Here is a 54,429-nt window from a genome sequence, read left to right as displayed (position 1 = left end):
CCCCGAACGGGGAGGGAGAGCGTGCGCGACCTACGGCCTGATCTGGCCCTGGCCGCGCACCACATACTTGTAGGTGGTCAGTTGCTCGGCCCCGACCGGGCCGCGCGCGTGCAAGCGATTGGTGGAGATGCCGATCTCGCCGCCGAAGCCGAACTCGCCGCCGTCGGCGAACTGGGTCGAGGCGTTGATCAGGACGATGGCGCTGTCGACCTTGGCGGCGAACCGTTCGGCGGCGTGGGCGTCTGTGGTGACGATGGCCTCTGTGTGGCCCGAGCCGTAGCGGGCGATGTGATCGGTGGCGGCATCCAGATCGTCCACGACGCGGACGGCGAGGATCGGGGCCAGATATTCGGTGGTCCAGTCGGCCTCGGTCGCGGGCGTCATGGCGGGGACCAGGGCGCGGGCGTGGGCGTCGCCGCGCAGTTCGCAGCCGGCGGCGATCAGGTCGGCGGCGACGGGCGGCAGCAGGAGCTGGGCCGCCGCCCGGTCCACCAGCAGGGTCTCGGTAGCGCCGCAGACCGAGACGCGGCGCATCTTGGCGTTCAGGACGATGGCGCGGGCGGTCTCAAGATCGGCGGCCTCATGCAGATAGGTGTGGTTCAGGCCTTCCAGGTGGCTGAGCACGGCCGTTCGCGCCTCGGCCTGGACGCGGGCGACCAGGCTCTTGCCGCCGCGCGGCACGATGACGTCGATGGCGCCGTTCAGCCCGGTCAGCATCAGGCCCACGGCTTCGCGATCGGGGGTGTCGACCAATTGCACCGCATCGGCGGGCAGGCCGGCTTCGGCGAGGGCTTCCGCGATCAGGGCGGCGATGGCCAGGGAGGACTGAAGGCAGTCCGAGCCGCAGCGCAGGATGGCGGCATTGCCCGAGCGGATGCATAGGGCGGCGGCGTCGGCGGTGACGTTGGGGCGGCTCTCGTAGATCACGCCCAGCACGCCGATGGGGGTGCGGACGCGGGCGATGTCCAGACCGTTGGCGGGGGTCCAGCGTTCGGTCTCGACGCCCAGCGGATCGGGCACGGCGGCGATGGTCGCCACCGCCTCGGCCATGCCGGCGATGCGGGCGGGGCTCAGCGACAGCCGGTCGATCAGGGCCTCGGTCATGCCGTTGACGCGGGCGGCCTCGACATCGCGGGCGTTGGCGGCGAGCAGGGCGGGTTCGGCGCCCGTCAGTTTCGCGGACAGGCTTTCCAGCGCGCGGGTGCGGGCGGCGGCCGGGGCTTCGCGCAAGAGCACGGCTGCGGCGCGGGCGCGCTGGCCCAAGTCGAGCATTCGGGTCGAGAGGTCGGTCATCGGTCGTCCAGCACCATGTCGTCGCGGTGGATCAGAACCGAGGCCCCGCGATAGCCCAGCAGGGTTTCGATCTCGTCCGAGCGGCGGCCGCGAAGGCGCGCGGCCTCGTCGGCGGCATAGGCGGCCAGCCCCACCCCGACGGCGCAACCGTCCGGGTCGATCAGACGCACGCAGTCACCCTTTTCGAAAGCGCCGGAGACGCCCGTGACTCCGGCGGGCAGCAGGCTCTTGCCCGCCTTCAGCGCCGTGACGGCGCCGGCGTCCAGCGTCAGGACCCCCGTTGGCGACAGGCTGCCGGCGATCCACTGTTTATAGGCGGCCATCGGCCCGTCGGGGGCCGCGATCAGGGTGGCGCGGGCGCCGTCGCGGATGGCGCTGAGCGGCGACAGGGTCTGGCCCGAGGCGATGATGGTGGCGCAACCCGCCGAGCGCGCGATCTGGGCCGCCGCCAGCTTGGTCGCCATGCCGCCGGTTCCGACGCCCGCATCCGCATTGGCGCCCCCGCCCATGGCCAGGATGTCGGGGCTCAAGGTCTCGATCAGGGGCAGATGGGCGGCGTTCGGATCACGGCGCGGATCGGCGGTGTACAGGCCATCCACGTCCGACAGCAGGATCAGCAGATCCGCCCGCGCCAGCTGGGCCGTGCGCGCCGCCAGCCGGTCGTTGTCGCCGTAACGGATTTCCTCGGTCGCCACCGTGTCGTTCTCGTTGACGATGGGGATGACGCCGTGGGTCAACAGGGCCTCGACGGTCGCGCGGGCATTCAGCCACCGCCGACGGCGTTCGGTGTCGTCGCGCGTCAGCAGAACCTGGCCCGCGATCAGGCCGTGCGGCGCCAGGGCCTCGGACCAGGCCGCCATCAGCAGGGACTGTCCGACCGAAGCCGCCGCCTGCTTGTCCTCCAGCCGTGCGCCCAGCGCGGGCAGCCGTCCCCGGCCCAGGGCGATCGAGCCGGACGAGACGACGATGACCTCGCGCCCTTCGGCCTTCAGCGCCGCCAGGTCCGAGGCGACGGCGGCCAGCCAATCACGCGTCGGCTGACGCGTGGCCGCGTCGATCAGCAGGGAGGATCCGATCTTGACCACGACCCGCCGGGCGGCGCCCAGCGCCGACGCAGCGTTCGGGCCGACGGGGAGGGCGGCGCGCTGGGACATGAAGCTTTCTCTAACGCCACGGTTCGGGCTTGTCTCTTGCCGTGTCTCGCCGCAATGCAGACGGATGATGGAATCCCTTTCCCCCATCGCCGCAGGCGGTCTGGGCAGTCTGGCGGCGGGCATGATGACGGCGGTGGGCGCCGTGCCTCTGCTGTTCTTCCGCAAGGCGGGGGTGCAGACCCAGAGCGCCCTGCTGGGATTCGCCGCCGGGGTCATGCTGGCGGCCTCCTTCTTCTCGCTGATCATCCCCGGCGTGGACGTGTTGCAGGCGGGTGGGGCCAGCCAGGCGGCGGCGGCCGGCGTCATGGGGGCGGCGGTGCTGATCGGGGCGACGGTGATCGGCCTGATGAACCGGTTCGCGCCGGTGGACATGCTGGCCATCGGACCGGCGGGATCGCGCGACCTGTCGCGGCGCATCTGGCTGTTCATCATCGCCATCACCCTGCACAACTTCCCCGAGGGGGCGGCGGTGGGCGTCAGCTTCGGCGGCGGCGACATGCATCAAGGGCTGTCCACGGCGCTCGGCATCGGCATCCAGAACATGCCGGAGGGGCTGGCCGTGTCGGCGGCGATGGCGACCCTGGGATACGGCCGCTGGCCGGCCTTTGCGGCAGCCTTGGCTTCGGGCCTGGTCGAGCCGGTCGGCGGGCTGATTGGCGCCAGCGTGGTCGATCTCTTGCCCGGCGCCCTGCCGTGGGGGCTGGGCCTGGCGGCGGGCGCGATGATCTATGTCGTCACCGCCGAGATCATTCCCGAGACCCGCGAGAAGTCCAAGGGGGAGGGGTCGATGATCGGCCTGATGATCGGCCTGGTCGGTATGATGTTCCTGGACATCGCCCTGGGATGACGGCGGCGAAACGCGGCGTGACCGCGCAGCGGGGCGTTACATCGATTTACATGGCAGGCGGGGGTTGAAGCCGTCGGGGCCGAGAGGCTAGGCCTCTCGCTTCGCTGCTCGATTGTCCCCCGAAAGGAGCGCCAGCCTAAATGACGCGACCTCTCAAGCCTGCGGCTTCCCGTAGAAATTTCTTGTCTGGCCTGGGGCTTTTGGCCCTGATGGGCGCCGGAGTGTTCCCCATGCCTGTTTCCGCCCAAGCGTCCCGCACCGTCGCCCGTCACCGCCAGAAGATCGAGGATCTGATCGCGGCCATGACGGTCGAGGAGAAGGCGGGCCAGCTGAACCTGCTGGCCGATCCGTTCCGCTGGATGCCGACGGCGGTGAACCCGCTGGACGGCACGGGCGATCCCGCGCGCGTCACGGCCCTGATCCGCGAAGGCAAGGTCGGGTCGCTGTTCAACGGCATCGGCGCCGAGGCGGGCCGTCGCATCCAGCGCGTGGCGATGGAGGAGAGCCGGCTGAAGATCCCGCTGCTGTTCGCGGCGGACGTGATCCACGGCCTGTCGACCATCTTCCCGGTGCCTCTGGCCGAGGCGGCGGCCTTCGACACCGAACTGGCGCGTCGCACGGCGCGGGCGGCGGCGATCGAGACGGCGGCGTCGGCCGTTCACCAGACCTACGCCCCCATGGTGGACGTGGCGCGCGACCAGCGCTGGGGCCGCAACGTCGAGGGCGCGGGCGAGGACGTACTGCTGAACAACCTGCTGGCCGCCGCCCGCGTGCGCGGCTTCCAGGGCGAAAAGGGTCTGGACGACCGTGACGCGGTCCTGGCCACCGCCAAACACATGGCCGCCTATTCCGCCGCCGTCGGCGGGGTCGAATACAACACCACCGACATGAGCGAGCAGACGCTGCGCGGGGTCTTCCTGCCGCCGTTCAAGGCGTCGGTGGACGCCGGCGCCCTGTCGATCATGAGCGCCTTCAACGACGTCAACGGCGTGCCGGCGTCGGGCAGCCGCAAGCTGCTGACCGACATCCTGCGCGGCGAATGGGGTTTTGAGGGCTTCGTCGTCTCCGACTACACCTCCGAGCAGGAGCTGGTGGCCCACGGCTTCGCCGAGGACGGCCGCGACGCCGCCCGCCTGGCCTTCAACGCCGGGGTCGATGTGTCGATGGTTTCGGGTCTGTATCTGGAACATCTGCCCAGCCTGGTCGCCTCTGGCGAGGTGTCGATGGCGCGTCTGGACGAGGCGGTGCGCCGCGTCCTGAACACCAAGGCGGCGCTGGGCCTGTTCGACGATCCCTATCGCGGCACCGATCCGGTGCGTGAAAAGGCGGTGGTCGGGTCGCGCGAGCACGTCGAGCTGTCGCGCGAGGCGGGCCGCAAGTCGGTCGTGCTGCTGAAGAACGACAACGGTCTGCTGCCGCTGAAGAAGAGTCAGAAGATCGCCCTGGTCGGTCCGTTCGCCGACGACGTGGACAATGTCTGGGGGCCGTGGACCATCTGGGGCGCGCCCGAGCGGCGCGTCTCGCTGGAAGCCGGCTTCCGTGCGGCCATGAGCGATCCGCAGAACCTGACCCTCGCACGCGGCTCGGGCGTCGAGACGCCGCTGGACGGCGGGATCGAGCAGGCCGTCGCCGCCGCCCGCGACGCCGAGGTCATCGTCCTGGCCATCGGCGAGGCGACCAACATGTCGGGCGAGGCCCAGTCGCGCACCGAGATCGTGGTGCCCGCGCCGCAGGTCGCCCTGGTCGACGCTATGGCGGCGCTGGGCAAGCCCATGGTCATCCTGCTCAGGAACGGCCGGGCGCTTGCGCTGGAAGGCAATGTGAAGAACGCCCAGGCCATCGTCGTGACCTGGTTCCTGGGCGAACAGATGGGCCATGCCGTCGCCGACGTCCTGTTCGGCGATCACGGCCCGTCGGCGCGCCTGCCGGTCAGCTTCCCGCACAAGTCGGGCCAGCAGCCCTATTCCTACGACCGCAAGACCACCGGCCGCCCGGCCAATCCCGATCTGGCGAGCGAGGAATACAAGGCCCGCTATCGCGAGACGACCAATACGGCGCTGTATCCCTTCGGCTATGGCCTGACCTATGGCGCGATCAGCTATGGGCCGGTCGAGATGGAGAGCGACAAGTTGGCCTGGGCCGGCGCGCTGGACCTGGCCGTGACCGTGACCAACACCGGGCCGCATCCGGCCGAGGAGCTGGTGCAGCTTTATATCCACGACCGGGTCGCCAGCCTGACCCAGCCTGGCCGTTTGCTCAAGGACTTCAAGCGCGTGTCGCTGAAGCCGGGCCAAAGCACAAAGGTGACCTTCACCCTGAACGCCCGCCAGCTGGGCTTCATCGGCGCGGACGAGACCTGGCGCATCGAGCCCGGCCTGTTCGACGTCTGGCTGGCGCCGCACGCCCAGGGCGGGGCCAAGGCGACGTTCCAGCTGATCGGTCCGGCGTCGATCACCGACGGGCGGTGACGCGCGCCACGTTGACGGGGCAGGCGGCAGGGCTTAACGACGCCGCCGTTTGCCTTCGGCCTTCGTATCGGCCGGATTCGATTTTAGGAGCGCGCCCATGACGACGAAGATTCTTCCGGGCGCCACCGGCGTTCTCGCGCTCGCGGACGGCACGATCCTGCAGGGCATTGGCGTGGGCGCCGTCGGCTCGGCCCTGGGCGAGGTGGTCTTCAACACCGCCATGACCGGCTATCAGGAAATCCTGACCGACCCGTCCTACATGAGCCAGATCCTGGCCTTCACCTTTCCGCACGTCGGCAATGTGGGGACCAATGTCGAAGACATCGAACAGATGGGCGGCGGGTCCGACACCTCGGCGCGCGGCGCCATCTTTCGCGACGTTCCGACCGATCCGGCCAACTATCGATCGGACGCCGGTTTCGACGACTGGATGAAGCGGCGCGGCGTCGTGGGGCTGGCCGGCGTCGACACCCGCGCCCTGACCAAGATCATCCGCGACAAGGGCGCGCCCCACGCCGTCATCGCGCACGACCCGGACGGAAACTTCGACCTGGAGGCCTTGGTCGCTCAGGCGCGCGGCTGGACCGGCCTGGTCGGTCTGGACCTGGCCAAGCCCGCCTCGACCTTACAGGCGTTCGAATGGAACGAGGGCCTGTGGGACTGGCCGGAAGGTCACCCCAAGACCGAAGGCCGCAAGGATGTGGTCGTCATCGACTATGGTGTGAAGCGCAACATCCTGCGCGCCCTGGCCTCGACCGGCGCGCGCATCACCGTGGTCCCGGCGACGACGACGGCGGAAGAGGTTCTGGCCCGCAATCCCGACGGCGTGGTTCTGTCCAACGGTCCGGGCGATCCGGCCGCGACCGGCGAATACGCCGTGCCGGAAATCCAGAAGCTGGTGGCCAGCGGCAAGCCGTTGATGGGCATCTGCCTGGGCCACCAGATGCTGGCCCTGGCCCTGGGCGCCAAGACTGTAAAGATGGATCAGGGCCACCACGGCGCCAACCATCCGGTCAAGGATCTGACCACCGGCAAGGTCGAGATCGTGTCGATGAACCACGGCTTCACCGTCGATCGCGACAGCCTGCCCGACGCGGTGACAGAGACCCACGTCAGCCTGTTCGATGGCACCAACTGCGGCATCGCGGTCAAGGACAAGCCGATCTTCAGCGTCCAGCACCACCCCGAGGCCTCGCCCGGGCCGACCGACAGCCTGTATCTGTTCGACCGGTTCGCCGATCTGATGGGGGTGCGCTGAGGCCATGAAGCAGGGGGCGGTTCGGTCGGACTATCTGGACTGGCTAGCCGAGGCGTTCGAGGTCGGTCGCCGGTTTACGCGCCTGCCGGACGGCGATGTCGTCGTTGGTTATGCGACGGGATACGACGCGGCCGACATCGCGCCCTTCGTCCTGTCGCTGCGGGCTGTGTTCGAGGGCCCTGTGGCCCTCGTGGTCGACGCCCAACCGGATTTGCGCGCCTTTCTGGCCCAACATCGGGTGACCGCCGTCGATGCGCCGGTCTGGCGCGGATGGGCGCCGCATCCGGTGATGCAGCGGTTCGTGGCCTTCGCCGGTCTGCTAGGCGAGCGGCCCGGCGCGGCCCTGGCCTGCGACGTGCGCGACGTGATCTTTCAGGCGCCGCCTTTCGATCCGGCGCCCAAGGGCCTTGAGGCCTATATCGAGGCCGAGACGCCGCTGGCCGATCACGCCTTCAATATGAAGTATCTGCGCGCCCTGTTCGGCGAGGCGCAGGCGCGGCAACTGGCCGACAAGGCCTGTCTTTGCGTCGGCACCATCGTCGGGCCGCGCGCCGACGTGTCGCGCCTGTCCCGACTGATCCTGTCGCTGGCGGCGACGCCGCGATCCGAGATCGGCGGGGCGTTCGGCGCCGATCAGGCGGCCTTCAACATGGCGATCCATCAGGGTCTGACGGCGATGACCGTGCGCCCCAACTATGGTCGCGTGGCGACCCTGGGCCTGACGCCCGGCGAGACCCTGAGGTTCGAAGGCGGCAAGGTCGTCAATCCCGACGCCAGCGTCAGCCCCATCGTCCATCAGCATGATCGCCATCCGCATCTTGAAGCGCCTGTCCACGCGCTGTGGGGTGGCGGGCTGGAACTGCGTCGGCGGGTAAGGCCCAAGTCGGCGGGGCAGAAGTTCGAAAAGCTGACAGCCTCGCTGCGCCGCCGGATGCCCGAACTGCGCTGACCCGGCTGTGCCAGGCCCAGGCGCTGGCGACGATGGAGGCCAGGTCAGACTGGCGTGGCGCAAAGCCCAGCGCTTGGCGCGCCACGGTGATGTCTGAGACCAGATGCGGCGGGTCGCCCGCGCGGCGCGCTCCGGCTGCGTCGGGCAGACGAAGGTCGCTGTGCGCCATGATAGCCTCAAGCACCTGCCGCACCGAATGGCCGCAACCCGCCCCCAGATTACAGGCGAAAAAGCCGCGTCGGTCGCCGAGCAACTGCGTCAGGGCGGCGAGATGGCCCCGAGCCAGGTCGCAGACGTGGACATAGTCGCGCACCGCCGTGCCGTCGGGCGTCGGATAATCGGTCCCATGAACGGCGAAATCGTCGATCTGGCCGCGTAGGGCCATCATGGCGCGCGGGATCAGATGGGTCTCGACCGGCCGATCTTCGCCGATCAGGCCTGACGCCGAGGCGCCGCTGGCGTTGAAATAACGCAGCGCGATGACGTTCAGCCCGTGCGCTGCGCTGGCGTCCGACAGGATCTGCTCGCAGCCCAGTTTGGAGCGGCCATAGGGGGTGACGGGGGCCAGCCGCGTCGCCTCGGTGATCGGATTTTCGCCGGGATCGCCATAGACGGCGCAGGTGCTCGAAAAGACCAGCCGGTTTACGCCCGCTTCCCGCATCCCGCCCAACAGGCCGAACAGACCGCCGACATTGTTGCGGTAGTAGTCCAGCGGCGCACGCACCGATTCAGGGACCACGGACGAGCCGGCGAAATGCATGACGGCGCTGATGTCGTGGGCGATCAGGGTGTGGCGCACCTTGTCCGCGTCCCAAACATCGCCCTCGATCAGCGGCCCCCAGCGTACGAACCGGCGCCGGCCGGTCGACAGGTTGTCATAGGTGACGGGCCGATAGCCGGCGGCCGCCAGGGCCTCGCACACATGGGCGCCGATATAGCCCGCGCCGCCCGTGACCAGGATCGCCTTCGCAGATGACAGCGCCGATCCGACTTCGCCCATCCGCTCTTGTCGGATACCGAGGGTCGGTAAATCAACCCCAAATCACTCTCGTATGTATTCAGGGGTGTGTGGCGACTGTCAGGGGATCGGCGAGAAACTGCGTTCTTCGCGCAGGGCGCTGGCTTTCCGGACGGCGATCGGTGCGGCATGCAGCCAGTAGTCGGCGTCTTCGAGACGCTGCTCCCTGCGGCGCTCCAATCCGCGCATGCGGCGCAGGGCGGCATTCTGGAGAAGGCGCGCATGCAGGGCGCGGGGCGACAGTTCGGCGATGGCGGGAGAGCCGGGGACGGCGACGGCGTCGGGGCCTTTGGGCTCCACCGCCGGGCGGGCGATGGCGATGAACATGAGGATCTCGGTGCAGGAGGGAGAGGCGCTTCTGCGCCGAGCTAACGAGGGGTTAACCACAGTCCCTGTGGATAGTTCCTGACTGCGTCCGAAAAAAGTCCGTGAATCGAAAGACTTACTGCCCGTTTCCGGACAAAATAGTTACCGAAATCTTAATCCGGGGTCGGAGCGTTCGCTCAACGATGTACGGTAAGGGCGCTGAAAAGGCGCCGCCGGTGGCAGTCCCTAGGGGAGTCGAACCCCTCTTTTCAGGTTGAAAACCTGACGTCCTAACCGATAGACGAAGGGACCGCGGCCGGGGCGGCGCATTTGCCCCGGTTCGGCCGCTCCTGCAAGCAAAAAGTTACGCCGCTTCCGCCTTCGCCGGGACGAGGGCGTCCAGCGCCGGGAACAGGTCGGCGATCAGATCCTCGACATGCTCCAGACCCACCGACAGGCGCACCAGGCCGTCGCCGATGCCGGCCGTCGCGCGCTGTTCCGGCGTCATGGCGGCGTGGGTCATGGTGGCGGGGTGGGCGATCAGGCTTTCGACGCCGCCCAGCGATTCCGCCAGGGTGAAGATCTCCAGCGTCTCGACCAGATCGCGCACGGCGTCCGTGCCGCCTTGCAGCTCAAAGCTGAGCATGGCGCCGGGTCCGGCCTGCTGGGCCGCGACCAGGGCGTGATTGGGGTGGGACTTCAGGCCCGGATAGTGGACAGCCTTGACCGCCGGGTGGGCGGCCAGCTTTTCGGCGATCTTGCCGGCCGTGGCTTGTTGCCGCTCGATGCGCGCGAACAGAGTGCGCACTCCGCGCAGGGTCAGATAGGCGTCGAAGGGCGAGCCGGTCACGCCGGTGCAGTTGGCCCACCAGGCCAGAGTCTGGTGATCCTCGGCGTCGGCCGAGATGACGGCGCCGCCGACCACGTCGGAATGGCCGTTGATGAACTTGGTCGTCGAGTGGACGACGAAGTCGGCGCCCAGCTTGATCGGGTTCTGCAGCGCCGGCGACAGGAAGGTGTTGTCGCACACGACCTTGGCGCCCGCCGCATGGGCGCGGGTGCAGATGTCGGCGACATCGACCAGACGCAGCAGCGGGTTGGACGGGGTCTCGACCAGTACCAGCTTGGGCTTCAGCGCCAAGGCGGCCTCGAAGGCGACGGGATCGCCCTGATCGACCAGCAGCAATTCGAAATGCCCCTTTCGGGCGCGGGCGTTCAGCAGGCGACAGGTGCCGCCGTAGCAGTCGTGCGGCGCGATCAGCAGGTCGCCCGGCTCCAGCAGGGTCAGGGGCAGGTCGACCGCCGCCATGCCGGTGGCGGTGATGACGCAGCCGGCGCCGCCTTCCAACTCGGTCAGGGTCTCGGCCAGCACGTCGCGGGTGGGATTGCCCGAACGGCTGTAGTCGTACTTCCGCTTCTGATCGAAGCCGGCGAAGGAATAGTTGGACGACAGATACAGCGGCGGCATGACCGCGCCATGGGCCGTGTCCGTGTCCACGCCCGTGCGGGCGGCGATGGTGTGCGGATTGGCGGGGCGGGAAGTCATGCTTTGATATCCTTCAAGGCGGCGCGGAGGATGTCGCCGACGAAGGCGTCCTCCTTCAGAAAGGCGTCGTGGCCATAGAGAGAGGGCGCCTCGACGAAGCGCCACAGGGTCGGCAACCGCGCGGCCAGTTCGCGGATGTCGTCGATCGGCACCAGACGGTCGGAGGTGAAGCCGATCAGGGTGACGGGGGTGGTGATGGCTTCCGGCGTCACGCTGTGGCGATCCAAAGAATCGGACATCGACAGCCAGCGGGCCGGGGTGGTGTGGGTCCGGTAGGCCTGGCCCCGCGCCGTCAGATAGTCGCAGACGGGATAGGCGCCGCCGACAGCCGCGGGCGCAGTGGTGTCGAAGCGGTCGTCGAATTCCTCGGCCGTGCGATAGGTGGTCATGGCCAGTTCGCGGGCCAAGGCGACGCCTTCTTCCGGACGGCCGGCGGCGACGGCGAACTGCAGGATGCGGCGCTGGATGCCGCGCCAGGCGGTCGCCTGGGGATGGGCGCGGTGGGCGGCCGACACGATGATCAGCTGCTCGGCCCAGTCGGGGAACAGTTCGGCGAAGGCCAGGCCGACCATGCCGCCATAGGAGCAGCCGACGAAGGCGGCGACGCGCTCGATCTTCAGATGGTTCAGCACCAGGGCCAGCAGGCGGGCCTGATCCTGGGTGGTGATGGTGACGGGCGCATCCAGGAACTCGGCGCCGGGGGCGAAATCGACGGCCAAGACCTGAAGCCGGCTCAGATCGATGGGCCCGCGCACCGATACGGCGCCGGACCACCAGCCCAGGCCGTTGGTCTCCGTCCGGTGGACGAAGCGTCCGGCCGAGATGCCGCCGGCGACCACGACGACGGGGGCGCCGATCCGGCCATGCAGGCGGCCGACGATGTTGGGCTGGTTCAGCTTTTCGCCCGAGGCGAGGCGGAAGTCGGCGGGAATGGGAACGATGACGTCGCGGGCGCCGCCGCGCTCACGCGTCGGTTCGCGGACAGGGGTAAGGGCTGTCGCGCGGCGACAGTCGGGGTCTTCGAGCAGGGTGGTTTCGGCCAGGGTCATCGTCGTTCCGCATCGTTCTCGCTCAGCAAGTCTCGATGCGGTGACAGAGCGTGGAGCGTCGTCTCGTCGATGCTCCACTCATCTCTCGCGACCCCGAAGGACCCCGCAGGAGTTGGCACCGTTTCGAGCTGTGAGACCCGATGGTTGCCCCAGCGTCAAAGGGCCTAATCCCTCGGCTGGTCTTGATGAGTGACTTTACGTTGATGATCGAGGCGGTGCCGGTCAAGCGAAAAATTCAACCTCATTGGTGGCATGGGTCGACTCGATAGGGGTGAAAACGCGCAATAAGCGCCTTGTCGTGAAAAAATCATCCCATGCGACTTGACAGAGTCAGGGTTGTCCGATCACCCTAGGCTCAGATTTCAACCGGACCTGCCCTGTGCAACAGCGCTCGCTCATCGCCGAAGTTTCGACCGTCGCCGGCCTCGCCGCGACGCGTTTCGGCATGATCCTCGGCGGCACGATTATCGGCGGTACCACCGGCACCACCACCATGCCCGAACGGGCGGGACGAGTTTAGCGCGCCGAACACCGGCAACCGCAGAACCCGAACCCCGCCCGGTCCGCCAGGCGGGGTTTTTCTTTTCACCCCACCCCATCCCGATCTTTCCCGAGAACCCCGATGTCCGCCCAACTCGCCGTCGTAGAAAAATCCGAAAGCCTCGACCCCAGCAGTCAGCCTGCGCAAGAGGTGGTGGTGCTGAAGTTCGGCTCGTCCATCCTGCGCAGCCCGGCCGAAGCGCCGCTGGTCGCCTCGGCCGTCTATGGCCATGTGCGGACGGGCCGAAAGGTGGTAGCGGTGGTCTCGGCCTTCGGCGGGGCGACGGACCGGCTGCTGGGCGAGGCGCGGGCGCTGGGCCTGGCCCATTCCAACGACCTGCTGCCGGGCTATGTGGCCCTGGGCGAGGAAAAGTCGGCGGCCCTGGTGGCCATCGCCTGCGACCGGATCGGGCTGGACGCCTGCGCCCTGTCGGTGCGGGAGCTGGGTATCGTGGCGGAGGGCGAGCCGGAGCATTCGCGCCCCTGCGGCCTGCGACCCGACCATCTGAAACAGGCGCTCGATAGGCACGAGGTGGTGGTGGTGCCCGGGTTCGGCGCGGTGCGGCCGGACGGCAAGGTGGCCTTGCTGGGACGAGGCGGATCGGACCTGACGGCGGTCTTCCTGGCGGCTGAGCTGGGGCTGAAGAAGGTGCGGTTGGTCAAGGACGTGGACGGCCTCTACGACCACGACCCCAATGACAAGACGGCCCCGGCCCTGCGCTATCGCCGCGCCTCCTGGGATGTGGCGCGCAAGCTGGGCGGCGCCCTGGTCCAGCACGACGCCATCGACCTGGGCGAAAGCCGCGGGGTCGAGATCGAGGTGGCGGCCCTAGATCGCGCCGACGGCACGGTCATCGGCGACAAGTCGGCGCCGCCCGGCCCCGCGCCCGCCCTGCCGCCGCTGAAGGTCGCGGTCGCCGGATGCGGCGTGGTCGGCGGCGGCGTGCTGGCCAAGCTGCTCGATGATCCCCGTTACGAGGTCGTGGGCGTGCTGGTGCGCAATCCGAAGAAGGCCCGCGACGTGGACTGTCCGGCGTCGTTGTTCACCTCAAACCCGGCGGACCTGTGGGCCAAGAAGCCCGACATCGTGCTGGAAGCCCTGTCGGAGGGCGAGGCGGGCCACGCGGTGATCCGCGCCGCGCTCGAGGCCGGCTGCGATGTCGCCAGCGCCAACAAACAGGCGGTCAGCCGCGATCCGGGCGGGCTGCAAGAACTGGCGAAAGCCAACGGACGGCGCATGTTCTGGTCGGCCTCGGTCGGCGGCGGATCGCCGATGATCGAGACGGTCCGCGCGGCCCGCGCAGCCGGCGAGGTGGTCGGTTTCGAGGCGGTGCTGAACGGCACGGTCAACTTCATGCTGGAGCGGCTGGGCGACGGGGCGGCCTTCAACGAAGCCTTGGCTGACGCCCGGGCGGCGGGCTTTGCGGAGGAGGACCCGTCCTCGGATCTGGAGGGTCTGGATGCGGCGGCCAAGGTGCGGCTGCTGTGCCACGAGGCTTTCGGCCGTTCGCCCGACGGCGACGTGCCGCGCGACCACCTGACCGAGGCGACCTCGGCCGCAGGCGGCGTGCGCCAGATCGGCGCCGCCCATCTGAAGGACGGGGTGATCCGCCCGTCGGTGTCGCTGAACGCCGACCATGGCGACCCGCTGTTCTCGACCCTGCGCGGCGAGGGCAATGCGCTGAAGGTCTACGGCGCCGACGGCCGCGTGTGGCGCTGCCGGGGCCGGGGCGCCGGGCGGTGGGCCACGACCGAGAGCATCATGGCGGACCTGGCCGAGATCGTGCGTGCACGGCGCGCCGATGCGGGCCTAAACTAAGGCCATGGCCGTCTTCACCCCCGTTTCCATCGCCGACGCCGAGGCGTTCCTGGCCGGCTACGACATCGGCGAGGTAGTCGAACTGACGGCCATCGCCGAGGGGGTGGAGAACACCAACTATCGGCTGCACACGACGCGCGGCCGTTTTGTGCTGACCCTGTTCGAGGGGCGGACGGACGAGGCCTCGCTTCCCTTCTGCCTGGGGCTGACGGCGCATCTGGCGTCGCGCGGGTTTCCTTGCCCGACGCCGATCGAGGACCGGACGGGCGGCTGGCTCGGGCGGCTGAACGGCCGAGCGGCGGCGGTGATCGAATGGAAGACCGGCGCCTGGCTGCGCACGCCGTCATCGGCCGATCAGGCGGCGGCGGGGGCGGTGCTGGCGCGGCTTCATCTGACGGCGGCTGATTTTGATCTGAAACGCGCCAATCCGGTCGGGCCGGCGATGTGGCGTCGACTGGCGGATCGGTGCGTCGAGGGAGAAGGGCGGGCGTCCGAGGTAGATCGCGCGCTGCTGAGACAGGTCCAGGTGACGCTGGCGCGGCTGGGCGATCCCTTTACGGACGATCTGCCGGGCGGGGCGATCCATGCCGACTATTTCCCCGACAATGTGCTGTTCGAGGACGGCGCCGTGTCAGCGGTGATCGACTTCTATTTCGGCTGCACCGGCGCCTTCGCCTATGACCTCGCCATCGCCCTGTCCGCCTGGGGCTTCGACGCCGAGGGGCGACCCATGCCGGACGCCCTGACGGCCTTCCAGCGCGGCTATGAATCCGTGCGGCCGCTTAACGGCGCCGAGCGGGAGGCCTTGCCGCGTCTGGGCGAAGCGGCGGCCCTGCGGTTCACCGTGACCCGGCTGCACGACCGCATTTTCCACAATCCCGCCAATCTGGTGACGCCCAAGGATCCTGCGGTCTTCCTGCGTCGGATGGACCACTGGCGCGCGACCGAACCGGCCTGAGGCGCCTGCGCGGCTTCGTCGCTGGAACCGAAAGCTTGGCCGGGATTTTGATGGTGCAACGGCGAAGTCCGCCGCTCCCCGAGGACGAAGATCATGACTGACGAAACCATCAACGGCGCCGCCTCGCAGGCGCAAGGCAAGTTCCAAAAAGGCGTCGGCAAGCTGGTCGGCGACCAGAAGCTGCAGGTTGAAGGCGCTTATAACGACGCCAAGGGCCGTTCGCTGGAAACCTTCGGCAAGGCCATGGATTCGGTCGATCGCCTGGTCGAAAAGGTCCCCGTCGACTACCGCGACAAGGCCCGCACCGTCGCCGCCGAGGCGCGCAAGCGTCCGCTGGTCACGACCCTGTCGGTCGCCGGCGTCGGCCTGCTTCTGCTGCGCGCCCTCACCGGCGGCGGTCGTCGCTAAGACGTTTTAGTGGCGGCCTGAAAAGGCCGCCACGGCGTCACGCGCCGCTTCCATCGTCCCATCGACGATCGTCAACCGCTCGGGCTTGTCGCCCAGGGCGGCGATGACGTTTGCGGGTTCGGGTTCGAAGCCCAGGACGTTCGAGACGAAGTCGCCGAACTTGGACGGATGGGCGGTGGACAGGGCAACGACGGGGCCGTTCGAGCGGTCCTGGCGACGCGCGGCGGCCAGCGCCACGGCCGTGTGCGGGCAGACGACGCGGCCCCAGGCCTGATAGGCGTGGGCGATCTCGGCGCGCGTCTCGTCCTCGTCGATCGAAACCGCCGAGACCTGGTCGCGCAGGGCGGCCAGCAGGCCCGGATCGAAGGCGATGGCGCCGTCACGGGCGAAGGTTTCGAACACCACGCGCGTCGCCTCGGCGTCGCGCCCCGCCGCCTCGAACACCAGCCGCTCGAAGTTGGACGGCGCCTGCACATCCATGGACACGCTGCCGCTTTCGACCGCCGGACGGCGCGAATACAGGCCGTCGTCCAGGGCGCGGGCGAGGGCGTCGTTCTGGTTCACGGCGGCGACGAAGCCGTTCGACGGCAGGCCCATCTTCGTGGCGGCGATGCCGGCGAAGGCGTCGCCGAAGTTGCCGGTCGGCACGACGAAGGTCGCGGCGTCGCCCAACTGGGCCGTGGCGGAGACATAGTAGGGGATCTGGCCGGCCAGCCGCGCCCAGTTGATCGAATTGACCGAAGACAGGCGGCCGCGTTCGCGCAGGGCCTCGTCGGCCAGCAGGCCCTTCACCAGACGCTGGCAGTCGTCGAAATCACCACGCACGGCCAGGTTCAGGACATTGTCGGCCTCGACCGTCGTCATCTGTTTGCGCTGAACCGGCGAGACGCGGTCCAGCGGGTGGAGCACCACCAGATCGACCGACGTGGCGCCGGCGAAGGCGCGCACGGCGGCGGCGCCGGTGTCGCCGGACGTGGCGGTCAGTATGGTCAGACGCTCGCCCGAGGCGGCCAGGGCCTCGTCCGTCAGGGTGGCGACTAGCTGCATCGCCAGATCCTTGAAGGCGGCGGTCGGGCCGTGGAACAGCTCCAACACGAACAGGCCCGGCTCCAGTTCGACCAGAGGCGTGACCAGCGGATGGTCGAACCCTGCGGTCAGTCGGTCCAGCGCGCGGTCCAGCGCGCCGGCGGGCAGGGCGTCGCCGATGAAGGGGGCGATGGCGGCCAGCGCGATGGATTTGTAGTCGGCCTTGCTGGTCCAGGCTTCGGGCGACAGACCGGGCCAGGCGGTCGGCATGTAGAGGCCGCCGTCGGGGGCGATGCCGCGCAGCAGGGCGTCGGAGAAATCGGTTTCGGGCGATTGGCCTCGGGTCGAGACGTAGCGGGCGCTGGAGGTGCTCATGACGCCGATGGTCGTAGCCAGACGGGGCGGCGGCGTCACCCGCTTTCTGGATGATCTTGTCGGGTTTTCGCGGGCTGTGGCCCGACTATCCGCGTCGGGACGCTGCAGTGGCGGTTTAGGCGCACATTTTTGCCGCTTCAGGGGTGATGTCGTCGGTCCTGCAAGAGGGGTTGCGACATCGCCCCGCTGGCGCGGATCGCTGCGACGGTCCATGTCAGGAGCATGAGACGACGCGATCTTCTGATCCGGCTGGGGCTGGTCGCCGGCGGCGCAGGCGGGGCCTGGTGGCTGCGCGACCATGTGGTCTGGCGCGGGCCGACGGTCGCCTTCGCGGCGAACGGCTCCAGCGGCTGGCTGCCCTATGCCGAGCCGCGCGCGCCGACCCCGACGGTCGAGGTGACTGTGAACGGACAGCCGGTGCGGGCCCTGATCGATTCCGGGGCGCAGTATTCGGTCATCGACCGGTCGCTGGTCGAGCGTCTGGGGCTGACCAATGTCTTCAACATCCCGATGGTGGCTTACGGCGTCGGCGGCGACGCCCAGGTCGGACGCGGGACGACGCTGGATGTGGCGATCGGCGGCTTGCGGCTGACCGGATTGCGCGCGGCGATTCTTGGCCTGGGGCCGCTGGCTAGCGATCAGGGATTGGGTGCGGCGCTGATCCTGGGGCAGGACGTGCTGCGCGAACTGGTGCTGGAGCTGGACACGGCCGAGCATCGGGTCCGGTTCCTGCCGCGCGAGGGTTGGACGCCGCCGTCGTCGCTGAAACCCGTGCCGGTGACGCGGGCCGGCAAGACCTTGCAGGCGGGCATCACCCTGGAAGGGGCGACGGTCAATGCGGTGATCGACACCGGCGCCTCGGCCGTGCTGGCCGTCACGCGCGAGACGGCCGAGGCCGCCGGCCTGCTGGACGGCCGCGAACGCACGCCGGGCCAGAGCATCGTCTTGGGCGGAACGGTACGGGCCGAGACCGTCGTCGTGCGCACCTTGACCATCGGCGACGAACTGTATCGTCAGGCGAAGGTCGCCATCTATGACGACGTCGCCGTGCCGGGCTTCCCCAAGGCCCTGGTCGGCATGGCCGCGTTCGAGAACCGCCGGCTTGCGCTGGACCTGGGCGGCCCCGGCCTGTTCGTCGAACGGCCGATGGAGATCACGGTCGCGGCTTGAGCACTGTGATCGGCCGAACCGCGCCCGGCCAGAGCTGGATGCGATAGCGGTCGTCGCCGTCAAGCCCGTCTTCGGACAGGGTGGTCAGTCCGCCGTGCGAAATGCGGGCCGCATAGTCGCCGGCAGGCACAGCGATCCGCTCTGCCTGATCCGGATCGTCCGTGCAGCCGAACACAATCAGCGCGCCGCTGGCCAGGCGCAGGCCGCAGTCGCGCATCTGGTCCCAGGCGTCCGCGTCGGGCGTCGGCGCTGTGGTCAGGATTTCAAGTTCGACCGGGACCAGCATGTTGCGAACCGTGCCGATCGCGATCAGGTCGGGGCCGACGGCCAGCATGCGGTCGCTGTCCGAGCTCCACAGGGCGGCGGTATCGGTGACGTAGGTCTCGTCGCAAACGTAGAACTGGAAATAGTCCGCGAAAATCTCGAAACGGCGGACACACACCGACTTCAGCTCGCCAGAGCCGTCGCCACCACGGCCCTGGCCTCGGCCTGAACGGTCGCCAGATGGTCGGGGCCGAGGAAGGATTCGGCGTAGATCTTGTAGACGTCCTCGGTGCCCGAGGGACGGGCGGCGAACCAGGCGTCGGCGGTGACGACCTTCAGCCCGCCGATGGCCTCGCCGTTGCCGGGAGCCTTCGTCAGGATGTCGGTGATCGGCTGACCGGCCAGGGTGGTCGCGGACACATCCGAGGAGCTGAGCGCGGCAAGCCGGGCCTTTTCCGTGCGATTGGCCGGAGCATCGACGCGGGCGTAGGCGGGAGCGCCGTATTGGTCGGTCAGGCCAGTGTAGAGTTGGCTGGCGGTCTGGCCGGTGCGGGCGTGGATCTCGGCGGCCAGCAGGCACAGCAGGATGCCGTCCTTGTCGGTCGTCCACACCGTGCCGTCGTGACGCAGGAAGGAGGCCCCGGCCGATTCCTCGCCGCCGAAACCGACGGTTCCGTCCAAGAGGCCGGGCACGAAGTGTTTGAAGCCGACGGGGACTTCCAGCAGGCGGCGACCCAGGCCGGCGACGACCCGGTCGATCATGGACGACGAGACCAGGGTCTTGCCCACCGCCACGTCCGCGCCCCAGCCGGGTCGGTTCGCGAACAGATAGGCGATGGCGGCGGCCAGGAAATGGTTGGGGTTTATCAGGCCCGCGTCAGGGGTGACGATGCCGTGGCGATCCGCGTCGGCGTCGTTGCCGAAGGCGACGTCATAGGCTGAGCCGCCCCTCATCATGCCGATCAGACCGGCCATCGCGCTGGGAGATGAGCAGTCCATGCGGATCTTGCCGTCGGCGTCCAGCGGCATGAAGGCCCAGCGCGGATCGACGGCGTCGTTGACGACGGTCAGGTCCAGTCGGTGGCGCTCAGCGATCTCGCCCCAATAGGCCACGGCCGCGCCGCCAAGAGGATCGGCGCCGATACGGACGCCGGCGTTGCGGATGGCGTCCAGGTCCAGCACGTTGGGCAGGTCGTCGATATAGGCGGACAGGTAGTCGAACCGGCCCGCCGCCGCATGGGCCTGGGCGAAGGGGACGCGGCGCACCTCGGTCAGGCCGCCTTCGATCAGCTGGTTGGCGCGTGCGGCGATGGCTGATGTGGCCTCGCCCCCGGCAGGGCCGCCGGAGGGGGGATTGTATTTGATGCCGCCGTCGCGGGGCGGATTGTGCGAAGGCGTGATCAGGACGCCGTCCGCATGCCGGCTATTCGTGCGGTTATGGGTCAGGATGGCGTGCGACACGGCCGGCGTGGGGGTGAAGCCGTCGCGGGCGTCGATCAGCACCTCGACCCCATTGGCGATCAGCACCTCCAGCGTCGTGCGGAAGGCGGGCTCGGACAGGCCGTGGGTGTCGCGACCGAGAAACAGCGGGCCGTCGACGCCCTGAGCCGCGCGGTATTCGGCGATCGCCTGGGCGATGGCCAGGATGTGCGCCTGGTTGAAGGCGCCGTCCAGGCTGGAGCCGCGGTGGCCCGAGGTGCCGAACACAACCCGCTGCTGCGGATCGCCCATGTCGGGCCGGGTCGTCTCATAGGCGCCGAGCAGGGCGTCGAGGTCGATCAGGTCTTCGGGGCGTGCGGTCGTGCCGGCGCGGTCATGCATCGTCAGTCAATCAATCGTTTCGAAGGATGGCGGCGATCAGGCGCCGCTGAAGGTGTCGCAGGAGGCCGGATCGCCCGACTGATAGCCGCGTTGCAGCCATTCCACCCGTTGCGCCGAAGAGCCATGGGTGAAGCTTTCGGGCGAGACGCGGCCGCCGCTGCGCCGTTGCAGGGTGTCGTCGCCGATGGCCTGGGCCGTCTTCATACCCTCTTCGATATCGCCGGGCTCGAGCGCGACCTGACCGTTCGAGACGGCCGAGGCGTTCCTGGCCCAAACGCCGGCGTAGCAGTCGGCCTGAAGCTCCAGCGCCACGGAATACTGGTTGGCCTCGGCCTGACCCGAGGCGCGCTGCTGGGCCTGGCGAACCTGATCCGAGGTGCCGGTCAGGGTCTGGACGTGATGGCCGAACTCGTGCGCGATGACATAGGCGCGGGCGAAGTCGGCGCCTGAGGCCCCGAGCTTGTTCTCCATCTCCTGCCAGAAGCCGAGGTCGAGATAGACGGTCTTGTCGTTCGGGCAATAGAAGGGCCCCATGGCCGACTGACCATAGCCGCAGCCGGTCGGCGTGCCTTGTTCGTAGATGACGACGTTAGGCCGCTGATAGCCCTCCAGCTTCTGCGACCAGACATCATCAATGTTGGCGCCGATGACATCGACGAACCGGCCGGCCTGATCCTTCGGTGTCCCGACTTGACCCTGCTGTTGCTCGGCGCCGACGCCGCCGAACTGGCTGGCCAGTTGTGTCGTGGTCGAAGGATCAATGCCGAAGACCAGATAGCCGATAAGGGCCAGAACGCCGACACCGAGACCTCCGCCGGCGATGGCTCCACCGCCGAGACCCCGTCGATCCTCGACGCCGCCGCCTGTCCGTCCACCTTGCCAGCGCATGCCCTATCCTCCGCCCGATCCTGGTTAAGCTAGGCAGGAACGCGGGTGCAAGGGAAGGGATGCGTCAGTTTGGACGCTTCACTGCGAACGGGCCAGCCAGTTGTCGATCTGGCTCATGCCCTGGGCCGTCTGCTGGCGGCGTTCGGCGGCGGACTGGCGCAGGGTCCGCTCCTGCTCGGGGCTGTAGAGCGGGCGGGTTGGCAAGGGCTGGGTGACGCTCGGTTCGCGTGCGCCTTCGATGGTGCGCAGGCGAAGCTGGGTTTCGATCTGCTGTTGACGCGCCTGGTCCGCGTTCGACTGCGCCTGAGAACGCAGGCGGTCGTTCTCATAGCGGTGTTGGTCGGCGATCGCGGCGGGGACGCCGCCCGGATAGGCGCCATAGGGGCGGCCGGCCTGAGGATAGGTCTGGGCCAAGGCCGGCGTGGCGGCAGCGGCCAACAGGGCGGTCAGGGTCAGGAGCGATCGCATGGATACCATGTGGGGACGCGCGCCATCGCCGCCAAGCGGAGCCGCAACCCTTTGAGTTTCTGTGGGTTCATCCCGCCGAACCCCCTTTATGAACGGAGCATTCCTCATGGCCCAATCCCTTTCCGGCAAGACCGTCGCCATCCTGGCGACCGACGGAGTCGAGCTGGTCGAACTGAATGAACCGATGAAGGCGCTGAAGGATGCGGGCGCGGTGGTCGAGATCGTGTCGCTGAAGGCCGGCGAGTTACAGGGCTTCGACCATCTGACGCCGGGCGACAAGGTTACGGCCGACAAGGCGGTGGCGGCGGTCGACGCCTCGACCTATTCCGCCCTGCTGCTGCCGGGCGGCGTCGCCAACCCGGACCTGCTGCGGGCGGACGAGGACGCGGTGAAGTTCGTTCGAGCCTTCTTCGACGCCGGCAAGCCGGTCGCCGCCATCTGTCACGCGCCCTGGCTGCTGATCGAGGCGGGCGTGGTCGAGGGACGCACGATGACGTCGTTCGAAAGCATCCGCACCGACCTGAAGAACGCCGGAGCCAATGTGGTGAATGAGGCGGTGGTGGTGGATCAGGGCCTGGTGACCAGCCGCTGCCCCGACGACATTCCCGCCTTCAACGCCAAGATGATCGAGGAGTTCGCCGAAGGCCGCCACGAAGGTCAAGCCGCCGCCTAAGGCATCGCCCAGACTGAGGACCGTTTGATCTCTTGGTCCTCCAGTTCGCGCGAGGTCGGGACGCGGTACTCGGCCAGAAAATCCAGGCCCGTACGCGGGAAATAGGTGCGTCCCGGATCGCCGATCAGGACCCACGTCCCCTTGGCGCGGGCCTGGGCCAGCCAGGCCAGAACGGCGTCGGTCATCGGGCGCTCGTAGCAGATGTCGCCCGCGCAGATGACCTCCACATCCGGCGGGGCGGCGTCCAGCAGATTGGTCTGGGTGAAGTCCAGCGCCACGCCGTTCGCCGTCGCATTGGCGGCGACGGCGGCCTGGCAGAAAGGGTCGATGTCGGCGCACAGGACATGGGTCGCCCCCGCCTTCATCGCCGCCACGCCGACCAGACCCGAACCGGCGGCGAAGTCCAGGACGCGCTTGCCGACGACCTCATGCGGATGATCCAGAAGATACCGGCTCAGCGCCTGTCCGCCGGCCCAGGCGAAGGCCCAGAAGGGCGGCGGCACGCCCAGTTCGCCAAGCTCTTCTTCCGTCAGCCGCCAGATGGGTGTGATCTCGTCCGCCAACCACAAGGAAATCTCGGGGGCGTGCGGCACGGGCTGAAGCCGCGTGTTGTCACGGATGAAGGCGACAGGATCGAGAACGGTCATTCCGGCTGGCGCGTAACAGCCTTCAGCACACTGGCATAGCCGGGTGCGACCTCCATGGCCTCGGCTTGCGGCTTGGCATGGAGGGCGCGGTGCAGGCGCGGCAGCTTCCAGCAGGGCACATGCATGAACAGGTGGTGCTCGGCGTGGAAGTTGACCCAGTAGGGCGCGATGAAGGCGCGTTCCCACAGGCTGGCCTTGGTAGTGCGAGCGGCGCGAAAGGGGTCGGCCGACGAACCCTCGACGCAGGCGTGTTCGGCGATGTTTCGCAGGCGCGTCACCATTGGAAACCACGTCGCCATCGGCAGCAGCCACAACACGAAAAAGGCCCACCAGACGCCGGCGGCGATGAAGCCCGCCAGCGGGACCGCGTTGAAGGCGAGGAAGGGCAGGACGGATCGGCCCGTCACGATCGACTCGTAATCATGGGCGCTGTCGCTCATTCCTTTTGCGCTATCGCCCCTCGGGCTGCTTGAGCGCGCGTGCGCTTGGGCTAGCGGCAGCAGCACCCGCTGCTTGAAGAAGGTCTGGCCCGTCAGGTCGCGGACCAGCTTGCGGCGCAGCGAGGCCGGACTGACGGGAAACGGCGCCGACAGCATCAGATCGGGATCCTCCGCCTGCTGGGCGAAGCGATGATGCGTCAGATGATAGGGGCGATAGGCCTTCAGGCTGGCGCCGATCGGCACGGCGCATAGCCAATGGCCGAGAAAATCGTTCAGGCGGTTCGACTTCAACAGGCCGCCATGCGCCGCTTCGTGCATCAGAATGGCCAGACCCAGCTGACGCGTGCCGACGATCATTATGCACAGCGGGATCAGCCAGGGGATCAGGACGCCGGCGAGAACAGCCAGGGCGATCACCGCCCAGCAGTGGACCACCAGCAGCGGGCCGGCCCAGGCCGAGCGCATTTGAAACGGCGTCCACTCCTGGGGTGTGAACAGGGCCGACGGGGCGATGCGTGGGGCGGCGGACATGAGACGAGTCTAGCCCCAGACGCGCGTCTGGAAAAGCAACGCAAGAATGTTGGGCGCGCCTGACAAAAAGTCAGGTTGACATGACATCCGGTCGGTGTCAGGTTGTCCTTACACAAGGAGACCCGATATGTTCACCGCCTGGAAGACCGGAACGCCTGCGCATCGACGCTACATCGTCCGCACGATGGCCTTCTCCGTGCCCTACGTCGCGATCTGCATCGCCATGATGACGACGGACGCGTTCGACGATCTGATGAGTAAGCCGGCGGCCTGGGTGCTGGCGGCTGCGGTGTCGGCCCCGGTCATCGGGCAGATCTGGGCGACCCTGGCGCTGATGCGCGAAAGCGACGAGTTCGTGCGCGGCGTGACGGCCAAACAGTTCATCGTCGCCGCAGGGCTGGCCATGGCCGTCGCCACCTTCTGGGGCTTTGGCGAGAGTTTCGCCGGGGCGCCGCATATGCAGACCTGGTTGATCGTGCCGGTCTTCTGGGGCCTCTACGGCGTCGTTTCACCCTTCATCCGGAGCAGCCGATGAAGAACCGCCTCAAGCTTCTGCGCGTCGAACGCGGCTGGACCCAGGAACAGATGGGTCAGGCGCTGGGTGTCTCGCGTCAGGCGGTGATCGCCCTGGAGACAGAGCGGCACGATCCCTCGCTGGACCTCGCTTACCGGATCGCCGCCGTATTCGCGCGGCCGGTCGAAGAGATTTTCGAGAACCCGCACGCGGGCTGACCGAAAAGTCAGAATAACCTTACAATTGGAGACTGTGATGTCGAACGTCATTCGCCCTTGCCGAGGCGTCTTCGCCCCGTCGCGCCTTGCCGTCATCCTGGGCGTCGTGATCGCCTGCGCCGTGGCCAGCGATCAGGCCCGAGCCCAAGCCGCGCCACCTGTGGCGTCCGCCACCGCGCCCTTCACCTCCGACCGGCTGTCGGTTGAGGTGGTGGGCCAAGGCCCCGACGTGATCCTGATTCCCGGACTGGCGTCTTTGCGCGAAGTGTGGCGAGCGACAGCGGATCGGCTGAAGGCGTCGCACAGAGTACATCTGGTGCAGTTGGCGGGTTTCGCCGGCGAACCCTGGACGCACGGCGACGGCACCTTCGTCCAGCCCGAGGTGGATGAACTGGCGCGTTATATCCGTCAGACCCGGCTGGATCGGCCGGCGGTGATCGGCCATTCGATGGGCGGTCTGAGCGGACTTCTGCTGGCGCAGCAGCAGCCGGATTTGGTCGGGCGGGTGATGACGGTCGACTCGCTGCCCTTCTACAGCGCCATGTTCGGGCCAACCGCGACGGCAGAGAGCGCAAAGCCTTTCGCGGATCAGGCGGCCAATATGATCCTGTCTGCGGACACAGCGAGCTTCCGCACCCAGCAGGAGGCGACAGCGCAGGCGCTGTCGCGGACGGCATCGGAACAGGCGCGGATCGTGGCTTGGTCGTTGGCGACCGACCGTCACGCGATGGCCTCTGCGATGAAGGATGTGATGACTACCGATGCGCGGCCGGGGCTGGCGACCATGACGACGCCGGTGACGGCGCTTTACGCCGCCGATGCGGACGGTGGGGCGCCCGCGGCGGTGGCCGATGCGATGTGGACGCGAGAGTATGCGGCCTTGCCCGGCGTGACCCTGATCCGCGTCGATGGATCGCGGCATTTCATCATGGCGGACCAGCCCGAGCGGTTCGCCGAGCTGGTGGAGGCGTTTCTGGCGAAGTGAGCCTTGGAGATCCTCCCCCGAGCAGCGCAGCGAAACGGGGGAGGGGGACCGCGCGAAGCGGGGTGGAGGGGGCGAAACCGGTCTCGGTAGCTGGGGTGAAGCTCGTGCGGGGTCCGCCCCCTCCACCACTTCGTGGTCCCCCTCCCCCGCAGGCGGGGGAGGATTGGTTCAGCCGTTCTTCGGCGTCACGTCGCCGGCCTTGACCGGGGCGCCGTCGAACTGGTCGGCGTAGGCCGGATTGAGCAGGGCGCGCAACGCGCTCTGCGGCAGGGCGATCCAGTAGGGGCCGTCGGAATAGGGGCCGATCTGGTACGGTCCCATCAGGAAGGTCACGCCGCCCGCCTTGCCCGGCGTCTTGCCCGGCGTCAGTACGAAGGGGGTGGAGACGGCCTTGGGGCAGGTCCACATCTTGCCGTCCAGGGTCGCGGTTTCCGAGCCCGGCGAGCGGGCCTGTTTGGCGGCGTTGGCGGCGGCGCACAGGGCCTTGTCCAGAACCGACAGGTCGGCGCCCGGCCGGAACAGGTCGGCGAAGCCCAGTCGCTTGTTGGCCGTCTTGTCCCAGATGACGGCGTCGAAGCTGGTGTTGGGATGGGCGCCGCCGGTGAACTCGAAATCGGTGCGGGCCAGGCTGACCAGTTTGCCGGTCTCGGCGCCCGGCGCGAAAGCGATGGTCTTTTCATAAGGGTTGGGGCCGCCGCCGGCCTCGCTGAGATCAGCCTGGGCGCCTTCCTCGAACTGCTTCAGGTCGCGCACCGTGTCGGCGTAGAGGGCGGCGTGCAGGGCGGGCGTGGTCTTGATCGCCTGGGGCAGGGTCAGTTTGACGGCGGCATAGGGGGTCTTGCTGTCATAGCCGACGGGGGTGTTTGACATGGCCGGCGCAGCGGCCGGGGCCGGCGCGGCCGGCGCCTGGGCCTTGTCTTCCTTGCGCTGGCAGGCAGCCAGGGTGGCGGCGACAGCGGCGGACAGCAGCAGGATGCGGGCGGTGCGCGACATGGGAAACTCCATCATCGGGGGGATCACAAGGAGATTGAGCCAAGAGCGATGGCGGCCAGCAGGATGACGCCGGCCTCGCGATTGGACTTGAACAGTTTCAGCGCCAGGGCGCCGTCGTTGCGGTCGAGCCGCACGACCTGACGCCCCAAATGGGCGGCATAGATCAGCAGTCCGAGCCAGAACAGCGGACCGAGATTTACGGACAGGCCCGTCAAGACAGCGAGCGCGACCGCCAGGCCATAGAAGACCGCCACGCCGGGCCGCACGGCCGAGGCCAGGCGACGGGCCGAGGACTTCACGCCGATCATGGCGTCGTCCTCGATGTCCTGAAGCGCGTAAATGGTGTCGTAGCCCAGGGTCCAGAAGACCCCGCCGATCCACAGCAGCACGGCGGGAAGATAGGCCTGCCAGGCCAAGGCGATCGCATGGCCGCTGTCGCTGGCCGGGGACCACAGAAGGGGCCGGAACTCGCCGACGAGATCGGCGGGCAGCAGCAAGGCGGCCGCCGCCAGCGGCAGGGCGGCGGCGAACCCCATCAGCGCGCCCCAGTTGAACGTCAGGCCCAGCCAGGCCTGGGGCCACCAGGTGATCCGCTTCATGAAGGGATAGGCCGCGACAAGGCCCAGCGACCCGACGCCCAGCCCGATGGCGACGGTCGGCAGGGTGAGCAGGATCAAAAGGCTGATCAGGCTGCACGCGACGACGAAGGCCCAGGCTTGCTTCACCGAGATGCGGCCGGACGGAATGGGTCTCTGGGCGGTACGGGCGACCTGGGCGTCGAAATCCCGATCGACGATGTCGTTGAAGGCGCACCCCGCCGCCCGCATCAGACAGGCGCCGATGGCAAAACCGACGAACAGCCACAGATCATAAAAGCCGGGGCTTTGCCGATACTGCGCCAAGGCCAGCGTGATCCCCTGCCACCCAGGCAGCAGCAGCAGCCAGATGCCGATGGGCCGGTCGAACCGCCCCAGCTTCAACCACGGCTTCAGCCCCTCCGGCGCATGCCGATCGACCCAGTTGGCGCCGGCGTCGGGGAGGGGAGCGAAAGTCATGCGGCTGACTTAGCGCGTAGGGCCCGAGGGGTGAAGGCGCCGCTCCCTGTTTCCAAGGCGGGCGCACAGAAAAAAGGGGCTGGTGGATCCAGCCCCTTTCCACAGTGATCGGTGCGACCGTCAGTCCTGATAGACGTCGCCGGAGCCGGAGACGGTGCTGTTCAGGTTGGCGGGGCGGGTGGCCAGGGCTACGTCGCCGGAGCCGGCGATGGCGACCTTGACGTCGCCGGTCGGGGCGATGCGGGCGTCGCCGGAGCCGGCGATGTCCACCCAGGCGTCGCGCGTCGCCAGGTCGCCCAGGGACGCATCGCCCGAGCCGGCGATGTCCAGCTTCAGCTCGTCGGTTCGACCCGAGGCGGTGACCTCGGCCGAACCGGCGATGTCGACCGTCAGCGAAGGCTGGTCATAGCCGGTGATCTGCAGGTCGCCCGAGCCCTTGGCGTTGAAGCGGTTCACCTTGGGCGCGGTGATGACGACCTTCAGTTCGTCGCGTTCGGAGCGGGCGGAGAAGTTGCCGTTGCTCCAGCCGAACACGACCCGCTCGTCGCCGTCGCCCAGATCGAGGCGGCCGTCGACCAGACGGACACGGTCGGTCAGACCCTTGGGCCCGGTGATGACGACGGTGTTGGCGTCACCCTGCACATAGTCGACGTCGATGCTGGAATCGACAGTCAGGGTCTCGCCGCCGGTCCAAGGCAGGGTGCGGGTGGTGAGCGGGCCGAGGTCGTCGGTCCCGCCGCCCTTGACCCGCTCGAAGCGGATGGTCTCGCCGTCCTGGTCCTTGATGGTCCAGGCCCAGCCGTGGCGCTGGAGGTCGTGGCCGCCGATCGCCAGCGCGCCGCCGACGGTGACCAGGCACAGCACCAGGGCGGCGCCGGCGATGATGAACAGGGTGCGGATCATGCCGAGACTCCCGAGGTCGAGGTGGATTGAACGCTGGTCGGCTCAAGCGCCGGCTTCAGCAGGCGGTAGTGCAGGCGGGCGAACCAGACGACGCCGTTGACCAGCCAGATGGTGAAGATGGTCAGCAGTGCGCCGATGAAGACGGCGCCGGCCATCAGGCCCAGCCCCATCAGGATCGCCGCGAACGGCCCGCCGGGGAAGCCGGCGAAGGGACCGGCGACCATGATCACGCCGCCTGCGATGAACAGTCCGATGGCGGCGATGAAGAAGCCGAACACGGTCCCGATCACGCCCATCAGCAGGGGCAGGAGGATCAGGATGTCCAGCGCCCCCAAGCCCAGGACCGCGAAGACGGCGCCGGCGGCGGCGGAGGGGTTCTTCTCCTGATGCCAGCGCTGGATTCCGGCCTCGGCCTTGAGCTCGCGAGCCAGGCGGACCGGATCGCCGAGCGCGGAGGCCACCTCGGCCTCGGTGCGGCCGGCGGCAAGGCCGTCGTCGAAGTGGGTCTGATAGTCGGCGATGATGTCGTTGGCGGTCGTGGTCGGCAGGCCGACGAGGCCTTCCTTCAAACGATCGATGAATTCGGCGCGCGTCATTGAGCGGCTCCCTGATCGGCGTCGTTCGCCACGATGGCGTCGACGGCCTTGGTGAAGGCGGACCATTCGGCAGTCTGGGCGGCGAGGGCCCCCCGGCCCGCTTCGGTCAGTCGATAGTATTTGCGCGAAGGCCCGGCGGAGGATTCGACCAGGTAGGTCTCGACCTGTCCTTCGGACTGCATGCGGCGCATCAAGGGGTAGATCGTGCCTTCCCCCATATCGATCGCGTCCGACAGGCGGCTGGCGATCTCGTAGGCGTAGCTGTCCGCCCGGTTCAGAAGAGCCAGGACGCAAAGCCCCAACACGCCCTTCTTCAGCTGTATCTCGATAGTTTCTGGCACCTCGGCTCTCCCGTTGATGGCCATTGACTACGACAAGGTATCTTGTGACGCAAGGTAGCTATCGAAACATGACAGCGATTTAATCGAGGCCGGCTGAAGGCGGCTTTGCGGCCTGAGCGCCGTTGATCGCTTGGCAAGCCGAAAGCGATCCGATAGGTGACCGAGAACGCCGGGCGTGGGAATCGCGCCAGCGTGATCTCTTGCGAGCCATTCGCAAGTATCTGCTGCATAACGGTTTTATGGGGAAGTCTCATATGGGGATGGGCAAGCGAGCCCAAGGGACGTTGAAGAAGGCCGCGACTTGCGCGTCCTCCATCGTTCTGGGCGCCGGACTGGCGATGTTCGCTGCGGCGCCGACGTGGGCGCAGGACCTGATGGGTCAGCCGACCCCGGGCGGCATCACGCTGCAACCGGCGGCGTCGCCGCTGAAGCATGATGCGCACTTCTTCCACGACGTGATCCTGATGCCGATCATCACGGCCATCACCCTGCTGGTGCTGGGCCTGCTGGCGTGGATCGTGTTCCGCTACAACAAGAAGGCCAATCCGACGCCCGCGCGTTGGAGCCACAACACCACGATCGAGATCATCTGGACCGTGCTGCCGGTGTTGATCCTGGTCTTCATCTCCTTGTTCTCGTTCCGCCTGCTGTTCGCCTATCACGACATGCCGTCGCCGGACCTGACGGTGAAGGTGACCGGCAACCAGTGGAACTGGGCCTATGAGTATCCGGACCAGGGCGTCGCGGAATATATCTCCAACATGCTCCCGGAAGAGGAAGCCAAGGCCAAGGGCGTGCCCTATCGCCTGGCCGCGACCGAGCCGATGGTCGTGCCGGTTGGCAAGACGGTGCAACTGGTCATCACCGCCTCGGACGTCATCCACGCCGTCGCCCTGCCGGCGTTCGGCCTGAAGACCGACGCCGTTCCCGGCCGCATCAACACCACCTGGTTCAAGGCCGAGCGCACCGGCGTCTTCTATGGTCAGTGCTCGGAACTGTGCGGCGTCGACCACGCCTTCATGCCGCTGGAGATCCGGGTCGTGACCCAGGCCCAGTTCGAACAGTGGATCGCCTCCAAGGGCGGTTCGATGACGCCCAAGGTCGCCGCGCCCGCCGCAGCCGCCGCTCCGGCCGCAGCCGCGCCCGCGCCCGCCGCCGATGCCGCGACCCCGGTCGCCGCCCCCGTCGGCGCCACCGCCGACCAACCCGTTCCCGCCGCGGCGTCCGCCGCGCCGGCCGCCCAGTAAGAGGCGAACAGAGACACATGGCTGACGCTACCGTAACCCGCGACGCGACCCACATCGGTCACGCTCACGACGACCACCACCACGACCACAAGCTGGGCTTCTTCACCCGCTGGTTCCTGTCCACCAATCACAAGGACATCGGCACCCTGTATCTGATGTTCGCCATCATGGCGGGCATCGTGGGCGGCGCCCTGTCCGGTCTGATCCGCTGGGAACTGGCCGAGCCGGGCATCCAGATCTTCAAGGAAGGCTCCTCGATCCAGTTGCTGGGTCTCGTGGAGCAGTCCAAGCACGGCTATAACGCCGTCGTCACGGCCCACGCCCTGATCATGATCTTCTTCATGGTGATGCCCGCCATGATCGGCGGCTTCGGCAACTGGTTCGTGCCGATCATGATCGGCGCGCCGGACATGGCCTTCCCGCGCATGAACAACATCTCGTTCTGGCTGCTGGTCGCCGCCTGGTGCCTGCTGATCCTGTCGATGTTCACAGACGGCGGACCGGGCAAGGGCTTCGGCGGAGGCTGGACAGCCTATCCGCCGCTGTCGACCACGGGCCACGTCGGCCCCGCCTTCGACCTGGCCATCTTCGCCCTGCACGTCGCGGGCGCCAGCTCGATCCTGGGCGCGATCAACTTCATCACCACCATCCTGAACATGCGCGCGCCCGGCATGACCATCCACCGGATGCCGCTGTTCGCCTGGTCGGTGCTGATCACCGCCTTCCTGCTGCTGCTGTCGCTGCCCGTGCTGGCCGGCGCCATCACCATGCTGCTGACAGACCGCAACTTCCACACCCACTTCTTCGATCCCGCCGGCGGCGGCGACCCGATCATGTACCAGCACCTGTTCTGGTTCTTCGGTCACCCGGAAGTGTACATCCTGATCCTGCCGGGCTTCGGCATCATCAGCCACATCGTCTCGACCTTCAGCCGCAAGCCGGTGTTCGGATATCTGGCCATGGCCTACGCCATGGTGGCCATCGGCTTCGTCGGCTTCATCGTGTGGGCCCACCATATGTACACGGTCGGCATGAGCATCAATCTGCGCGCCTATTTCATCGCCGCCACCATGATCATCGCGGTGCCGACGGGCGTGAAGATCTTCAGCTGGATCGCCACCATGTGGGGCGGCTCCATCAGCTTCAAGACGCCCATGCTGTGGGCGATCGGCTTCATCTTCCTGTTCACCGTCGGCGGCGTGACCGGCGTGGTCCTGTCGAACGCCGGCATCGATTACAGCCTGCACGACACCTATTACGTGGTGGCGCACTTCCACTACGTGCTGTCGCTGGGCGCCGTCTTCGCGATCTTCGCGGGCTTCTACTACTGGTTCGAGAAGATGTTCGGGGTGAAGTACAACGAGTTCCTGGGCGCGACCCACTTCTGGATCATGTTCGTGGGCGTGAACCTGGTGTTCTTCCCGCAGCACTTCCTGGGTCTGCAGGGCATGCCGCGTCGCTACATCGACTATCCGGAAGCCTTCACCCTGTGGAACCACGTCTCGTCGATCGGCTATGCGATCACGGCGGTCGGCGTGCTGGTCTTCCTGATCATGCTGGCCGAGGCGGCGATCCGTCGTCGTCCGGGTGTCGATAATCCGTGGGGCGAAGGCGCCACGACCCTGGAGTGGACCCTGTCCTCGCCGCCCCCGGCCCACCAGTTCAACGAACTGCCGGTCATCAAGGCGGAAGAGCACTAAGCCTTTCCAGCGATATGAAATCGAAGGCCGCTCTTTCCGTCGGAAGGGGCGGCCTTCTTCATTTGGGTATGCTATGCGGCCCTCACCGATGACCGAAGTTCAGACCCGCCCCGCCATCTCGACCGCCCAGCCGGAGGATTTCTTCCAGCTGCTGAAGCCGCGCGTGATGTCGCTGGTGGTGTTCACCGCTGCGACCGGGCTGATCGTCGCGCCCGGATCGGTCAATCCGCTGGTCGCGGCCATCGCCATCCTGTGCATCGCCGTGGGCGCAGGGGCGGCCGGGGCGCTGAACATGGCGCTGGAAGGCGAGACCGACGCCCTGATGCGGCGCACGCGCGGCCGGCCGGTGGCGGCGGGACGTGTGCGCAAGAACGACGCCATGGCGTTCGGCGTCATCCTGAGCCTGTTTTCGGTCATGCTGTTGGGGATGAACACCAACTGGCTGGCGGCCGGTCTGCTGGCCATGACCATCGTCTATTACGCCGGCTTCTACACCCTGCTGCTGAAGCGGCGGACGCCCCAGAACATCGTCATCGGCGGCGCGGCGGGCGCCTTTCCGCCCGTGATCGGCTGGGCGGCGGCGACGGGCCATGCGCCGTGGCAGGCGTGGCTGCTGTTTCTCATCATCTTCCTGTGGACCCCGCCGCACAGCTGGGCGCTGGCGCTGTATTCGGCCGGCGATTACGCCAAGGCGGGCATTCCGATGATGCCGGTGGCCAAGGGCGCAAAGTCCACGCGGTTGCAGATCCTGCTCTACACCCTGGTCTTCGTGCCGGTCGCGATCGCCCCGGCCTTCGCGGGCCTGGGCGGGATCATCTATCTGGTCGTGTCGGTCGCGGGCGGCCTGGGCTTCCTGGGCTTGGCGGTGCGTCTTTATCGCTCGCGCGCGGGCGACGAGCCGGACAAGGCCGAGGCCGTGGGACGCGAGGCCGCATTGTATGACGTCAAGGTCCAGGCCAAACCGGCGCGGGACCTGTTCGCCTTGTCCATCCTCTATCTGATGGCGCTGTTCTCGGCGCTGCTGGTCGAGGCCCTGTCCGGTCTGGGAGCGTAAAACCATGCGTCTGACGCCTGAGGAACTTCGCGCGCGCAAGCGTCGCAACGTCTGGATCGCCTCGGCGCTGGTGGCCTTCATCGTGCTGGTGTTCGCCACCACGGTGCTGCGCCTGCAACAGAATCAGGCGGCCGAGCGCGCGCTGGCGACGGCGGTGGAGACGTCCCAACCATGAAGGCGGGCCGCAAGAATCTGATCGCCATCATCTGCGTCTTCGGCGTGATGGGCATGACCGGGGCGGCGTTCGCGGCGGTGCCGCTCTATCGGATGTTCTGTCAGGTCACGGGTTTTGGCGGCACGACGATGAAGGCCGACAAGGCCTCCGACACCGTGCTGGACGAGACGGTCATGGTGCGGTTCGACACCAATGTGCGTGGCGTGCCGCTGACCTTCCGCGCCGAGCAGTCGACCCAGCGGGTGCGGATCGGCGAGACGGGCCTGGCCTATTTCGACGTGACCAACACCTCGGACAAGCCGATCCAGGTGCGCGCCAGCTACAATGTCTCGCCCGAGCAGACGGGGCCGTATTTCCAGAAGCTGCAATGCTTCTGCTTCACCGACCAGACGCTGGCGGCGGGCGAGACGCGCCAGTTCCCGGTCCAATATTTCATCGCCCCCGAACTGGCCACGGACCGTGAGGCCAAGGGCGCGCGCGACATCACCCTGAGCTACACCTTCTACCCCTCCGTGGACGCGCCCAAGGCGTGACTTCGAAGCCGGGCGTGGACTTTCCCGGCGTTGGCTGCGGCCTGGTGATCCAGCGCGCCGACGGGCGGGTCTTGCTGTGCAAGCGGCTGAAGGCGCCCGAGGCCGGGTTCTGGAACATCGTCGGCGGCAAGATCGACCTGATGGAGCGCTCTATCGACGCCGCGCGGCGCGAGGCCGAGGAGGAGAGCGGGCTCAAGATCGGCGCGGTCGATTTCCTGTGCCTGGCCGAAGAGATCATTCCCGCCGACGGCCAGCATTGGGTGTCGCTGATCTATGTCACCCGGGACTTCACCGGCGAGCCGACGCTGACCGAGCCGGACAAGCTGTCGGAGATCGGCTGGTTCGCGCTGGACGACCTTCCCCAGCCGCTGTCGGCCTTTTCGGCCAAGGCGTTCGCGGCGATGAACGGCTGATCACACGGCGCCGTTCGCGTCGGCGCGCGTTTCATCTCCAAGTGTACGCTGCACGCCGAGACGGAGATGGAATTTGCGCGGTCTGGATTTCACCAACTGGCACAGTCTGCTGCTGACCCTGGTCGGACTGGCGCTCGTGACGCTGATCGGCATGGGCATCCGGCTGGTGATGATGTTCACCATCCAGCAGCGGCGCGAGCGGATGAACCGTCAGATCAACGAACGGCTGAAGACCCTGATCGCCGCCTACAAGGTTCTGGGCGGGTCTTTCACCGGCGACCTGACCGTCGATCCGACGCACAAGCGCGACCTGAGTCGTCGCAGCGTCTCGCAAGGCGAGGCGGGACTGGATCTCAGCGCCGAGGCGACGGCGGGGTCGGACCGGACCCGGCGTATCCGCGACGCGGTCGAGGCCAGTCTTGCGGATATCATCCTGCTGGGCACCGAGGACCAGGTGCGACTGGCGCAGCAGGCGGCGCGTGAACTGGTCGCCGGGCGGCCGGTGCGGACGCATGATCTGGTCGTTTCGCTGCGCGACTTCATCCGCCAGGCGCTGGACCTGGCGCCCGTGCCGACCGGACCGGACATTCCCTTGCAAGGCCCGACGCGCCCGTCCTCGACCGGAGGCCGCGGCGCCGGCGCCGGCGCCGGCGCCGGCGTAACGGGCGGCCGTGGTGGGGGCGGAGGCGGCATGGGCGCAGGGATGGGCGCAGGGATGGGCGGCGGGGGCGGAATGGGCATGGGCGGCGCATTGGCCGACAGCCCGGACGATCCCGCCGATCCAATGGCCCGCAAGGGCTGAGCCCCGTCCGCATGCCCGAACAAGGCGGAAAGACGGCGTGGCTCTGGCGTCGGGGAAAATCGAACGCTATAGCCGCTATAACAACCGACTCTGGCCGACGAAGAGACGCGATTCATGGCTGACGCCCACGCCACTCCGCAGCACGACTACCACCTGGTGGCGCCCAGCCCCTGGCCGCTGGTGTCCTCGGTCGCTGCGACCATCATGTTCATCGGCGCGGTGATCTGGATGAAGGGCCTGGCCCCGGCGGACGGCGGCCCGATCGCCGCCAACTTCCTGGCGGAAGGCAAGCCGGGCGTCTTCTTCGCCGGTCTGGCCGGCGTTCTGATCTCGGCCTTCTGCTGGTGGGCGGACGTCATCAAGGAATCCAAGGCGGGCGACCATACGCCGGTCGTGTCGCTGGGCCTGCGCTACGGCATGATCCTGTTCATCGCGTCGGAGGTGATGTTCTTCGTCGCCTTCTTCTGGATGTTCTTCGACATGGCCCTGTTCCATGAATCGCGCGCCCTGACGCCGGAAGTCGGCACTTGGGCCGATACCGCCAAGGCCTGGTCGACGTGGCCGCCGAAGGGCGTCGAGGTTCTGTCGCCGTGGCAGCTGCCGCTGCTGAACACCGTGACCCTGCTGCTTTCGGGCTGCACCGTCACCTGGGCCCACCACGCGATCCAGGTCGGCGACCGCAAGGGCGCCAAGATCGCCCTGATCATTACCGTGGCCCTGGGCGTGCTGTTCACCTGCGTCCAGGCCTATGAGTATAACCACATCCTGCACGAGAAGCTGTTCTTCAACGAAGAGGCCGTGAACTCGGGCCTGTACGGCTCGATCTTCTTCATGGCGACGGGCTTCCACGGCTTCCACGTCCTGATCGGCACCATCTTCCTGGCGGTCTGCCTGATCCGCCTGCTGAAGGGCGACTTCACCCCGCAGAAGCATTTCGGCTTCGAGGCGGCGGCCTGGTACTGGCACTTCGTGGACGTGGTCTGGCTGTTCCTGTTCGCCTTCGTCTATGTCGTCTTCGGTTGATCCAAGACGGCCCTGAAGACATCGCAGCGGCGCGGGACGAGGAATCGTCCCGCGCCGTCGTCGTTTCCGATACGCCGGTCCGCTGGGCGCTGCGGGGGCGTTGTCCCCGGTGCGGCCAGGGCGCGCTGTTCGCGGGCTTTCTGAAGGTGGCGCCCGGCTGCACGGCCTGTGGTCTGGACTATTCCACCATCCAGACGGGCGACGGCCCCGCCAGCTTTATCATGCAGATCGCCGGGTTCATCGTCGGCTTCTCGGCCCTGTTCGTGGAAATCAAATACCATCCGCCCATGTGGGTGCATCTGATCGTCTGGCTGCCGTTGGTAGTCGCCCTGTCGCTGGCCCTGATGCGGCCGGGGCGGGGGCTGATGATCGGGCTGCAATATCGGAACCAGCGATGAAGCGTTTCCCCTGGATCCTGACCCTGTTGACGGTGCTGGGCCTGATCCTGCTGATCGGGCTGGGCGTATGGCAGGTCGAGCGGCTGAAGTGGAAGGAAGGGCTGATCGCGGCGGCCGATGCGGCGGCGGCGAAACCGCCCGCGCCGCTGGAGCAGGTGCTGGCCGAAGGTGATCTGGAGTTCAGGAAGGCGCTAATCGTCTGTCCGGGCCTGGCCAGCGCGCCCTTCGTCGAGCTTCAGAGCATCCATGACGGCGAGGCCGGGGTGCGGCTGATCTCGGCGTGCAAGCCGGCGGGGGCGGATTTCACCCTGCTGGTCGATCGTGGCTTTGTCGGCGACGGCGTGACGGCGCGTCCGCGCGTGCTCGAAACCACCCTGCCGCTGGTGATGGTCGGAGAGTTCCGCACCTTCGACAAGCCCGGCGCCATGAGCCCGGCGCCCCGCGACGGCCGCTTTTACGCCCGCGACACGGCGGCGATGGCCAAGGCGCTGAACGTCACCGGCCCGGTCCGGCCCGAGGCCGTGTTCGCCATCACCGCCGTCAATCCCGATTTCCCAGCGCTGAGGCCGTCCGCGCCGCCTGCGGCCTTTTCCAACAACCATTTCGGATACGCCCTGACATGGTTCGGACTAGCGATCGCGCTTGCGGGTTTCTATGTGGCCCTGCTTCGCCGTCGCACCAAGAAAGACATCCCCTGACCGCTACGCTTCACACCCTGTCCAACGGCGTTCGCGTCATCTGCGATCCGATGCCGGGGCTGAAGACCCTGGCCGTCGTCGTCACCGTCAAGGGCGGGGCGCGGTGGGAGCCGCTGGATCGATCCGGCTGGTCGCACCTGTTGGAGCATCTGGTGTTCAAGGGCGCCGGCGACATGGCCGCGCGCGAGATCGTCGAGCGGATCGAGGCCGAGGGCGGCACGATCAACGCCTCCACGGGTTATGAGCGGACCAGTTTCGAGGTGCGGGGGCTGGACGGCTCGCTGCCGCTGGCCATGCAGGTGCTGTCAGACCTGGTGTTCCGCCCCACGCTGGACCCGGCCGAGATCGAGCGCGAGAAGGACGTGGTCGCCCAGGAGATCGCCGAGGCCTTCGACACGCCCGACGACCATGTGTTCGAGATGGTCCAGACGCGCGCCTTCGCCAAGCAACCACTGGGCCGTCCGATCCTGGGCTCGGTCGCCAGCCTGAAGCCGGCCGACAAGACGTCGGTCGAGGCGTGGCGCGCGCGGCTTTATTCGCCCGACCGGATGGTGGTGTCGGTCTCAGGCGCGGTGGACGAGACCGAGCTGCTGGCCTTGGCCGAGCGCTGGTTCGGCGATGCGGTGACGACGCCGGCTGACGCGCCCGCGCCGGCCGCCTTCGTCGGCGGACACGCGAAGCTGACGCGCAAGATCGAACAGGCCAATCTGGTGTTCCAACTGCCGGCCCTATCCGCGACTGATCCGGCGCTTTCGGCCATGCGGCTGTTCGGCGAGATTCTGGGCGGCGGCATGGCCTCGCGCCTGTTCCAGAGCGCGCGCGAGGAGCGGGGCCTGGCCTACGCCATCGACGCCTATCAGGAGCCGTATGAGGATACGGGCGTGCTGGGCATCTACGCTGGGGCGGCGGCGGATCGGGCGAAAGAACTGGCCGAGGTCTCGGCGGCCGAGGTGCGGGCCCTGGCCGAGGTCGGGCCCACCGAAAAGGAGCTGTCGCGGGCCAAGGCGGTGATGAAGGCCGGCCTGTGGATGTCCGACGAAAATCCGATGAGCCGCGCCGGGCGCAACGCCGCCCAGACCCTGATCTTCGGCGCCCCGCGCTCCAGCCTGTCGATGACCGAGCAACTGGAAGCCCAGACGATCGAGGACGTTCGCGCGGTCGGCGGCCGGGTGCTGGCCTCGGGTCAGGCGGCCAGCGCGGTGCTCGGGCCGAAGTCGGCGGGACCGGCAGGTGAGGCGTTCGCGGTGGCCCTGCTCGGGGGCTAGGCTTCGGCTCTTCTTTCCAAACTCGCGTCGCTCACGCGGAGGGGCATCGGCGCAGACGATTTGCAGCGATTACCCATGTGAGTGTCCGGGTAGAGAAAACTGTCTGGTTGATCCATCGCCTCCATGACCGAAAGGTAACTCGACAAACCCGAGGTACTTCCCGCAAGCAAGGCGTTTGGGGGGAGAACATCGTGCGAAATACCCGAACCGTCGGCGGCAGCTTCTACATGTGGTTCGCGTTGCTGGCCGTGGCAGCCTATCTCATTCATGAGGCAGCGCATTGGATCGTCGGCGCTACTCTCGGCTACTCAGTATCTTACGGGATCAACAGCGTGATTCCCGCTTCGCCGATGACGGCCGGAGATCACATACTGATGTCGGCGGCCGGGCCAGCCGTCACTCTCGTCACGGCCTTGATAGGCTTCTACTTTGTAATGCGTCGAGAAAGCCTCATCGGCTACGCAGTTCTCTACTTCGCTCTGTTCATGCGCGTCGTTGCGGCTGGTGTCAGCGTGCTGAACCTGAACGACGAGGCGCGGATTAGCGACATGCTGGGCTTCGGCCCCTGGTTGCTACCAGGCCTAGTCGTCGTCCTCCTCCTCATCCCGACCGTCATCGCAAGTCGGCATTTGCGTCTGTCTTGGAAGGTCAACGCCTTGGCCTATGTCGTTTCCAGCCTCGTGGCGACGGCGGTAGTCGGTCTCGACATGGTTCACAGAGGCGCCCTCTAAACCAGCCGCTTTCAAACAACCGCCCTTCAGCCGTAACAGCCCGTCGCAATGTCGGCTTTTTGTGCCGACAAGCGGTCTCATTGTCGGCACCTGGGACGAGCATCAGTGCAGAATGCGTCGTGGGCTAGACGGAACATCCGACCGCCGGGATCGGTTATGCTGGCGCTTGAACCCGTCCAGCCCGGAGACCTTTTATGACCGTCCGCGTCGCCCTGATCGTCGGCAGCCTGCGCAAAGGCTCCTATTCGCGCGCCATCGGCATGGCGTTGAAGGCGCTGGCCGAGCCGGGGCTGGAGATCGAGTTGGTCGAGATCGGCGACATGCCGCTCTATGACCCCGATCTGGAGACCGACAACCCGCCGCCGGCCTGGGAGCGGTTCCGCGAGGAGGTGGCGACGACCGAGGCGGTGCTGTTCGTCACGCCCGAATACAATCGCTCCATCCCCGGCGCGCTGAAGAACGCCCTGGACGTCGGCTCGCGCCCCTATGGCCACAGCATCTGGCAGGGCAAGCCCGCCGCCATCGTCAGCGTCTCGCCCGGCGCCGTCGCGGCCTTCGGCGCCAACCACCACCTGCGCCAGCCGCTTGTGTTCCTGAACATGCCGACGATGCAGCAGCCCGAGGCCTATATCGGCAATGTCGTGGACCTGCTGGACGAGAACGGCAAGCTGAAGAAGGACGACACCAAGACCTTCCTGAAAAGCTTCACCGACGCCTTCGCCGCCTGGATCGACAAGACGAAGGCCTAGACCTGCAAAGCTGATATGAATTTCGCGGGGTCGCTTACCCGAAGATCGACAACGACGGGATTGTCCATGTCGGTGAGACGCAGTCGGACGTTCATACCTGTCCAATCCCTACGCGCCTCGGCTCTGACGACGGCGAGAGGTTTGCGGAACTCAAGCCCGAACGTCCCGTAGGGCATAAACAGGGTGATCGGGAAAATAGGCGAAAGCCAAAGCTCTCCGCCATCGATGACCACCATCAGGCAGTTGCTCGCGCCTCCCCACTTCCCCTTTTGTTTGCCAGAGGCGCGGGTGTCAGCGTAACGCGCCGAAGCGGGAGGCTTGGGCATGAGGGGTTCGCCCCGACCTCGTCGGCTATTCACGGCAAACCAGATCAAGGCTGGCCATGTGATAACAACGCCTATTACCCAGACGGTTAGAAAAACGATCTCTGGTTTCATGTGGCTAAGCTAGGGCTGGGTCAGACGAGAGTAATCTGTTCCATTGGACGGTCGAAATTGAAAACGGCGGCTCCGTGAGGAGCCGCCGTCGCCAGATCAGCTGTGACGCTGAAATCAGCCGATGGTTTGCAGCTGGCCAGCCGATTCCTTGCCCGAACGCTTGTCGCGTTCCAGCTCGTAGGAAACCTTTTGGTTTTCATCCAGGCCGCGCAGGCCAGCGCCTTCGACGGCCGAGATGTGGACGAAGACGTCCTTGCCGCCGTCGTCGGGTTGGATGAAGCCGTAACCCTTGGTCGGGTTGAACCATTTGACAGTGCCGGTAGCCATTTTGAGACCTCCGTTAGAAATTGACCGAGGGAACGTCCCTGCGGCCTGTCGGGTCTGAATGGGAGCGGCCTTGACTCGTGCGTTCGCAGAGAGAGTGGGCGTTACGCAGAGAGATCGACGAGCTCTATGTGCGCAGATATTCATGACAGATGCAAGCGCGGGCCGGGCGGGCCGAAAATCCAATAATGGGAACGGTTTAGCTTGGCGCACGTTGTTGGAAGGCACGAAAGGCTTCCAACATGAACCGCACCCACGTCGTGGAGCGCGCCTACCAGCTCGCTCGGACCAACGATTGTCTGAACACCGGCGACGTCGTCAAGGCGCTGTCGGGCGAGGGCTATTCAGGCGCCGAAATCTCGCACTTCCAGGGCAGCTCGATCCGGGCCGACCTGAACCGCATCTGCAAGATGCCCAAGCCCGACCTCGAACCGACCTCCAACGCCGCCTGACGGCTCAATGCGCGCCGGCGCCGTCCGGCAGGTGCATCTTCTCGAACCGCCCCACCCGCGTGACCAGGGTGTGGGCGGCGTCGTTCATGCCCAAAACCTGCACATCGGCGCCCTGACGGCGGTAGCGGAAGACGACCTTGTCCACGGCGGCGACGCCGGTGAGATCCCACAGATGGGCGTCGCTGAGGTCGATCTCGACGCGCCTGGGATGGCCGTGATGCTCGAAGCTGGCGGCGAACAGGTCGGCCGAGGCGAAGAACAGCTGGCCTGAGACCCTGTAGCGCAGCACGCCCTCATCCGGCGTCTCGATCTCGGTGACCGTGATGGTCTTGCCGACCTTGCGCATGAAGAAGACCGCCGACAGCAGCACGCCCAGGATCACGCCCTTTGACAGGTCGTGGGTGGCGACCACGGTGACGGTGGTGGCGATCATGACGATCGAGGACTGGAACGGGGTCGAGCGCAGCTTCAGCACCGAACCCCAGTCGAAAGTGCCGATGGAGACCATGATCATGACCGCGACCAGAGCCGCCATCGGGATTTGCGCGACCCAGTCTCGCAGCACCAGAATCAGGAATAGCAGGAACAGGCCGGCCCACAGGGTCGAGAGCCGCCCCCGCCCGCCCGAGGTGACGTTGATGATCGACTGGCCGATCATGGCGCAGCCGGCCATGCCTCCGAACAGGGGCGACAGGATGTTGGCGATCCCTTGGCCGCGCGTCTCGCGATCCTTGTCCGACGGGGTGTCGGTGATGTCGTCGATCAGGTTCGCGGTCAGCAGGCTTTCCAGCAGGCCGACGAAGGCCAGGGTCGCCGAGATGGGCGCGATGATGACCAGCGTCTCCCACGTCAGGGGGACGGCGGGCAGGTGGAACATCGGCAGGCTGGTCGGCATCTGGCCCATGTCGCCGACGGTGCGCACATCCAGATTCAGCACGATCACCAGGGCGCTGATGGCGACGATGGCGACCAGGGGCGAGGGCACGGCCTTGGTGAGGCGCGGAAAGCCGTAAATGACGACCAGGGCCCCCGCGACAAGGGCGTAGGTGATCCAGCCTCGGCCGATCAGCTCAGGCATCTGGGCCAGGAAGATCAGGATAGCCAGCGAGTTGACGAAGCCGGTCATGACGCTGCGGCTGACGAACTTGATGTAGCGGCCCAGCTTCAGCAGGCCGATGACGATCTGGAACACGCCGCAGAGCAGCGAGGCGGCGAAGAGATATTCCAGCCCGTGGTCGCGCACGAGCGTGACCATCAGCAGGGCCATGGCGCCGGTCGCGGCCGAGATCATGGCCGGACGGCCGCCGACGAAGGCGATGGTCACGGCGATGACCACGCTGGCGTAGAGGCCGACGGCGGGATCGACGCCGGCGATGATGGAAAAGGCGATGGCTTCTGGGATCAGGGCCAGGGCCACGACGGTCCCCGCCAGAAGATCGCGGCGAGGATTGGCGAGCCATTGCTGGCGCGCGGAGGCGATGATGGACATTTCAGGATTTCATCTGGATGAGCCTTACCGATGCTTCGGTTTCTGGCGGCTCGGTTTCCCAGCGGATCGGCGGCGGGGATAGCCACCCGTCGCCTGCGAACAGGGCCGGGTCCAAGGTGATGGCGTCCTGATGCGATGTTGCGCCGCAAAAAGCAAGCGTGAAGGCTAGACCAGTCCATCCATGGCCGGCGCTTCGGCGGCGCTGCCGGGGAAAACGCGGGCGTCCAGGGCGGCGCGTTCAAGGCCCATGTGATCGCGCAACACGCCCTTGAACACCGAACGGATATCCAGGGTCGGCGCCAGGTCGCGGTTCTCGAATAGGCGGTTGTCGGCCAGGGTCGGCCAGTCGCCGATGGGACCGCCGCGCTTGACCGCGGCGCCCGCCAGCAGAAGCGAGGAACCAGTGCCGTGATCAGTGCCCTGCGTGCCGTTGGCGCGGGCGGTGCGGCCGAACTCGGTGGCGACGATGACCGCCGTGCGCGACCAGGTCTCGCCCAAGCCGTTCTTCAGGCCCGTGACCAGTTGATCCAGTCCGGTCAGGCGGGTCTGGAGCTGCGCCCTCTGACCCGCGTGTGTGTCCCAGCCGTCCAGCGAGACGGCGACGATGTCGGCGCCCTCCGGTCCGGTCATCAGTTTGGCGACGGCCTGGCCCAGGCCCTGGACGTCGTTGCGACGCAGGCGTTGGTCGCCGCCCTCCATGCTGACCAGCTGCTCGGTCGCCAGACCGCTCGCCAGGTTCTGGCCCAGCATCGGATCCTCGACATAGAGATCCTGAAGCAGGGAGGCGATGCGGTCGCCGTCGCGCACCAGACCGCCAGGCGCCCAGCTGGACACCGGGGCGTCGCCGCGCAGGATCAGGGGCGTCTGGGCGCCGATCGACAGGCCCTTCAGCGACGTTCCGCCGGCCGCGACGATGGCGCGGTTCAGCCAGCCGTCGGATTGCTGGCGCAGACCTTCGCCGCCGTTCTCCAATACGTCCTGGGCGTCGAAGTGCGAGCGGATGCGCACGGGCAGGGCGACGGCGGGGGCGAACCGCATCTGACCCTGACCATAAAGGGCGTGCAGGCCCGCCAGCGCCGGGTGCAGGCCGAAGCCTTCGCTCAGGGCCAGGGCGCCGTTCGCCTCGTCCGGCGCGGCGATGGCCAGACCGCCGCGCAAGAGGACATAGTTCGGATCGGCGTAGGGCACGGTGACGGACAGGCCGTCCATGGCGCCGCGCGCGATGACGACGACCAGCTTGTTGGCGGGGCCGGCGGTCTGGGCGGCGACACGGCCGGCGAAGGCCAGGCCGACCCCGGCGGAGGCGGCGGCCAGCAGATGGCGGCGGTTGATATTGAGGGCGGTCATCGGCGTTGGAACTCCGGCGACATGAACAGAAGGGTGAGGGCCTCGGGCCTGCTTTCGGCGCGGGCAACGGCGAGCCGCGTGCGTTCGCCGAGGCGCGGGCCGAGGGCGGCGGCGGCGACCGCATTTGGATCTCTTGCTTGCGCCAGATCGGCGGCGGTGCGCGACCAATTCAGCCGTTTGACCAGGGCGTCGGGACCAGCCCAGTCGGCGGCCGTGTCGGGCCAGCCCTCGGGCGACGCGGGCGCGAACGGCGGTTGGCCCATGTCGAGCAGGGCCTGGCGTAACGGCTGGATCCGCTGAGGCTGGGTTCCCAGCGCGCGATGGGTCGAGACGATGAAGTCGTAGGGCGTCTTGATCTTGGCGGGCTGGGGCGTCCAGGTCTCGGGCGCGTCGACCAGGGCGCGGGCGACCTGGGCCAGATCGCCGCCCGAGCCGGTCCACGCCGCTTCCAGCCGGGCGACCAGGGCGGGCGGCGGATCGTCGGCGACGAAATGGGCGGCGAGGCGGCGCGACAGACGTTTGGCCGTCGCCGGATGTCGGGCCAGGTCGCGCAGGATGGCCTGACCCTGGGCCAGGCTCGCCGCCGGATAGGTCTTGCCCATCACCGTGCGGGTTCCGGGTTCGTGCACATTGGCGCGGAAGACGAATCCGTCGGGGCCGGGCTCGGTCGGGGCGGCCATATTGCGTGCGCGACGCGGACGGTTGGCCTGACGCTGGTCGCGAGCGGCGGGGATGGACCAGCCGGTCAGGGCGCGGGCCAGTTCGGTCACGTCGCCCTGCGTATAGCCGCCGTCGGCGCCGACGGTGTGCAACTCCATCATCTCGCGGGCCAGGTTTTCGTTCAGCCCGGCGTTGCGGCGGGCGCCGGCCAGGCTGTCGGGCCCGACGGAGCGGGCCTGATCCAGATAGAGCAGCATGGCGGGATGCTGTTCGGCGGCCAGGACCAGATCCTCGAACCGGCCGAAGACGTGGGGGCGGATGGCTTCGCGCTCGTACTGGCCGACGAAGGCGCCGCTGGCGAACTTGGCGGCCGAGACGGTCAGGGCGTTCGACCAGAACAGGGCCCAGCGCTCGGCGAAGCCGTCGTCGGTGGTCGCGCCGAGCTGGGCGCGGGCCAGGAACTCCTGCGCCGTGTCCTGGGTGATGTCGCGGCGCGCGGCCTGACGGGCCTCGCGCCGGGCGACGGCCTGCGGATCGGCGGCGTCCGGCATGCCGGCAGTGGGGGCAGGGGAGGGGTCGGCCTCGGCCGTCGCCGGAGCGGCGGCGCGTCGGTCGCGGCGGACCAAGCCGGCGTCGCTCTGATAGTCGATATATTGGGCGACGCGTTCGGCGGTGTCGGCGAACTGGCCGGACGGCTGGGGCGCGCCCTGGGACCGAATCTGGCCCATGGCCCAGCCGCGCGGATCGGCGGCGACGCGGTCGATCTCGCCCGGCCGGGCGCCCAGACCCAGGCGGGACACGGCGACGGCGGCGTCGGTCGGTGATGAAGCCATGGCCTTCTCCTCGTCCGTCCCCCGCACATTGTAACGCCTTCGGGCGAAAACTCCGTCGCGGGGTCGGATTTGAGAGTCAGGCCGGTTGGGCCAGGCCGGCCTCCGCGTCCTCGATCAGGTCGCGGTCATCGACCTGCCACGGGTGGAAGTCGGGTTTGTAGAAGGCCAGGTAGTCGCCGATCATCCGGCGATACAGACCCGGCTTCAGCCACAGCCAACGGAACAGGCCCAGACGCGCCTTCCAGCCGACGATGCCGTCCTGTTTCAGCAGCATGAAGGTCGTCTCGCGCACCGTGCGGGTGAACAGCAGCGTCGTCAGGAACATGGCCCAGCGCCGGATGCGCCAGCGCTTCAGCGGACTGAGGTCCCGGGTCGCGTGCAGGAAGACGTCATAGGCCACGCCCTTGTGCTCGATCTCCTCGATGGAGTGCCAGCGCCAAAGGCGAGCCAGGTCGTGGGGAGAGCCCTTCAGCAGCTCCGGATCGGCCAGCAGCCGATGGGCGAAGGCGGCGGTGAAATGCTCCAGCGCCATGGTCGCCGCCAGCTGGGCCAAGGCGGGACGGGCGCGGGCGATGTCGAGACGGGCGGTGACATAGGCCTCGATCTCGGCGGTGTCGTAGCCGGCGCGTTCGGTGATGGCGTTGAAGGCCATGTGTTCGCGGGTGTGGGCGCCCTCCTGGACCGTGAAGGCGCGGATGTCGGCGGCCAGGGCCGGGGGCGCGTCCTTGGCGAACCGCTTGACCGACTGGATGAAGAACCGCTCGCCGTCGGGGAAGGTCAGGCTGAGGGCGTTCATTACGGCGGTGCCGAATGGGTCGCCGTTCAGCCACCAGCGTGGCGTCGGAGCCTCGCGGTCGATATGCAGGTCGCGCGGCTTGATCTGGAGGTCGGCGGGGGTGGCGGATTTCGCCATAGTTCTGCTCCTCGATTTCGAGAGGAGGATGGAGTTAACTGACATCAATGTCAACTAATGGTCCGATGAAGCGGCGACGCGGGGCGGTGGCGCGCGAAGAGGCGCTGGAGGCGGCGCGCGACCTGCTGCTGTCGGGCGGGCCGGCGGCGGTGACGCTGAAGGCGGTGGGCGAGCGGATGGGCGTGGGTCACGCCAATCTGATTCACCATTTCGGCTCGGCGGCCGGGCTTCAGGGCGCGCTGATGGATGCGATGGTGCGCGATCTAGCGCAGCGGATCGAGGCCGGCCTGAACGAGGGCATGGGAGAAGGGCGCGACGGCGTCGAGCCGGGGCGGCTGATGAGCGTCGTGTTCGACGCTTTCGGGCCGGGCGGGGCCTCGCAGATGGCGGCCTGGCTGGCGCTCGCGCGCGAGCAGGGCCGGGCGGAGAGCTTCGCCGAGGTGGTGCGCGATCTGGCCGAACGGCTGGCGGCCATGGCGCCTGATGATCCCAAGGCGGCCGAGCGGGCCAAGGCCCTGGTGGTGACGGCGGCCTATATGGCCTTCGCCGAGGGGCTGATCGGGGACATCCTGACGCCGATGCTGGGCGCGCCGGAGGGGCTGGGCCGCGACCTGGCGCTGAAGCTGACCGCGACACTTTTGGCCGAACCGTAAGGTTCAGAGCCGAATCTTGATGCTATAGTCCCATCGATGGCGCTTCTGGACTGGATGAGCGATGTAGCCGGCCCCGTGATCCGGGGAGACGGCGTGCTGCTGCGCCCGCCGCGCGCCGCCGATTACGCCGCTTGGTCCACGCTGCGCGACGGCTCGCGCGACTATCTGCAACCGTGGGAGCCGGCCTGGCCTGAGGACGACCTGACCAAGGCGGCCTTCCGGCGCCGGCTGTCGATCTATTCGCGCGAGATGGAGCTGGGCAACGCCTGGCCCTTCTTCGTCTTCGTGCAGGACGGCAAGACCCTGGCGGGGGCGGTGACCCTGTCGAACGTGCGGCGCGGCGTCGCCGAGACGGGGACGCTGGGCTACTGGATCGGCCAGCCTTTTTCCGGTCAGGGCGTGGCGACGGCGGGCGTTCGGGCCGTCGTCGGATACGCGTTCGACAAGCTGAAGCTGCACCGGCTGGAGGCGGCCTGCCTGCCCACCAATCACGGCTCGCGACGGGTGCTGGAGAAATCCGGTTTTCGCAACGAAGGTCGGGCTCGCGCTTATTTGAAAATTAACGGCGAGTGGGCAGACCATTTGTTGTTCGGCCTGGTCGAGGACGAGCGTTGACGGCCGGGGGCCGTCTGGAAGGGCGAGACGCGTGACACCACGATCCCGATCGCTGGCCTGGGACGCCACGACCGCCATCGAGGCGCTGGCCGCCGCCGAGACGGCCCTGTGGGTCTGGACCCCGGCGACCGACGAACTGCGCTTCACCGGGGCCACGCGATCGCTGGGCCTGGGACCGTTGGCGCCGGAATGCACGGCCGCCGGATTTGTCGCCCTGGCCATGCCGCAGGATCGCAGCCTGGCCGAACGGATGCTCAAACCTCAGGACGAGGGCGCCGAGATCGCCGTGCGGCTGCGGATGCGCGGGTCCGAGACCTGTCTGTGGCGCGGCGTCTGGCTGGAGGACGGGCTGCGCGCCGCCGGCGTCGTGGCGCTGGAGACCAAGTTCGCCGGATCGGACCGCGACACCCTGACAGGCCTTCTGGATCGTCGCGCCTTTTTGGCCCGCGTTAGCGAGGTGCTGACCCAGCCCGGCGAATACGAGATCGTGGTCGGCGACGTGGACCGGCTGCGGCGCCTGAACGAGGCGCTGGGGCACGAGCGGACCGACCTGGTGCTGTCGGCCCTGGGCTCGCGGTTGGCCGCCGCCTTTAACAAGGACGCCTCGGCCGCGCGCATCGGCGAGGACGAGTTCGCCATCATCGTCCCCAAGACCGCCTCGCACACCAGCTACCGTGTGCGCGACGCGCTGGAACAGCCGCTGCGGGTCGCGGGCTTCGACATCTATCCGACCGTCTCCATCGGGGCGGTGATGGTGGAGGGCGGGCCGGATGCGCCCGACGCCGCCGAACTGTTGCGCCGGGTCGAGCTGGCGGTCGAATCGGCCAAGGGCGCCGGGCGCGGCGGATCGGCCGCCTATGGCCGGGCGCTGGAAAGTGACAGCTTGAGCCGTCTGGCGCTGGAGGCGGATCTGAGGAACGCCTTCGTGCGCGGCGAGATCGTGCCCTTCTTCCAGCCCATCGTGAACCTGAACACCGGGGCCGTCGCCGGTTTCGAGGCCCTGGCGCGCTGGCGTCACCCGCGCCGGGGTCTGGTGCCGCCTGACGAGTTCCTGGGTCTGACCGCCGACCTGGGCATGATGAACGACTTGGGCCTGCTGATGATGACCCAGTCGGCGCGTCAACTGGCCGAATGGATCGAACGCCATCCGCTGGCCGGCAAGCTGTTCTGCAGCGTCAACCTGTCCGTCGGCGAGATCGAACGTCCGCACCTGTGCGAGGATGTGGCGCGCATCATCAAGGAAACGGGCCTGCCCAAGGGCGCGCTGAAGCTGGAAGTCACCGAGGGCGACATCATGCGCGACACCGCGCGCGCCGCCGAGGTGCTCCAGTCGCTGAAGGACGTTGGGGCCTCGCTGGCCCTGGACGACTTCGGCACCGGCTTCTCGTCGCTTTCCTATCTGGCGCGCCTGCCGTTCGATACGCTGAAGATCGACCGCTATTTCGTGCTGACGATGAACAAGGACGAAGGCTCGGCCAAGATCGTCAAGTCGGTGGTCAATCTGGGCCGCGACCTGTCGCTGGAGGTCGTCGCTGAGGGCGTGGAGAACGCCGAACTGGCCCGCCTGCTACTGGACGCCCAATGCCACTACGGCCAGGGCTTCGGCTATGCCCCCGCCCTGCCGGCGCAGGAGGCTGAGGTCTATCTGGCCGAAAGCCTGGCCGACGGAACCGCGCCGCTGAAGCAGCGGTCGGCTTAGGGCTCAGATCGCGTTTAGCGGCAGGCGCAGGTAGCGCTGGCCGTTGGCGTCGGGGGGCGGCAGGTCGCCGGCGCGGATGTTGATCTGAAGCGAGGGCAGGATCAGCTGCGGCGCGCCCAGGGTGGCGTCGCGGGCCTCGCGCATAGCGACGAAGGCGTCTTCCGATACGGCGCCGCCGATGTGGATGTTGTGCGCGCGTTGCTGAGCCACGGTGCTTTCGAACAGGTAGTCGGTGCGACCCTGCGGCAGATAGTCGTGGCCGACGAAGACGCGGGTCTCGTCGGGCAGGCTCAGCAGGCGCTGGATCGAGCGATACAGGGTCCGGGCGTCGCCGCCGGGAAAGTCCGTTCGCGCCGTGCCATAGTCGGGCATGAACAGGGTGTCGCCGGTGAAGACCGCATCGCCGATCCGGTAGCTGACGCAGGCGGGGGTGTGGCCGGGCGTGTGGATCACTTCCACCGTCAGATCGCCCAGGGCGAAGGCGTCGCCGTCCGCATAGAGATGATCGAAAACGGCGCCGTCCGGGCGCACATCGTCAGCGCCGAAAAGGCGGCCGAAGGCGGACTGAACCTGGGTGATCCGCCCGCCGATGCCGATCGACACGCCCGTCGTCGCACGCAGGTGCGCCGCCGCCGTCAGGTGGTCTGCGTGGGCGTGGGTTTCGAGCACCAGGGCCAAGGTCAGCGCTTCCGACCGCAGCGCCGCCATGACGGCGTCGATCGATCGCGTCGAGGTGCGGGCCGAGGGCGTGTCGAAGTCCAGGACGGGGTCGATGATCGCTGCCTGACCCGTCGCGGGATCGCTGACCAGATAGGTGACGGTGTGGGTCGCGGGATCGAAAAAGCCGCGGACGTCGGGAGATTGGGCCATGAAGAACGCTCCTTTCGCGATCCAACATATTAGGCATTACTTATTTAGCAAGTGCGCATATATTGCGCCCCATGATCGACCTTCAGACCATCGGACTTGAGCTTTTCCAGGCCAGCGCGGGCGAGGCGGCGGCGCTGCTGCGCGCGCTGGCCAACGAGAAGCGGCTGATGATTCTGTGTCAGTTGGGCGAGGGCGAGATGTCCGTAGGCCAACTGCTGCCCCAGGTCGGCCTGTCGCAATCGGCCCTGTCCCAGCACCTGGCCAAGCTGCGCGAAGAGGCGCTGGTCAGCACGCGTCGAGACGGCACGACCATCTTCTACCGCATCGCCGATCCGGCCGTCCTGAAGGTCATCGCCGTGCTGGCCGAAATCTATTGTCCCCCTGTTTCTTCCGAAAAGGCATGATCCTGATGAGCGTTCTGACCCCCCTGTCTCCTGCCGAGGTTTCGCGTCGGCTGAAGCAAAAGACGGCCGTGCTGGTCGATATTCGCGAGCCCGACGAGTTCGCCAGAGAACATGTCGTCGGCGCCGTCCATGCGCCGCTGTCGGCCTTAGACGCCTTCATGCCCGTAAGCGCCAACGGGCGCGACGTCATCTTCACCTGCCGGACCGGCAATCGGACGGGCGTCAACTGCGACCGTCTGGCGGCCAAGACGACGGGCCAAGCCTTTGTTCTAGAGGGCGGGCTGGACGCGTGGAAGGCGCAGGGCCTGGCCACCCATGCCGATCGTTCAAAGCCGATCGAACTAATGCGTCAGGTGCAGATGGTCGCGGGCGGCCTGATCCTGATCGGGGCGGCGCTGGGGTTGCTGGTGCATCCGGGCTTCTGGGGTCTGTCGGCCTTCGTCGGCGCGGGTCTGTTCGTCGCAGGCGCAACGGGCTTTTGCGGCATGGCGCGGCTGCTGGCCGTCATGCCGTGGAACAGAACCGCGACCCGGCCCATGACAAGAACGGCGTGATCCGATGACGACCGAACTGACCCCGCTCGTCCTGACCGCCTTCAGCGGCGGCGTCGTCGCCCTGTTGCTGACCCTGTTTGGCGGCGGCGGGTCGGTTCTGGCCGTGCCGCTGCTGCTCTATGTCGTCGGCGTCGCCGATCCCCACGTCGCCATCGGCGTGTCGGCGGCGGGCGTGGCGCTGAACGCCCTGACGGCTTTGGCCGGTCACGCCAGGGCAGGGCGGGTGCGCTGGCCCTGCGCGACCCTGTTCGCCGTCACCGGCGCGGCTGGGGCCTGGTTCGGATCGTCGCTGGCCAAGATGATCGACGGCCATCAGCTGCTGCTGATCTTCGCCGTCGCCATGGCGGCCGTGGGCTTATCGATGCTGCGTCCCAAGGCGACGGCCGCACGGGTCGAGCCTCGGCTGAACTGGTCGATGTCGCCGCGCGTCGGCATGGCGGGCGCCGGCGTCGGCTCGGCCGCAGGCTTCTTCGGCATCGGCGGCGGCTTTCTGATCGTGCCCGGCCTGATGGCGTCGACGGGCATGAGCCTGGCGACCGCCCAGGCGACGTCTTTGCTCAGCGTGGCCGCGTTCGGGGCGACCACGGCGGGCAACTATGCGCTGTCCGGATGGGTCGATCCGGGCCTGGTGGCCGCCATGGCGGTCGGCGGGGTCGCCGGGACGGCGGCGGGTCTGCCGCTGGCGCGCCGGCTGGGGTCGAACGCCCGGCTTGGACGCATCCTGTTTGCGGGCCTGATCCTGGTGGTCGCTGCCTATGTCGCGGTGCGGGCCGTCCTCGCGCTCTGAGACCTCTGTTCAGCGGGCCGTCTTTCGACGACAGTTCCGCCCATGACCGACGCCAGACTGGAGATCGCCGCCGGCTTTGCGACCTTGCAGGGGCCCAGGGCGGACAATCAGGACTTCGGCGGCGTCCACATCGGCACGGCGGCCGAACAGCGCGAACATGGTGTCGTGGCGGTGATCGCCGACGGGGTGTCGGGATCCAAGGCCGGGCGGATGGCGGCGGAACTGACGACGCGCAGTTTCATCGACGGCTATCTGGATCAGAACCCGCTGAACGGCATCGCCGCCAACGGGATCAAGGCGCTGAGGGGGTTCAACCGCTGGCTCCATTCGCGGGGGCGGATCGATCCGGCCATGGAGGGGGCGGCGACGACGTTCACGGCCCTGATCCTGCGTGGGCGCGAGGCGACGGCGCTCCATGTGGGCGACAGCCGGGCCTGGCATTTTCGCGACGGGGTTCTGACGCGGCTGACCGAAGACCACACGCGGGCCCAGCAGGGGCTGAGCCATGTGCTGTATCGCGCCGTCGGCATCGAGGTGGATGTGAAGCTGGACGTCCGGCAAGTCCGGCTGGAGCCGCACGACCGACTGCTGCTGACCACCGACGGGGTGCATGGGGTGCTGGCCGAAGCGGCGATCGCGGGCCTGTTGGGACGGCGCAGTTCGCCCGATGCGGACGCCAGGGCGATCCTGGCCGAGGTCGAGGCGGCGGGGCCGCGCGACAACGCCACCGCCATCGTCATCGACGTGGTCCGCACCGGCGCGCCCGACTGGGAGGCGATCACCGCCGAAGCGGAAGGGCTGGCCATCCTGCCGCCTCCGGCCGTCGGCGACAACGTCGACGGCTTCGCTCTTCAGCGACTGGTCGCGGACGGGCGCTATACGACCCTGTTCCTGGCCAAGGATACGCTGGGCGATGCGGGCGCGGTGGTGCTGAAGTTCCCCAAGCCCGCCGTGGTGTCCGAGCGCGGGGCGCGCACCGCCTTCCTGCGCGAGGCCTTCATCGGCCGGCGCATCGACAGCCCCTTCGTCGGCAAGGTGCTGAGCCTTGATGCGGGTCGCCAGAGCCGGCTCTATATCGCCCAGCCCTTCCATGCCGGTCAGACCTTGCATGCACGGTTGGCGCAGGAGGGGCCGTTTGAAATCGCAGAAGGGATCGGCGTTGCGCTGCGCCTAGCGCGGGCGGTTTCGGTCCTGCACCGGGAGGGGGTGACGCACCGCGACATCAAGCCGGACAATGTGATCCTGGAGACACAGGGCGGGCTAAAGCTGGTCGATCTGGGCGTTGCGCGCCTGCGGCTGGCCGAGGAGTTCGCCGAGGCCGAGGCGCCGGGCACCGCCGGCTACAAGGCGCCGGAAATGTATGCGGGCGAGAGCGGGAACGCCGCGACCGATCAGTTCGCCCTGGGGGTGACGCTGTATCGCCTGTTCACCCGCACCTATCCGTGGGGCGAGGTGGATCCGACCGATGCGCCGCGCTTTGACCGGGCGCCTGCGCCGCCGACGCGACACCGGCCGGATATGCCCGCCTGGCTGGAAGCGGCCATCATGCGCGCCGTCGCCGTCGACCCGAACGAGCGGTTCGAGGATGTCGAGGAACTGATCCATGTGCTGGAAACCGGCAGCGCCGTCGCCGCCCCGCCGCCGCGCCAGCTGTCCCTGATCGAGCGCGATCCGGTGCGGTTCTGGCAGGGGGTCAGCCTGGTCTTGCTGATCGCTTTTCTGGTGTCGATGGCGACGCGCTAGGGCGGCCTACGTTCAACCGAAGCCTTTGGATGTGCGACATTTGGCGATGGGAACTCGAGGGAACCTGTGGCCGCCTTCGGCTTTTGTGACGGCGAGCGGGGATGTCGCGCCCGCACTTTCGGCACGAAAGCCTCCCCCAAATGATCAAGACCCTCGCCTCCAGCGCCCTGGCCCTGGCCATGGTTTCCACCCCCGCCCTGGCGCAGTCCGTCGCCCCCGACTGGTCCGGCCCCTACATCGGCATCTTCGGCGGCTACAACCAGTCGAACGACGACGGTGACGAAATCCTGCGCTTCGACCGCAACCTCGATGGCATCTATGGGGACCAGGTCACCACCGC

General features: G+C 67.8%; 59 protein-coding genes, 1 tRNA gene, 1 pseudogene, 1 riboswitch and 1 other annotated feature (1 of these 63 cut by a window edge). Of the genes and pseudogenes, 35 read left to right on the top strand and 26 right to left on the bottom strand.

Annotated features, from left to right (window positions below; genetic code table 11):
- Window positions 1-30: 30 nt before the first annotated feature.
- Together E4341_RS14660 and proB are read right to left on the bottom strand one after the other, a co-directional pair.
- Entirely contained in the window at window positions 31-1,293 is a 1,263-nt protein-coding gene (locus tag E4341_RS14660; RefSeq protein WP_165118265.1) for a glutamate-5-semialdehyde dehydrogenase, read from the bottom strand.
- On the bottom strand, window positions 1,290-2,447 hold the full coding sequence (proB, locus tag E4341_RS14655) for a glutamate 5-kinase (protein WP_165118263.1): 1,158 nt from the start codon (window positions 2,445-2,447) through the stop codon (window positions 1,290-1,292). Before proB ends, E4341_RS14660 begins: the two co-directional genes overlap by 4 nt.
- A gap of 67 nt (window positions 2,448-2,514) precedes the next feature.
- Between proB and E4341_RS14650 the strand changes: the two genes are divergently transcribed.
- The 4 genes from E4341_RS14650 (at window position 2,515) to E4341_RS15625 (ending at window position 7,969) form a co-directional block, all read left to right on the top strand.
- Window positions 2,515-3,294 carry a ZIP family metal transporter gene (locus tag E4341_RS14650; RefSeq protein ID WP_045809883.1) on the top strand — a complete coding sequence of 260 codons (780 nt, stop codon included), beginning with the start codon at window positions 2,515-2,517 and terminating at the stop codon, window positions 3,292-3,294.
- A gap of 230 nt (window positions 3,295-3,524) precedes the next feature.
- Window positions 3,525-5,762, top strand: a complete 2,238-nt coding sequence (locus E4341_RS14645) for a glycoside hydrolase family 3 N-terminal domain-containing protein (protein WP_165118261.1) — start codon at window positions 3,525-3,527, stop codon at window positions 5,760-5,762.
- 97 nt (window positions 5,763-5,859) lie between these two features.
- Window positions 5,860-7,020 (top strand): glutamine-hydrolyzing carbamoyl-phosphate synthase small subunit, encoded by a 1,161-nt coding sequence (carA, locus tag E4341_RS14640; protein WP_165118259.1) that lies wholly within the window; start codon window positions 5,860-5,862, stop codon window positions 7,018-7,020.
- Between the two features lie 4 nt (window positions 7,021-7,024).
- On the top strand, window positions 7,025-7,969 hold the full coding sequence (locus E4341_RS15625; protein WP_240893581.1) for a hypothetical protein: 945 nt from the start codon (window positions 7,025-7,027) through the stop codon (window positions 7,967-7,969).
- 55 nt (window positions 7,970-8,024) lie between these two features.
- On the opposite strand, the pseudogene galE reads toward E4341_RS15625, so the two are convergent.
- From galE to E4341_RS14615, 5 genes and pseudogenes are all read right to left on the bottom strand, one after another.
- Window positions 8,025-8,969: pseudogene (gene galE, locus E4341_RS14635) on the bottom strand (UDP-glucose 4-epimerase GalE); the annotation flags it as partial.
- A gap of 78 nt (window positions 8,970-9,047) precedes the next feature.
- Complete coding sequence (locus tag E4341_RS14630) at window positions 9,048-9,314, bottom strand: hypothetical protein (RefSeq protein WP_066554510.1); 267 nt, start codon at window positions 9,312-9,314, stop codon at window positions 9,048-9,050.
- A gap of 216 nt (window positions 9,315-9,530) precedes the next feature.
- Window positions 9,531-9,605 (bottom strand) — tRNA-Glu (locus E4341_RS14625).
- A gap of 52 nt (window positions 9,606-9,657) precedes the next feature.
- Entirely contained in the window at window positions 9,658-10,839 is a 1,182-nt protein-coding gene (gene metB, locus E4341_RS14620; RefSeq protein WP_165118247.1) for a cystathionine gamma-synthase, read from the bottom strand.
- Entirely contained in the window at window positions 10,836-11,888 is a 1,053-nt protein-coding gene (locus tag E4341_RS14615) for a homoserine O-succinyltransferase (RefSeq protein ID WP_165118245.1), read from the bottom strand. Before E4341_RS14615 ends, metB begins: the two co-directional genes overlap by 4 nt.
- 75 nt (window positions 11,889-11,963) lie before the next feature.
- Window positions 11,964-12,080: riboswitch (SAM riboswitch) on the bottom strand.
- Window positions 12,081-12,267: 187 nt separating this feature from the next.
- Between E4341_RS14615 and E4341_RS14610 the strand changes: the two genes are divergently transcribed.
- The 4 genes from E4341_RS14610 to E4341_RS14595 all read left to right on the top strand — a co-directional run bounded on the left by E4341_RS14610 (window position 12,268) and on the right by E4341_RS14595 (window position 15,613).
- The gene (locus E4341_RS14610; protein WP_017505697.1) at window positions 12,268-12,408 is read left to right on the top strand and encodes a hypothetical protein; all 141 of its coding nucleotides are present in this window, start codon (window positions 12,268-12,270) and stop codon (window positions 12,406-12,408) included.
- Window positions 12,409-12,510: 102 nt separating this feature from the next.
- Entirely contained in the window at window positions 12,511-14,247 is a 1,737-nt protein-coding gene (locus E4341_RS14605) for a Gfo/Idh/MocA family oxidoreductase (protein WP_165118243.1), read from the top strand.
- 4 nt (window positions 14,248-14,251) lie between these two features.
- A complete protein-coding gene (thrB, locus tag E4341_RS14600; protein WP_165118241.1) occupies window positions 14,252-15,205 on the top strand; it encodes a homoserine kinase in 954 nt (317 codons plus the stop codon).
- 93 nt (window positions 15,206-15,298) lie between these two features.
- Window positions 15,299-15,613 carry a CsbD family protein gene (locus E4341_RS14595; RefSeq protein WP_055806344.1) on the top strand — a complete coding sequence of 105 codons (315 nt, stop codon included), beginning with the start codon at window positions 15,299-15,301 and terminating at the stop codon, window positions 15,611-15,613.
- Between the two features lie 6 nt (window positions 15,614-15,619).
- On the opposite strand, the gene thrC is transcribed toward E4341_RS14595, so the two are convergent.
- Window positions 15,620-17,053 (bottom strand): threonine synthase, encoded by a 1,434-nt coding sequence (thrC, locus tag E4341_RS14590; protein ID WP_240893580.1) that lies wholly within the window; start codon window positions 17,051-17,053, stop codon window positions 15,620-15,622.
- 183 nt (window positions 17,054-17,236) lie between these two features.
- On the opposite strand from thrC, the gene E4341_RS14585 reads away from it, so the two are divergent.
- Window positions 17,237-18,184: a retropepsin-like aspartic protease gene (locus tag E4341_RS14585; protein ID WP_165118239.1), complete on the top strand. Its 948-nt coding sequence runs from the start codon at window positions 17,237-17,239 to the stop codon at window positions 18,182-18,184.
- Here the strand turns inward: E4341_RS14585 and E4341_RS14580 are convergent.
- From E4341_RS14580 to E4341_RS14565, 4 genes are all read right to left on the bottom strand, one after another.
- Complete coding sequence (locus E4341_RS14580) at window positions 18,168-18,626, bottom strand: hypothetical protein (RefSeq protein ID WP_165118237.1); 459 nt, start codon at window positions 18,624-18,626, stop codon at window positions 18,168-18,170. The genes E4341_RS14585 and E4341_RS14580 overlap by 17 nt on opposite strands.
- Before the next feature lie 5 nt (window positions 18,627-18,631).
- A complete protein-coding gene (gene pgm, locus E4341_RS14575) occupies window positions 18,632-20,269 on the bottom strand; it encodes a phosphoglucomutase (alpha-D-glucose-1,6-bisphosphate-dependent) (protein WP_165118235.1) in 1,638 nt (545 codons plus the stop codon).
- A 36-nt stretch (window positions 20,270-20,305) separates the two neighbouring features.
- Complete coding sequence (locus tag E4341_RS14570; protein ID WP_066626871.1) at window positions 20,306-21,157, bottom strand: neutral zinc metallopeptidase; 852 nt, start codon at window positions 21,155-21,157, stop codon at window positions 20,306-20,308.
- A gap of 78 nt (window positions 21,158-21,235) precedes the next feature.
- Window positions 21,236-21,625: a hypothetical protein gene (locus E4341_RS14565; RefSeq protein ID WP_165118233.1), complete on the bottom strand. Its 390-nt coding sequence runs from the start codon at window positions 21,623-21,625 to the stop codon at window positions 21,236-21,238.
- 106 nt (window positions 21,626-21,731) lie between these two features.
- Here E4341_RS14565 and E4341_RS14560 point away from each other — a divergent pair, with 106 nt between their 5' ends.
- A complete protein-coding gene (locus tag E4341_RS14560) occupies window positions 21,732-22,298 on the top strand; it encodes a type 1 glutamine amidotransferase domain-containing protein (protein ID WP_165118231.1) in 567 nt (188 codons plus the stop codon).
- On the opposite strand, the gene E4341_RS14555 is transcribed toward E4341_RS14560, so the two are convergent.
- Both E4341_RS14555 and E4341_RS14550 read right to left on the bottom strand, forming a co-directional pair.
- Window positions 22,295-22,945 (bottom strand): methyltransferase, encoded by a 651-nt coding sequence (locus E4341_RS14555; RefSeq protein ID WP_165118229.1) that lies wholly within the window; start codon window positions 22,943-22,945, stop codon window positions 22,295-22,297. The genes E4341_RS14560 and E4341_RS14555 overlap by 4 nt on opposite strands.
- Complete coding sequence (locus E4341_RS14550) at window positions 22,942-23,916, bottom strand: fatty acid desaturase family protein (RefSeq protein ID WP_165118227.1); 975 nt, start codon at window positions 23,914-23,916, stop codon at window positions 22,942-22,944. The genes E4341_RS14555 and E4341_RS14550 overlap by 4 nt, the downstream gene beginning before the upstream one ends.
- 127 nt (window positions 23,917-24,043) lie before the next feature.
- Here E4341_RS14550 and E4341_RS14545 point away from each other — a divergent pair, with 127 nt between their 5' ends.
- The 3 genes from E4341_RS14545 to E4341_RS14535 are packed head-to-tail and all read left to right on the top strand — an operon-like array spanning window position 24,044 to window position 25,633.
- A complete protein-coding gene (locus E4341_RS14545) occupies window positions 24,044-24,451 on the top strand; it encodes a hypothetical protein (RefSeq protein WP_165118225.1) in 408 nt (135 codons plus the stop codon).
- Complete coding sequence (locus tag E4341_RS14540) at window positions 24,448-24,648, top strand: helix-turn-helix transcriptional regulator (RefSeq protein ID WP_066626879.1); 201 nt, start codon at window positions 24,448-24,450, stop codon at window positions 24,646-24,648. The genes E4341_RS14545 and E4341_RS14540 overlap by 4 nt, the downstream gene beginning before the upstream one ends.
- A 37-nt stretch (window positions 24,649-24,685) precedes the next feature.
- The gene (locus tag E4341_RS14535; RefSeq protein ID WP_165118223.1) at window positions 24,686-25,633 is read left to right on the top strand and encodes an alpha/beta fold hydrolase; all 948 of its coding nucleotides are present in this window, start codon (window positions 24,686-24,688) and stop codon (window positions 25,631-25,633) included.
- 168 nt (window positions 25,634-25,801) lie between these two features.
- On the opposite strand, the gene E4341_RS14530 is transcribed toward E4341_RS14535, so the two are convergent.
- The 5 genes from E4341_RS14530 to E4341_RS14510 form a co-directional block, all read right to left on the bottom strand.
- A complete protein-coding gene (locus E4341_RS14530; RefSeq protein WP_205751319.1) occupies window positions 25,802-26,626 on the bottom strand; it encodes a DUF3298 domain-containing protein in 825 nt (274 codons plus the stop codon).
- Between the two features lie 23 nt (window positions 26,627-26,649).
- Window positions 26,650-27,681, bottom strand: a complete 1,032-nt coding sequence (locus E4341_RS14525; protein ID WP_165118219.1) for a UbiA family prenyltransferase — start codon at window positions 27,679-27,681, stop codon at window positions 26,650-26,652.
- A 120-nt stretch (window positions 27,682-27,801) separates the two neighbouring features.
- On the bottom strand, window positions 27,802-28,584 hold the full coding sequence (locus E4341_RS14520) for a GIN domain-containing protein (protein ID WP_165118217.1): 783 nt from the start codon (window positions 28,582-28,584) through the stop codon (window positions 27,802-27,804).
- On the bottom strand, window positions 28,581-29,180 hold the full coding sequence (locus E4341_RS14515) for a DUF1700 domain-containing protein (RefSeq protein WP_066549694.1): 600 nt from the start codon (window positions 29,178-29,180) through the stop codon (window positions 28,581-28,583). Before E4341_RS14515 ends, E4341_RS14520 begins: the two co-directional genes overlap by 4 nt.
- Window positions 29,177-29,521, bottom strand: coding sequence for a PadR family transcriptional regulator (locus E4341_RS14510; protein WP_039244893.1), 345 nt, complete (start codon window positions 29,519-29,521; stop codon window positions 29,177-29,179). The genes E4341_RS14515 and E4341_RS14510 overlap by 4 nt, the downstream gene beginning before the upstream one ends.
- A gap of 260 nt (window positions 29,522-29,781) precedes the next feature.
- Between E4341_RS14510 and coxB the strand changes: the two genes are divergently transcribed.
- The 13 genes from coxB to E4341_RS14445 all read left to right on the top strand — a co-directional run bounded on the left by coxB (window position 29,782) and on the right by E4341_RS14445 (window position 40,309).
- Complete coding sequence (coxB, locus tag E4341_RS14505) at window positions 29,782-30,768, top strand: cytochrome c oxidase subunit II (RefSeq protein WP_165118813.1); 987 nt, start codon at window positions 29,782-29,784, stop codon at window positions 30,766-30,768.
- A 17-nt stretch (window positions 30,769-30,785) separates the two neighbouring features.
- A complete protein-coding gene (gene ctaD / locus E4341_RS14500) occupies window positions 30,786-32,468 on the top strand; it encodes a cytochrome c oxidase subunit I (protein ID WP_055753981.1) in 1,683 nt (560 codons plus the stop codon).
- Window positions 32,469-32,556: 88 nt separating this feature from the next.
- A complete protein-coding gene (gene cyoE, locus E4341_RS14495; protein WP_165118215.1) occupies window positions 32,557-33,522 on the top strand; it encodes a heme o synthase in 966 nt (321 codons plus the stop codon).
- A gap of 4 nt (window positions 33,523-33,526) precedes the next feature.
- Window positions 33,527-33,697, top strand: coding sequence for a hypothetical protein (locus E4341_RS14490; RefSeq protein WP_017505721.1), 171 nt, complete (start codon window positions 33,527-33,529; stop codon window positions 33,695-33,697).
- Window positions 33,694-34,230, top strand: a complete 537-nt coding sequence (locus E4341_RS14485; protein ID WP_165118213.1) for a cytochrome c oxidase assembly protein — start codon at window positions 33,694-33,696, stop codon at window positions 34,228-34,230. The genes E4341_RS14490 and E4341_RS14485 overlap by 4 nt, the downstream gene beginning before the upstream one ends.
- Window positions 34,227-34,643 (top strand): NUDIX domain-containing protein, encoded by a 417-nt coding sequence (locus E4341_RS14480; protein WP_165118211.1) that lies wholly within the window; start codon window positions 34,227-34,229, stop codon window positions 34,641-34,643. The genes E4341_RS14485 and E4341_RS14480 overlap by 4 nt, the downstream gene beginning before the upstream one ends.
- Window positions 34,644-34,716: 73 nt before the next feature.
- Window positions 34,717-35,445: a hypothetical protein gene (locus E4341_RS14475; RefSeq protein ID WP_165118209.1), complete on the top strand. Its 729-nt coding sequence runs from the start codon at window positions 34,717-34,719 to the stop codon at window positions 35,443-35,445.
- 114 nt (window positions 35,446-35,559) lie between these two features.
- Window positions 35,560-36,468, top strand: coding sequence for a cytochrome c oxidase subunit 3 (locus E4341_RS14470; RefSeq protein ID WP_055806286.1), 909 nt, complete (start codon window positions 35,560-35,562; stop codon window positions 36,466-36,468).
- Window positions 36,465-36,866, top strand: a complete 402-nt coding sequence (locus E4341_RS14465; RefSeq protein ID WP_205751317.1) for a DUF983 domain-containing protein — start codon at window positions 36,465-36,467, stop codon at window positions 36,864-36,866. Before E4341_RS14470 ends, E4341_RS14465 begins: the two co-directional genes overlap by 4 nt.
- Window positions 36,863-37,564 (top strand): SURF1 family protein, encoded by a 702-nt coding sequence (locus tag E4341_RS14460; RefSeq protein ID WP_165118207.1) that lies wholly within the window; start codon window positions 36,863-36,865, stop codon window positions 37,562-37,564. Before E4341_RS14465 ends, E4341_RS14460 begins: the two co-directional genes overlap by 4 nt.
- Before the next feature lie 50 nt (window positions 37,565-37,614).
- Complete coding sequence (locus tag E4341_RS14455; protein WP_165118205.1) at window positions 37,615-38,829, top strand: pitrilysin family protein; 1,215 nt, start codon at window positions 37,615-37,617, stop codon at window positions 38,827-38,829.
- Window positions 38,830-39,020: 191 nt separating this feature from the next.
- Window positions 39,021-39,560, top strand: a complete 540-nt coding sequence (locus E4341_RS14450; protein ID WP_165118203.1) for a hypothetical protein — start codon at window positions 39,021-39,023, stop codon at window positions 39,558-39,560.
- Window positions 39,561-39,754: 194 nt separating this feature from the next.
- Entirely contained in the window at window positions 39,755-40,309 is a 555-nt protein-coding gene (locus E4341_RS14445) for an NADPH-dependent FMN reductase (RefSeq protein ID WP_165118201.1), read from the top strand.
- Here the strand turns inward: E4341_RS14445 and E4341_RS14440 are convergent.
- Together E4341_RS14440 and E4341_RS14435 are read right to left on the bottom strand one after the other, a co-directional pair.
- Complete coding sequence (locus E4341_RS14440) at window positions 40,306-40,746, bottom strand: hypothetical protein (RefSeq protein ID WP_205751316.1); 441 nt, start codon at window positions 40,744-40,746, stop codon at window positions 40,306-40,308. The genes E4341_RS14445 and E4341_RS14440 overlap by 4 nt on opposite strands.
- Window positions 40,747-40,860: 114 nt before the next feature.
- Complete coding sequence (locus E4341_RS14435) at window positions 40,861-41,073, bottom strand: cold-shock protein (RefSeq protein WP_008260410.1); 213 nt, start codon at window positions 41,071-41,073, stop codon at window positions 40,861-40,863.
- Between the two features lie 239 nt (window positions 41,074-41,312).
- On the opposite strand from E4341_RS14435, the gene E4341_RS14430 reads away from it, so the two are divergent.
- Window positions 41,313-41,522, top strand: a complete 210-nt coding sequence (locus E4341_RS14430) for a hypothetical protein (protein WP_055753991.1) — start codon at window positions 41,313-41,315, stop codon at window positions 41,520-41,522.
- Between the two features lie 4 nt (window positions 41,523-41,526).
- On the opposite strand, the gene E4341_RS14425 is transcribed toward E4341_RS14430, so the two are convergent.
- The 4 genes from E4341_RS14425 to E4341_RS14410 all read right to left on the bottom strand — a co-directional run bounded on the left by E4341_RS14425 (window position 41,527) and on the right by E4341_RS14410 (window position 46,764).
- Window positions 41,527-43,005: a SulP family inorganic anion transporter gene (locus E4341_RS14425; protein ID WP_370458486.1), complete on the bottom strand. Its 1,479-nt coding sequence runs from the start codon at window positions 43,003-43,005 to the stop codon at window positions 41,527-41,529.
- Between the two features lie 58 nt (window positions 43,006-43,063).
- Window positions 43,064-43,127: a sequence feature (sul1 is cis-regulatory element that is thought to sense ions involved in sulfur or methionine metabolism; They are found in Alphaproteobacteria), on the bottom strand.
- Window positions 43,128-43,176: 49 nt separating this feature from the next.
- Window positions 43,177-44,358: a DUF1501 domain-containing protein gene (locus E4341_RS14420; RefSeq protein WP_165118197.1), complete on the bottom strand. Its 1,182-nt coding sequence runs from the start codon at window positions 44,356-44,358 to the stop codon at window positions 43,177-43,179.
- Window positions 44,355-45,851, bottom strand: a complete 1,497-nt coding sequence (locus E4341_RS14415; protein ID WP_165118195.1) for a DUF1800 family protein — start codon at window positions 45,849-45,851, stop codon at window positions 44,355-44,357. The genes E4341_RS14420 and E4341_RS14415 overlap by 4 nt, the downstream gene beginning before the upstream one ends.
- 76 nt (window positions 45,852-45,927) lie before the next feature.
- Window positions 45,928-46,764 (bottom strand): metal-dependent hydrolase, encoded by an 837-nt coding sequence (locus tag E4341_RS14410; RefSeq protein WP_165118193.1) that lies wholly within the window; start codon window positions 46,762-46,764, stop codon window positions 45,928-45,930.
- Window positions 46,765-46,829: 65 nt separating this feature from the next.
- Between E4341_RS14410 and E4341_RS14405 the strand changes: the two genes are divergently transcribed.
- From E4341_RS14405 to E4341_RS14395, 3 genes are read left to right on the top strand one after another with little or no spacing between them, the layout of a single operon-like run.
- Complete coding sequence (locus E4341_RS14405; protein WP_165118191.1) at window positions 46,830-47,417, top strand: helix-turn-helix domain-containing protein; 588 nt, start codon at window positions 46,830-46,832, stop codon at window positions 47,415-47,417.
- Window positions 47,418-47,453: 36 nt separating this feature from the next.
- The gene (locus E4341_RS14400; RefSeq protein WP_165118189.1) at window positions 47,454-48,032 is read left to right on the top strand and encodes a GNAT family N-acetyltransferase; all 579 of its coding nucleotides are present in this window, start codon (window positions 47,454-47,456) and stop codon (window positions 48,030-48,032) included.
- A 31-nt stretch (window positions 48,033-48,063) separates the two neighbouring features.
- Window positions 48,064-49,731 carry a bifunctional diguanylate cyclase/phosphodiesterase gene (locus E4341_RS14395; protein WP_066549741.1) on the top strand — a complete coding sequence of 556 codons (1,668 nt, stop codon included), beginning with the start codon at window positions 48,064-48,066 and terminating at the stop codon, window positions 49,729-49,731.
- Between the two features lie 3 nt (window positions 49,732-49,734).
- On the opposite strand, the gene E4341_RS14390 is transcribed toward E4341_RS14395, so the two are convergent.
- Entirely contained in the window at window positions 49,735-50,601 is an 867-nt protein-coding gene (locus E4341_RS14390) for an MBL fold metallo-hydrolase (RefSeq protein ID WP_165118187.1), read from the bottom strand.
- Window positions 50,602-50,672: 71 nt separating this feature from the next.
- On the opposite strand from E4341_RS14390, the gene E4341_RS14385 reads away from it, so the two are divergent.
- The 5 genes from E4341_RS14385 to E4341_RS14365 all read left to right on the top strand — a co-directional run.
- A complete protein-coding gene (locus E4341_RS14385) occupies window positions 50,673-51,005 on the top strand; it encodes a helix-turn-helix transcriptional regulator (protein ID WP_165118185.1) in 333 nt (110 codons plus the stop codon).
- Between the two features lie 5 nt (window positions 51,006-51,010).
- Window positions 51,011-51,559: a rhodanese family protein gene (locus E4341_RS14380; protein WP_165118183.1), complete on the top strand. Its 549-nt coding sequence runs from the start codon at window positions 51,011-51,013 to the stop codon at window positions 51,557-51,559.
- Window positions 51,560-51,563: 4 nt separating this feature from the next.
- Window positions 51,564-52,346 carry a sulfite exporter TauE/SafE family protein gene (locus tag E4341_RS14375; protein WP_165118180.1) on the top strand — a complete coding sequence of 261 codons (783 nt, stop codon included), beginning with the start codon at window positions 51,564-51,566 and terminating at the stop codon, window positions 52,344-52,346.
- A 42-nt stretch (window positions 52,347-52,388) separates the two neighbouring features.
- Window positions 52,389-54,089: a bifunctional protein-serine/threonine kinase/phosphatase gene (locus E4341_RS14370; protein ID WP_165118178.1), complete on the top strand. Its 1,701-nt coding sequence runs from the start codon at window positions 52,389-52,391 to the stop codon at window positions 54,087-54,089.
- 140 nt (window positions 54,090-54,229) lie between these two features.
- Window positions 54,230-54,429: the 5' portion of an outer membrane protein gene (locus E4341_RS14365; RefSeq protein ID WP_165118176.1), read on the top strand. The gene runs 652 nt beyond the window's last position; the window shows 200 of its 852 coding nt (coding positions 1-200); the start codon lies at window positions 54,230-54,232; its stop codon lies beyond the right edge, outside the window.

The organism is Brevundimonas sp. 'scallop' (genome assembly GCF_011045535.1).
Taxonomy (GTDB): Bacteria; Pseudomonadota; Alphaproteobacteria; order Caulobacterales; family Caulobacteraceae; genus Brevundimonas; species Brevundimonas vesicularis.
The sequence above is the reverse complement of the archived record's forward strand: the minus strand, read 5'-3'. Positions and strand labels throughout refer to the sequence as shown.

Coding starts and splice junctions, on each gene's coding strand:
- proB (WP_165118263.1), bottom strand. CDS start 2,447: ATGTCCCAGCGCGCCGCCCTCCCCGTCGGCCCGAACGCTGCGTCGGCG.
- E4341_RS14430 (WP_055753991.1), top strand. CDS start 41,313: ATGAACCGCACCCACGTCGTGGAGCGCGCCTACCAGCTCGCTCGGACC.
- E4341_RS14650 (WP_045809883.1), top strand. CDS start 2,515: ATGGAATCCCTTTCCCCCATCGCCGCAGGCGGTCTGGGCAGTCTGGCG.
- E4341_RS14585 (WP_165118239.1), top strand. CDS start 17,237: ATGAGACGACGCGATCTTCTGATCCGGCTGGGGCTGGTCGCCGGCGGC.
- E4341_RS14560 (WP_165118231.1), top strand. CDS start 21,732: ATGGCCCAATCCCTTTCCGGCAAGACCGTCGCCATCCTGGCGACCGAC.
- E4341_RS14405 (WP_165118191.1), top strand. CDS start 46,830: ATGAAGCGGCGACGCGGGGCGGTGGCGCGCGAAGAGGCGCTGGAGGCG.
- E4341_RS14385 (WP_165118185.1), top strand. CDS start 50,673: ATGATCGACCTTCAGACCATCGGACTTGAGCTTTTCCAGGCCAGCGCG.
- E4341_RS14530 (WP_205751319.1), bottom strand. CDS start 26,626: ATGTCGCGCACCGCCCGCATCCTGCTGCTGTCCGCCGCTGTCGCCGCC.
- E4341_RS14455 (WP_165118205.1), top strand. CDS start 37,615: ATGCCGGGGCTGAAGACCCTGGCCGTCGTCGTCACCGTCAAGGGCGGG.
- E4341_RS14595 (WP_055806344.1), top strand. CDS start 15,299: ATGACTGACGAAACCATCAACGGCGCCGCCTCGCAGGCGCAAGGCAAG.
- E4341_RS14525 (WP_165118219.1), bottom strand. CDS start 27,681: ATGACTTTCGCTCCCCTCCCCGACGCCGGCGCCAACTGGGTCGATCGG.
- E4341_RS14535 (WP_165118223.1), top strand. CDS start 24,686: ATGTCGAACGTCATTCGCCCTTGCCGAGGCGTCTTCGCCCCGTCGCGC.
- E4341_RS14520 (WP_165118217.1), bottom strand. CDS start 28,584: ATGATCCGCACCCTGTTCATCATCGCCGGCGCCGCCCTGGTGCTGTGC.
- E4341_RS14400 (WP_165118189.1), top strand. CDS start 47,454: ATGGCGCTTCTGGACTGGATGAGCGATGTAGCCGGCCCCGTGATCCGG.
- E4341_RS14565 (WP_165118233.1), bottom strand. CDS start 21,625: ATGCGATCGCTCCTGACCCTGACCGCCCTGTTGGCCGCTGCCGCCACG.
- pgm (WP_165118235.1), bottom strand. CDS start 20,269: ATGCATGACCGCGCCGGCACGACCGCACGCCCCGAAGACCTGATCGAC.
- E4341_RS14415 (WP_165118195.1), bottom strand. CDS start 45,851: ATGGCTTCATCACCGACCGACGCCGCCGTCGCCGTGTCCCGCCTGGGT.
- E4341_RS14370 (WP_165118178.1), top strand. CDS start 52,389: ATGACCGACGCCAGACTGGAGATCGCCGCCGGCTTTGCGACCTTGCAG.
- E4341_RS14605 (WP_165118243.1), top strand. CDS start 12,511: ATGTCCGCCCAACTCGCCGTCGTAGAAAAATCCGAAAGCCTCGACCCC.
- E4341_RS14615 (WP_165118245.1), bottom strand. CDS start 11,888: ATGACCCTGGCCGAAACCACCCTGCTCGAAGACCCCGACTGTCGCCGC.
- E4341_RS14435 (WP_008260410.1), bottom strand. CDS start 41,073: ATGGCTACCGGCACTGTCAAATGGTTCAACCCGACCAAGGGTTACGGC.
- E4341_RS14555 (WP_165118229.1), bottom strand. CDS start 22,945: ATGACCGTTCTCGATCCTGTCGCCTTCATCCGTGACAACACGCGGCTT.
- cyoE (WP_165118215.1), top strand. CDS start 32,557: ATGACCGAAGTTCAGACCCGCCCCGCCATCTCGACCGCCCAGCCGGAG.
- E4341_RS14630 (WP_066554510.1), bottom strand. CDS start 9,314: ATGTTCATCGCCATCGCCCGCCCGGCGGTGGAGCCCAAAGGCCCCGAC.
- E4341_RS14410 (WP_165118193.1), bottom strand. CDS start 46,764: ATGGCGAAATCCGCCACCCCCGCCGACCTCCAGATCAAGCCGCGCGAC.
- E4341_RS14570 (WP_066626871.1), bottom strand. CDS start 21,157: ATGCGCTGGCAAGGTGGACGGACAGGCGGCGGCGTCGAGGATCGACGG.
- ctaD (WP_055753981.1), top strand. CDS start 30,786: ATGGCTGACGCTACCGTAACCCGCGACGCGACCCACATCGGTCACGCT.
- E4341_RS14550 (WP_165118227.1), bottom strand. CDS start 23,916: ATGTCCGCCGCCCCACGCATCGCCCCGTCGGCCCTGTTCACACCCCAG.
- E4341_RS14375 (WP_165118180.1), top strand. CDS start 51,564: ATGACGACCGAACTGACCCCGCTCGTCCTGACCGCCTTCAGCGGCGGC.
- E4341_RS14645 (WP_165118261.1), top strand. CDS start 3,525: ATGCCTGTTTCCGCCCAAGCGTCCCGCACCGTCGCCCGTCACCGCCAG.
- E4341_RS15625 (WP_240893581.1), top strand. CDS start 7,025: ATGAAGCAGGGGGCGGTTCGGTCGGACTATCTGGACTGGCTAGCCGAG.
- E4341_RS14460 (WP_165118207.1), top strand. CDS start 36,863: ATGAAGCGTTTCCCCTGGATCCTGACCCTGTTGACGGTGCTGGGCCTG.
- E4341_RS14390 (WP_165118187.1), bottom strand. CDS start 50,601: ATGGCCCAATCTCCCGACGTCCGCGGCTTTTTCGATCCCGCGACCCAC.
- coxB (WP_165118813.1), top strand. CDS start 29,782: ATGGGCAAGCGAGCCCAAGGGACGTTGAAGAAGGCCGCGACTTGCGCG.
- E4341_RS14485 (WP_165118213.1), top strand. CDS start 33,694: ATGAAGGCGGGCCGCAAGAATCTGATCGCCATCATCTGCGTCTTCGGC.
- thrB (WP_165118241.1), top strand. CDS start 14,252: ATGGCCGTCTTCACCCCCGTTTCCATCGCCGACGCCGAGGCGTTCCTG.
- carA (WP_165118259.1), top strand. CDS start 5,860: ATGACGACGAAGATTCTTCCGGGCGCCACCGGCGTTCTCGCGCTCGCG.
- E4341_RS14470 (WP_055806286.1), top strand. CDS start 35,560: ATGGCTGACGCCCACGCCACTCCGCAGCACGACTACCACCTGGTGGCG.
- E4341_RS14490 (WP_017505721.1), top strand. CDS start 33,527: ATGCGTCTGACGCCTGAGGAACTTCGCGCGCGCAAGCGTCGCAACGTC.
- E4341_RS14540 (WP_066626879.1), top strand. CDS start 24,448: ATGAAGAACCGCCTCAAGCTTCTGCGCGTCGAACGCGGCTGGACCCAG.
- E4341_RS14440 (WP_205751316.1), bottom strand. CDS start 40,746: ATGAAACCAGAGATCGTTTTTCTAACCGTCTGGGTAATAGGCGTTGTT.
- E4341_RS14660 (WP_165118265.1), bottom strand. CDS start 1,293: ATGACCGACCTCTCGACCCGAATGCTCGACTTGGGCCAGCGCGCCCGC.
- E4341_RS14545 (WP_165118225.1), top strand. CDS start 24,044: ATGTTCACCGCCTGGAAGACCGGAACGCCTGCGCATCGACGCTACATC.
- E4341_RS14515 (WP_066549694.1), bottom strand. CDS start 29,180: ATGACGCGCGCCGAATTCATCGATCGTTTGAAGGAAGGCCTCGTCGGC.
- E4341_RS14445 (WP_165118201.1), top strand. CDS start 39,755: ATGACCGTCCGCGTCGCCCTGATCGTCGGCAGCCTGCGCAAAGGCTCC.
- E4341_RS14420 (WP_165118197.1), bottom strand. CDS start 44,358: ATGACCGCCCTCAATATCAACCGCCGCCATCTGCTGGCCGCCGCCTCC.
- E4341_RS14380 (WP_165118183.1), top strand. CDS start 51,011: ATGAGCGTTCTGACCCCCCTGTCTCCTGCCGAGGTTTCGCGTCGGCTG.
- metB (WP_165118247.1), bottom strand. CDS start 10,839: ATGACTTCCCGCCCCGCCAATCCGCACACCATCGCCGCCCGCACGGGC.